Source organism: Maribacter sp. MMG018 (genome assembly GCF_018100785.1).
Lineage (GTDB): Bacteria > Bacteroidota > Bacteroidia > Flavobacteriales > Flavobacteriaceae > Maribacter.
The window spans coordinates 1-57671 of record NZ_JAGJEC010000003.1; the positions used below are offsets into that span (position 1 = coordinate 1).

The 57671-nt window shown below is 36.9% G+C and carries 51 protein-coding genes (1 of these 51 running past the window's edge); 46 read left to right on the forward strand and 5 right to left on the reverse strand.

Annotated features, from left to right (window positions below; all coding sequences use genetic code 11):
- Nucleotides 1-283: 283 nt before the first annotated feature.
- The 7 genes from J8L85_RS14145 (at nt 284) to J8L85_RS14175 (ending at nt 7596) form a co-directional block, all read left to right on the forward strand.
- Nucleotides 284-1705: a serine hydrolase gene (locus J8L85_RS14145; RefSeq protein WP_211018324.1), complete on the forward strand. Its 1422-nt coding sequence runs from the start codon at nt 284-286 to the stop codon at nt 1703-1705.
- Nucleotides 1706-2464: 759 nt separating this feature from the next.
- Nucleotides 2465-2932, forward strand: a complete 468-nt coding sequence (locus J8L85_RS14150) for a DUF1203 domain-containing protein (RefSeq protein WP_211018326.1) — start codon at nt 2465-2467, stop codon at nt 2930-2932.
- A 361-nt stretch (nt 2933-3293) separates the two neighbouring features.
- Nucleotides 3294-4400, forward strand: coding sequence for a toxin-antitoxin system YwqK family antitoxin (locus tag J8L85_RS14155; protein WP_211018328.1), 1107 nt, complete (start codon nt 3294-3296; stop codon nt 4398-4400).
- A 286-nt stretch (nt 4401-4686) separates the two neighbouring features.
- Nucleotides 4687-5436 carry a DUF6090 family protein gene (locus tag J8L85_RS14160; RefSeq protein WP_211018638.1) on the forward strand — a complete coding sequence of 250 codons (750 nt, stop codon included), beginning with the start codon at nt 4687-4689 and terminating at the stop codon, nt 5434-5436.
- A gap of 154 nt (nt 5437-5590) precedes the next feature.
- Nucleotides 5591-5962, forward strand: a complete 372-nt coding sequence (locus tag J8L85_RS14165) for a hypothetical protein (protein WP_211018330.1) — start codon at nt 5591-5593, stop codon at nt 5960-5962.
- A gap of 231 nt (nt 5963-6193) precedes the next feature.
- A complete protein-coding gene (locus J8L85_RS14170; RefSeq protein WP_211018332.1) occupies nt 6194-6721 on the forward strand; it encodes a CbrC family protein in 528 nt (175 codons plus the stop codon).
- Between the two features lie 170 nt (nt 6722-6891).
- The gene (locus J8L85_RS14175) at nt 6892-7596 is read left to right on the forward strand and encodes a hypothetical protein (RefSeq protein ID WP_211018335.1); all 705 of its coding nucleotides are present in this window, start codon (nt 6892-6894) and stop codon (nt 7594-7596) included.
- Between the two features lie 68 nt (nt 7597-7664).
- On the opposite strand, the gene J8L85_RS14180 is transcribed toward J8L85_RS14175, so the two are convergent.
- Nucleotides 7665-7823: a hypothetical protein gene (locus J8L85_RS14180; RefSeq protein WP_211018337.1), complete on the reverse strand. Its 159-nt coding sequence runs from the start codon at nt 7821-7823 to the stop codon at nt 7665-7667.
- A gap of 342 nt (nt 7824-8165) precedes the next feature.
- On the opposite strand from J8L85_RS14180, the gene J8L85_RS14185 reads away from it, so the two are divergent.
- From J8L85_RS14185 to J8L85_RS14330, 30 genes are all read left to right on the forward strand, one after another.
- The gene (locus J8L85_RS14185; protein ID WP_211018339.1) at nt 8166-8870 is read left to right on the forward strand and encodes a hypothetical protein; all 705 of its coding nucleotides are present in this window, start codon (nt 8166-8168) and stop codon (nt 8868-8870) included.
- Nucleotides 8871-9237: 367 nt separating this feature from the next.
- The gene (locus tag J8L85_RS14190; protein ID WP_211018341.1) at nt 9238-9921 is read left to right on the forward strand and encodes an ATP-binding cassette domain-containing protein; all 684 of its coding nucleotides are present in this window, start codon (nt 9238-9240) and stop codon (nt 9919-9921) included.
- A 219-nt stretch (nt 9922-10140) separates the two neighbouring features.
- Entirely contained in the window at nt 10141-10614 is a 474-nt protein-coding gene (locus J8L85_RS14195; RefSeq protein ID WP_211018343.1) for a Crp/Fnr family transcriptional regulator, read from the forward strand.
- Nucleotides 10615-10697: 83 nt separating this feature from the next.
- Nucleotides 10698-11108: a DoxX family protein gene (locus J8L85_RS14200; RefSeq protein WP_211018345.1), complete on the forward strand. Its 411-nt coding sequence runs from the start codon at nt 10698-10700 to the stop codon at nt 11106-11108.
- 179 nt (nt 11109-11287) lie between these two features.
- Entirely contained in the window at nt 11288-11713 is a 426-nt protein-coding gene (locus J8L85_RS14205) for a hypothetical protein (RefSeq protein ID WP_211018347.1), read from the forward strand.
- Nucleotides 11714-11947: 234 nt separating this feature from the next.
- A complete protein-coding gene (locus tag J8L85_RS14210) occupies nt 11948-12487 on the forward strand; it encodes a hypothetical protein (RefSeq protein ID WP_211018348.1) in 540 nt (179 codons plus the stop codon).
- A 155-nt stretch (nt 12488-12642) separates the two neighbouring features.
- A complete protein-coding gene (locus tag J8L85_RS14215; protein WP_247656681.1) occupies nt 12643-13125 on the forward strand; it encodes a DinB family protein in 483 nt (160 codons plus the stop codon).
- Nucleotides 13116-13736, forward strand: coding sequence for a hypothetical protein (locus tag J8L85_RS14220; RefSeq protein ID WP_211018350.1), 621 nt, complete (start codon nt 13116-13118; stop codon nt 13734-13736). The genes J8L85_RS14215 and J8L85_RS14220 overlap by 10 nt, the downstream gene beginning before the upstream one ends.
- A gap of 846 nt (nt 13737-14582) precedes the next feature.
- Complete coding sequence (locus tag J8L85_RS14225) at nt 14583-16898, forward strand: aminotransferase class III-fold pyridoxal phosphate-dependent enzyme (RefSeq protein WP_247656682.1); 2316 nt, start codon at nt 14583-14585, stop codon at nt 16896-16898.
- Nucleotides 16899-17028: 130 nt separating this feature from the next.
- The gene (locus J8L85_RS14230) at nt 17029-17985 is read left to right on the forward strand and encodes a prolyl oligopeptidase family serine peptidase (protein WP_211018352.1); all 957 of its coding nucleotides are present in this window, start codon (nt 17029-17031) and stop codon (nt 17983-17985) included.
- A gap of 258 nt (nt 17986-18243) precedes the next feature.
- The gene (locus J8L85_RS14235) at nt 18244-18846 is read left to right on the forward strand and encodes a short chain dehydrogenase (protein ID WP_211018354.1); all 603 of its coding nucleotides are present in this window, start codon (nt 18244-18246) and stop codon (nt 18844-18846) included.
- Between the two features lie 431 nt (nt 18847-19277).
- Nucleotides 19278-21053 carry a tetratricopeptide repeat protein gene (locus J8L85_RS14240; protein ID WP_211018356.1) on the forward strand — a complete coding sequence of 592 codons (1776 nt, stop codon included), beginning with the start codon at nt 19278-19280 and terminating at the stop codon, nt 21051-21053.
- Nucleotides 21054-21204: 151 nt separating this feature from the next.
- Nucleotides 21205-21849: a hypothetical protein gene (locus J8L85_RS14245; RefSeq protein WP_211018359.1), complete on the forward strand. Its 645-nt coding sequence runs from the start codon at nt 21205-21207 to the stop codon at nt 21847-21849.
- A gap of 198 nt (nt 21850-22047) precedes the next feature.
- Nucleotides 22048-23157, forward strand: coding sequence for a serine hydrolase domain-containing protein (locus J8L85_RS14250; RefSeq protein WP_211018361.1), 1110 nt, complete (start codon nt 22048-22050; stop codon nt 23155-23157).
- Nucleotides 23158-23186: 29 nt separating this feature from the next.
- The gene (locus J8L85_RS14255) at nt 23187-23657 is read left to right on the forward strand and encodes a hypothetical protein (RefSeq protein ID WP_211018363.1); all 471 of its coding nucleotides are present in this window, start codon (nt 23187-23189) and stop codon (nt 23655-23657) included.
- Nucleotides 23658-23683: 26 nt separating this feature from the next.
- Nucleotides 23684-24544, forward strand: a complete 861-nt coding sequence (locus J8L85_RS14260) for an SDR family oxidoreductase (RefSeq protein ID WP_211018365.1) — start codon at nt 23684-23686, stop codon at nt 24542-24544.
- A 19-nt stretch (nt 24545-24563) separates the two neighbouring features.
- Nucleotides 24564-24947, forward strand: a complete 384-nt coding sequence (locus tag J8L85_RS14265; RefSeq protein WP_211018367.1) for a hypothetical protein — start codon at nt 24564-24566, stop codon at nt 24945-24947.
- A complete protein-coding gene (locus tag J8L85_RS14270) occupies nt 24944-25561 on the forward strand; it encodes a CatB-related O-acetyltransferase (protein ID WP_211018369.1) in 618 nt (205 codons plus the stop codon). Before J8L85_RS14265 ends, J8L85_RS14270 begins: the two co-directional genes overlap by 4 nt.
- Nucleotides 25562-25810: 249 nt before the next feature.
- Nucleotides 25811-26455: a hypothetical protein gene (locus tag J8L85_RS14275; RefSeq protein WP_211018372.1), complete on the forward strand. Its 645-nt coding sequence runs from the start codon at nt 25811-25813 to the stop codon at nt 26453-26455.
- 109 nt (nt 26456-26564) lie between these two features.
- Entirely contained in the window at nt 26565-27170 is a 606-nt protein-coding gene (locus tag J8L85_RS14280) for a hypothetical protein (protein ID WP_211018374.1), read from the forward strand.
- A 31-nt stretch (nt 27171-27201) separates the two neighbouring features.
- Nucleotides 27202-28299: a type 1 glutamine amidotransferase domain-containing protein gene (locus J8L85_RS14285; protein ID WP_211018376.1), complete on the forward strand. Its 1098-nt coding sequence runs from the start codon at nt 27202-27204 to the stop codon at nt 28297-28299.
- 58 nt (nt 28300-28357) lie between these two features.
- Nucleotides 28358-29500 carry a serine hydrolase domain-containing protein gene (locus tag J8L85_RS14290; RefSeq protein ID WP_211018379.1) on the forward strand — a complete coding sequence of 381 codons (1143 nt, stop codon included), beginning with the start codon at nt 28358-28360 and terminating at the stop codon, nt 29498-29500.
- A gap of 190 nt (nt 29501-29690) precedes the next feature.
- Nucleotides 29691-31544 carry a tetratricopeptide repeat protein gene (locus J8L85_RS14295; RefSeq protein ID WP_211018381.1) on the forward strand — a complete coding sequence of 618 codons (1854 nt, stop codon included), beginning with the start codon at nt 29691-29693 and terminating at the stop codon, nt 31542-31544.
- Nucleotides 31541-32278 (forward strand): LytTR family DNA-binding domain-containing protein, encoded by a 738-nt coding sequence (locus J8L85_RS14300; protein WP_211018384.1) that lies wholly within the window; start codon nt 31541-31543, stop codon nt 32276-32278. Before J8L85_RS14295 ends, J8L85_RS14300 begins: the two co-directional genes overlap by 4 nt.
- A 107-nt stretch (nt 32279-32385) precedes the next feature.
- Nucleotides 32386-32796, forward strand: a complete 411-nt coding sequence (locus tag J8L85_RS14305) for a hypothetical protein (RefSeq protein WP_211018386.1) — start codon at nt 32386-32388, stop codon at nt 32794-32796.
- A 57-nt stretch (nt 32797-32853) separates the two neighbouring features.
- A complete protein-coding gene (locus tag J8L85_RS14310; RefSeq protein WP_211018388.1) occupies nt 32854-33507 on the forward strand; it encodes a hypothetical protein in 654 nt (217 codons plus the stop codon).
- A gap of 12 nt (nt 33508-33519) precedes the next feature.
- Nucleotides 33520-34728, forward strand: coding sequence for a DUF6882 domain-containing protein (locus tag J8L85_RS14315; RefSeq protein WP_211018390.1), 1209 nt, complete (start codon nt 33520-33522; stop codon nt 34726-34728).
- Nucleotides 34729-34740: 12 nt separating this feature from the next.
- A complete protein-coding gene (locus J8L85_RS14320) occupies nt 34741-36231 on the forward strand; it encodes a M48 family metalloprotease (RefSeq protein ID WP_211018393.1) in 1491 nt (496 codons plus the stop codon).
- A 247-nt stretch (nt 36232-36478) separates the two neighbouring features.
- Nucleotides 36479-38293, forward strand: coding sequence for a hypothetical protein (locus tag J8L85_RS14325; RefSeq protein ID WP_211018395.1), 1815 nt, complete (start codon nt 36479-36481; stop codon nt 38291-38293).
- A 569-nt stretch (nt 38294-38862) separates the two neighbouring features.
- Entirely contained in the window at nt 38863-39606 is a 744-nt protein-coding gene (locus J8L85_RS14330) for a CpsB/CapC family capsule biosynthesis tyrosine phosphatase (protein ID WP_211018397.1), read from the forward strand.
- A gap of 8 nt (nt 39607-39614) precedes the next feature.
- On the opposite strand, the gene J8L85_RS14335 is transcribed toward J8L85_RS14330, so the two are convergent.
- The 4 genes from J8L85_RS14335 to J8L85_RS14350 are packed head-to-tail and all read right to left on the reverse strand — an operon-like array spanning nt 39615 to nt 45900.
- Entirely contained in the window at nt 39615-41981 is a 2367-nt protein-coding gene (locus J8L85_RS14335) for a tyrosine-protein kinase (protein WP_211018399.1), read from the reverse strand.
- Between the two features lie 34 nt (nt 41982-42015).
- Nucleotides 42016-42795: a polysaccharide biosynthesis/export family protein gene (locus J8L85_RS14340; RefSeq protein ID WP_211018401.1), complete on the reverse strand. Its 780-nt coding sequence runs from the start codon at nt 42793-42795 to the stop codon at nt 42016-42018.
- Nucleotides 42796-42838: 43 nt separating this feature from the next.
- A complete protein-coding gene (locus J8L85_RS14345) occupies nt 42839-44782 on the reverse strand; it encodes a nucleoside-diphosphate sugar epimerase/dehydratase (RefSeq protein ID WP_211018403.1) in 1944 nt (647 codons plus the stop codon).
- Nucleotides 44779-45900 (reverse strand): DegT/DnrJ/EryC1/StrS family aminotransferase, encoded by a 1122-nt coding sequence (locus tag J8L85_RS14350; protein ID WP_211018405.1) that lies wholly within the window; start codon nt 45898-45900, stop codon nt 44779-44781. The genes J8L85_RS14345 and J8L85_RS14350 overlap by 4 nt, the downstream gene beginning before the upstream one ends.
- Before the next feature lie 255 nt (nt 45901-46155).
- Between J8L85_RS14350 and J8L85_RS14355 the strand changes: the two genes are divergently transcribed.
- From J8L85_RS14355 to J8L85_RS14395, 9 genes are all read left to right on the forward strand, one after another.
- Nucleotides 46156-47553, forward strand: a complete 1398-nt coding sequence (locus tag J8L85_RS14355; RefSeq protein WP_211018407.1) for a nucleotide sugar dehydrogenase — start codon at nt 46156-46158, stop codon at nt 47551-47553.
- Nucleotides 47550-48584, forward strand: a complete 1035-nt coding sequence (locus tag J8L85_RS14360; protein ID WP_211018409.1) for an NAD-dependent epimerase — start codon at nt 47550-47552, stop codon at nt 48582-48584. The genes J8L85_RS14355 and J8L85_RS14360 overlap by 4 nt, the downstream gene beginning before the upstream one ends.
- Nucleotides 48585-48705: 121 nt before the next feature.
- The gene (locus J8L85_RS14365; protein WP_211018411.1) at nt 48706-49704 is read left to right on the forward strand and encodes an SDR family oxidoreductase; all 999 of its coding nucleotides are present in this window, start codon (nt 48706-48708) and stop codon (nt 49702-49704) included.
- 153 nt (nt 49705-49857) lie between these two features.
- Complete coding sequence (locus J8L85_RS14370; protein WP_211018413.1) at nt 49858-51138, forward strand: nucleotide sugar dehydrogenase; 1281 nt, start codon at nt 49858-49860, stop codon at nt 51136-51138.
- 67 nt (nt 51139-51205) lie between these two features.
- Nucleotides 51206-52231, forward strand: coding sequence for a glycosyltransferase (locus tag J8L85_RS14375; protein ID WP_211018415.1), 1026 nt, complete (start codon nt 51206-51208; stop codon nt 52229-52231).
- Complete coding sequence (locus J8L85_RS14380; protein WP_211018417.1) at nt 52224-53768, forward strand: hypothetical protein; 1545 nt, start codon at nt 52224-52226, stop codon at nt 53766-53768. The genes J8L85_RS14375 and J8L85_RS14380 overlap by 8 nt, the downstream gene beginning before the upstream one ends.
- Nucleotides 53769-53781: 13 nt before the next feature.
- A complete protein-coding gene (locus J8L85_RS14385) occupies nt 53782-54678 on the forward strand; it encodes a glycosyltransferase family 2 protein (protein ID WP_211018419.1) in 897 nt (298 codons plus the stop codon).
- Between the two features lie 804 nt (nt 54679-55482).
- A complete protein-coding gene (locus tag J8L85_RS14390; RefSeq protein WP_211018421.1) occupies nt 55483-57135 on the forward strand; it encodes an Ig-like domain-containing protein in 1653 nt (550 codons plus the stop codon).
- Between the two features lie 324 nt (nt 57136-57459).
- Nucleotides 57460-57671 carry the beginning of an O-antigen ligase family protein gene (locus J8L85_RS14395; protein ID WP_211018422.1) on the forward strand. Its footprint extends 913 nt past the window's final position, so 212 of the gene's 1125 nt are visible here — the first part of the coding sequence; its start codon is at nt 57460-57462; its stop codon lies off the right edge, out of view.

Here is a 57671-nt window from a genome sequence, read left to right on the forward strand (position 1 = left end):
ACGGAAATAACTATAGCTAACAATGCCTAAACGTAATGCTGACTTTTGGGCTAAATCGAATGGTCTGTGTATATTTAGAATGTCGCAAAATCTTATGGATTTTGCATTTTAGATAAAAAAAGAAAAAACAAAACCATAAGCTTTTGCTTTGTGCGTAGCTGGAAATCCGATGGATTTCTGCGCCGCACTAATCATAGCCGAACCGTTGGTGGCAATTAAAACTAACCTAAATTCAATGCAACATTCTATTTTTAAATCAGTCTTTAAATAAAACCAAATAAGAATGAAACAATTATTTATCACGATTTTACTTATATCACATATAATTTGTTTTAGTCAAGAAAAGTCCGAAATAGATGCGAAAATTGATGACTATATTACGCACCTTATAAAAAGGCAAGGAATTCCAGGAGTAGCTTTAGCTGTAGTAAAAAATGATGAAATAGTATATAAAAAGAATTTTGGATATGCCAATATTGAACATCAAGTACCTATTTCTGATAATTCAATCTTTAGAGTTTACTCATTAACAAAACCGATTATCTCCGTTGGGATATTTCAGTTAATTGAAAAAGAAAAAATTAATCTTGATGATTTTGTTTCAAAATACATATCTGACTTACCAGCTAGTTGGAATAACATAAAAATCAAACATCTATTATCACATTCTTCAGGACTTCCAGATATGTCACCAACTTCAGAGTTTAAAGACTTAACAGAAGAACAGGCAAAGAATAAAGTATTTAAGCAAGACGTCAAGTTTGAACCTGGAGAAAAATATGATTATAACCAAACAGGTTTTTGGATACTTCAAAAGATAATCGAAAACGTAACTAATGAAAGTTTAGCTGATTATATTCTTAAAAATCAGTTTAATTCTGGCAAAAAGGCATTTTTTTCTTCTGATTCCAGAGATATAGTACTGAATCGTGTAACTCCTTATTTTCCGTTTGAAAAAGGGACATTGATGATTGACCATCCATATTTGCAAGGTAGTTATGCACACTCCAAAAACGGGTTGAATATTACCTTGGACGAGTTTATCAATTGGTATAAAAAGCTTACTACAGATAAAATCTTGGACAAAGAATCAATAAATGTAATGTGGCAAAGTTTTCCATTCACAAAGTCTAATAAAAGTTTCACTTATGGATGGGATAAGATTATGGTAAACAATTATGAGTCTTATGGTTTTTCAGGTTCCTTATGTACAGCTTACCGAATCTTCCCTGAAAAGAATTTGAGTATAATCTTTTTAACTAATGGACTTACTAAATGGTATAACATAGACAACATTGTAAATCATATTGCAAGTTTAGTGGATAGAGATATTTCAGACATCAATAATTTGGCATTTGAAACGGTGTTGAGAGCAACTTATGAAAATGAAGATTTTAGTTCTAATTATCAGGTAATTAAAAACAATCCGATTTTTGAAAATAATAATTTTGAAGCACACTTAAATGATGTCGGTTACTTTTGGCTTTTAGGTCTTAATAATTCTGAAAAGGCAATCCGTGTTTTTGAATTGAACACAAAGGAATTTCCAAAATCTTGGAACACCTTTGATAGTCTTGCAGATGCTTATGAAAAGAACGGAAACTTTGATAAAGCAATATTCAATTATTTGAAAGCAATTAATTTAAATCCGAATGAAGAATATAAAACCAAAACAAATATTAAAATTAAGAAATTAAGAGGATAAATAACTACCACCAACAATGTGTATAAGTAATAGCCATTTGAGTGCTAAAACGAAAGTTTATTAATAAAACAAAGATCAGTGAAAACTGAAAAATTGGTGCATAGAAATTCGCTACTACTCATACACAGACCGTTGTAACACATTTAACCAAACAGATTCTGATAAAAAAACATTAAACATTTTACTTAATCAATATCTGTTTTTTCCATATAAATAATTAGGAAAACTAACTTATGAAAAAAATAATATTACTAATAAAAATTTCTTTTTTTGTCTATTTTACAATAATGCTTTTTTGTTTATTCCAAAATAGTTGTTATAATTTTTATTATAATTACTCACCAATAATTTCCTCTATCTATTCCGTTATTTTTATAGTTTTATTAATCAATAATATTATCGAGAAGTCAAATACAAAAACAATAATTCTAAATATATTATTTTTATTATTAGCCTGTTTTATCTTGACTTGTCATTTGCTCAACATTTAATTTATGTAACTAAAAAATAGAATTCTTTAAATACTGAAAGTGAATTAAAAGGCAAAGAAGTTCAGTTGGTTAAGGACTTCAAAATTATGAAGTCCAATTTTTATATAGTAGAATTTGCCTCGATCAGTGCCGTAAACTAACTGAATTGAAAAGAGAGGATAGAACAGAGTAAAAACGTGTTACAACAATTTGTATAATGCATATGCACCCTGCGGGATGCTACGACACCATACAAGAACCGTTGTAAAAAATTTAAAAAAAGAAAAATATGAACTTTCAAATTTCAGCATTAGACTACGAAATATTCGATTCATTTTTTAAACTTAACGATACTGAACTTGAAAAAGTAGGCGGAAAACGAATGATAGTAGATGAAAATCCGGGATTCCCTTGCAGAGTAAGTTTAGAAGATGCTGAAATCGGAGAAGAGGTAATTTTGATTCCTTTTGAATTTCACAAAACTAAAAGCCCCTATCAAGCAAAAGGTCCGATTTTCGTTAGAAAAAATGTAAAAACAAAAAAATTGGATATCAATGAAATTCCCGAAATGTTGAATCATAGATTACTTTCATTTCGTGGATATGACAAAAGTGGAATTATGAAATCAGCCATAACGGAGAAAGGAGATAAAACTAAAGAAATCATAGAGAAGATTTTTGAAAATCAGGGAATAGAATACATTCAAATCCATAATTCGAGTCCTGGTTGCTATAATTGTCAAGTGAACAGAACTTAAAAACAATTTGCATCATACTTAAAAATAAAAACGCAAGTATAACGCATACGGAATTTAAAAGCAGAAACTGGCATAAAACTTTTTACAACAATACCTAAACGTAATGCGGACTTTAGGGCAAAACTGAATGGTCTGTGTATATTTATAAAGTCGCTAAATTGAAAATTACGCGCCGGCGAAATATTCAAAATTAGCTTTGGATAAAAAAGAAAAAACAAAACAAAAAGCTTTCGCTACGAGCGCAAACGGAAACTGGCCAGCACGCCAACTCGCCCGCTGCTGTCGCAGACGGCGTGCCCCGTACTTGCCATAGCCGAACCGTTGGAAGCAATCAAGAAAATAAAAAAAGGCTTTAAGTTAAATGAAAAAAATACTAATATTTCTATTTCTAATTATTCAATACTTCAATGTTCATTCACAGAATAACCAGATTTATAGAAAAGTGATTGACAGCTTTGAAACCCACAAGATTTCAGGAAATTTTAATTTTTCAAATGGGGAATTTCGATGGAAAGGAAAGTATTTAAACGGAAAAAGAACTGGAAAATGGAAAACGTATTATATCTCTGGTGAATTAGGCTATGTCGTAAGGTATTCTAATAATAAAAGAACAGGAAAAGCCAAAAGTTTTTATAAAAATGGGAATATAGAAAACATTGAAAGATATTCTAAAGAAGGATTTAGAAAAGGAGAATGGAAAAGCTTCTATGAAAACGGACAACTAATGAAAATCGAAAATTATTCGATTGGTATAGAAAACGGAATATGGGAATCCTATTATGAAAACGGACAACTAAAATGGATTCAAAAATATTCTGAAGGCAAGAGAATTGGTCCGTGGAAAACTTATTATGAGAATGGACAAATAGAAGAGTCTTCTTTTTTCTCCAATGGTGAATTAAACGGAAAATACAGTATTTACTTTGAAAATGGACAGTTAAAAAAAACAGTAAACTATATTGATGGCAAAGAGGATGGAGAATGCAAGGAATACTTTGAAAGTGGTCAATTAAAAAGACTGTCCAATTATTATAAAGGTCTTCTTACGGGTGAAAGAAAAAAGTATAAGGAAAATGGACATCTATGGGAAACGACATACTTTCATGATGACAAACTAAATGGAGAAATGAAACGCTTTTGGGAAACTGGAGAATTAGCCTTAGTTCAAAAATATTCGGAAGGAAAGAGAACAGGAGAAGGAATATCTTATTATAAAAATGGGCAGATTAGGTCAATAAATAATTATTATTTGGGGAATAGAATCGGTAAATGGGTAAATTATTTTGAAAATGGACAAATAGAAAATGTTACTTTCTTTTCTAATGATAAATTAAATGGAGAATTTCGGGTTTACTTTGAAAATGGGCAACTTAGAGAAGTTCGAAACTATATTGATGGTAAAGAAAAAGGAAAATGGGTGTCTTATGATAAAGATGGCAATTTAGTCAAAGAAACTGTTTTTGAATAATTTTTGAAATGACTGCTGCCAACAATACCTATAAACAATACGGGCTTAAGGTTTAATCGCTGGGTTTGTGTATTTTTATGATGTCGCTAAATTGAAAATTACGCGCCGGCGAAATATTCAAAATTAGCTTTGGATAAAAAAGAAAAAGCAAAACCAAAAGCTTTAGCTTCGTGCGCAGACGTAAACAGGCCAGGGCGCCAACTCGCCCACTGCTAACGCAGATGCCGTACCTCCGCACTACGCTTAGCCTAGACGTTAGCCTTCATTACGACCAACCAACGACCAAATGATAAAATTCTTTAGAAAAATTAGACAGAACCTACTTTCAGAAGGAAAAACTGGAAAGTATTTCAAGTATGCTATCGGAGAAATTATTCTTGTCGTGATTGGAATTTTAATTGCCTTGTCAATTAATAACTGGAATGAAAATCGAAAGGAAAATAATGCATTAAAAACATTAACTGAAAATCTGAATAATGAATTCCAAAAGAATTTGGAAGAACTTGAGACTGACTTAACACGTGTTAAAAATTCAATTACCGCGACTAACACTTTATTATCATATACTGGTTCAAAAAATATTGAGGTAGATAACACAATAATTGATAGTTTAATTTATTATGCTATTTCTAATCCTACTTGGAACCCCAGTTCTTATGTATTAAATGACATTAAAAATTCTGGAAAATTATCAACTTTGAAAAATGAAAACCTTAAACTTCTTTTATATGATTGGGACAGACTTTATGAAGATATTCTAGAATGGCATACTGGCTCAACTAATAACACAAATAGAATAGTTTATTTTGTAAGTGAAAAAGGATCTTTAGTTAATATTGACTATTATAATAACAAAAATGAAAAGGACACAAAGTTCGACATTGAAAATATAGACTTATTACAAGAAATACGTTTTGAAAATGACCTAGAGAACAGTTTATATTCTTTAATAGAAATAGAAAAAAGGTATGATAAAGCACGTGTTTTATTAAGAAGAATTATAGAGCTTTCGAATAGTAATGATATTACAAAATAAAATAACGAAAGGCTAACAATGGCTATAAGTAATTGCTTGTTCTCGCCTACTTCTGAAAATCCTCTCGGATTTTCTATTCGGTTTGTATTTGCTAAATTAGGTGCTTAAAACACGCAACAAACCATATACAAAACCGTTGTAACCAATTTGCGTGATGAAACGGATAATAATCGGAATAGGACTGCTAATCTTGATCGGAATTCTAATTTTTCGATTTGATTTACCTTTGAAAAAGTCGAACATAATTGGCACTTATGTTAGCACAGAAACGAATCCATTTCTCACAGAAGTTCCGCACAAATCTGACACTTTAATTTTAAAAGCCGACGGTACTTTTGAAAGCGGATTTTATGGAATCGGAAATTATAATGTGAATTACGGAATCTTAACGACCGAAATTGATTGGACCTACGAATTCGAAATGGGACAAGCTCGACAAAGAACGTATTTTAATAATAAGGTCTTTGAAAAGCCAAAAATTATCCTGAATTCGGACATGAATCATTACTATGAAAAAATTAAATAAAAACTGGTTACAACAACGCCTATAGTTCATTGCTGCGGAATTTCCTACCGGAAATTCTTATCTTGCAATGATGGCTAGTGTATCTCGGAATGTCCTAGCTGACGATTCCGCAACGAAATCATAGCCGAGACCGTTCTACACCATTTGAAACAAACATTCGTCATAGCATTAATATTAGTAATCGGAATAGTTTCTGGCTGTAAAAACAATAACACTCTGAATTCAAAAAATATGTCTGAATTACCAAAGTTTAAATACCAACCGAACGCACTCGAATTGGGAATAATTGAAAAGAAAAATATTGATTGTCCAGTTTGTGAGAAAAATAGAGACTATGCTTACTCTGGCGGAATTTACGCTGTGGAAGAAGTTGAATTTATTTGTCCTTGGTGTATTGCGGACGGAAGCGCAGCCGAAAAATACGATGGAATGTATATTGACGATGCTTCTTGCGAAGAAGTTTCTGACCAAAATAAACTAACTGAATTGGTTACGAAAACACCAAATTATGTGAGTTGGCAACAAGAAGTTTGGCTTGCACATCACGATGATTATTGTTCATTTGAGAAATATGTTGGCTGGAAAGAGATTGAACATCTGAAAGAAAATTTATCAGACGATATTGAAAGAATTAAATCGGAATATGGATTATCGCAGTCGGAATTTGAGCAATATTTAGTAAATGATGGCGGAATGCAAGGTTATTTATTTAAGTGTTTACATTGCGACCAACATCGATTACATATCGACACGAATTAATAAAAATCGGAATAAAAACACCTACACACAACAATGGCTATAAGTAATTGCTTGTTCTCGCCTACTTCTGAAAATCCGTGCGGACTTTCAGCTTGGTGTGTACTTGCAAAGATTAGTGCTAACCCACGCAACGAAATCATAGCCGAGACCGTTAGCCACATGAAAAAACAATGAGAAAGACAATATTAATATTCCTTTTAATTACACTTGTGCACTTTGGATATGGGCAAAACTCAGAAATATCAAGAAGCCAATTAACCCAACAAGAAATTGATTCGATTTTTACCGACAGCTTAAAGACTTCACTTAAAATTGACTTTTCCATACATCGTATTTATAAATATGATGACAAAGGTGGAACCCATTTTCTGATTATGACCAAAAATGAAATTGAATGCGATAATGGACAAGAATGCTATGACTCAATAGAAGCTTTTTGTTTTAGTTTCAAAGACGACCGATTTATACAAGAATGGAAATTAACCGACTTTATTCTTCCAAAGGGCAATCAAGTTTCTAAGGAATATTCGATTAATTTTTGGACAAAATATTTTGAATTAAATGACTACGACAATGATGGATCTATTGATCCAATAATGGTTTATGGAACATATGGAATGAATGGAACAGATGATGGACGAATTAAAATATTGGTTTATCATAATGGCAAAAAGAGAGCAATTAGACATCAAAACGGAACGCTAGACTTTGAGAGAAACACTAAAGTTGACGAATTGTATTACGAACTTCCAATCGGAATAAAAAAACGCGTTAGCCAGATAATGGCAAACATAACAGAAAATGAACACGGAATTTTTCCTTATGGTTGGCAAACCGCAATGGAAAATAAGAAATTGAACTTTGACGAAAATTAACTATAAAAAACAGCTGCCAACAAAGAACCGAGGTAAAAAACAAACAAATTCTTTCTTAATTTAAGACATTATCGCTCCATGGCCAATGCACCGGCGGGCAACTCCTTAAGCAACTTCTTTAACCCAGAACCATCATTGGTGTACCGGTCGTGTACTACGGTACTGCCATACACATCAAAGACATCTTTACCGATGTCGACTCCAAAAGTTTCCTTATATTTATTCATAGGAACTGATTTTTGAAAGAACCAGCTACTGGCATCACAACCACTTGAAAACGAGGTCGAACCTCACAGAACCGAACGTGGTTTAAGTAATAAAAGAAAGAGGATTATCAATATTGACGAAGTCGAGGCTTCACCGTAAATACCAACCTTAATTCTCTCTTTTGTTCTTTCTGGTTATTGCATCAATTTACAGCGAACCAAACTTAAGCCGTATATAAAAAATTGCTGGTGTTGTGCTAAATCAAAGGTCGTTGCACGTTTGCTACGTCTTATTTTCCTACGGAAAATCCTCGCACGTAAACCCGCAACTATTCTTATACATAAACGTTAGCTTTAATTTAAATGGGATCAAAAGCAGAACACAACTTTTTTACAGCAACTGCGATATGGTATTTGCTAACTGTATTTTGGGGTTTTGCTCCTTCCTTTTACCTTTCAAAATATTTTGAAAACCCTGACCCATTACCTATTCACCTTGTAATTCACGGAATTATTTTCACAATTTGGGTACTCTTATATGCAGTTCAGGTTTTTCTAATTCGATACAAAAATTTTCGAGTCCATCGATCGCTCGGAATATTTGGACTGTTTATTTTAATTCTAATGATTCCAACCGGAATTTTCCCGTCAATTTACAAAGTGTATGCAGGCACTACAACAATTGATGGTGCTGGACACAATGTTTTGAGATTATTTTCAGGTTATATATTATTTTCTTTCGCATTTTTCTATAGAAAAAAAGTGTTCCTTCATAAACGATTAATGTTAGGTGGCATGGTTATGCTGATGAGCGCAGCTATTTTTCGAATGTCGTTTGATTTAAATATGCAGACTAGTCAACTATTCAACAAGGGACTTCAAGTATTACCTGCTATTACATTATTTGTATTTGATTTAGTTCGCTACAAAAAAGCAGTTTTTATTGATCTTATATCTGTAATTGCGGTATTTGGCATTTTTTACTTTGCCGATTATTTCTGGTTGTCAAATTTTGGAGAAGCATTTATGAACGTCTTGATTTCAATATTTATAACTCCATTCTTATGAATGATTAAAAAAACCAAACAATAAGCTTTAGCTTCGTGCGCAGACGGAAACTGGCAAGCGCGTCAACCCGTTGTAAGTAATTTAAAAATAGACCTCTGAGAATATTAAAAAACATATTATTATTCCAAAAAAAGATATTTTTCGTCTCGTATATAATTTCAATAGTGATTGGAACATTACTTGGCGGTAAACTTTCAACAATAGGATTTTGTTTCATTTTCATTGCTCCCGTAATTCAATATTATGTCTATGACATAAAATATAAAAACGAATATTACTATTACTTTAATTTAGGATTAGGCAATATTAAACTTTGGGCTTCTACCTTTATAATAGCATTAATTAATCTGTTGATATTATCTCTTATATGAATAGACTACATATTGACAGTTTAACCAAAAAATATAATGATAAAGTAATCCTAAGTGATATATTCCTATCGTGCGAAAAAGGTGAAATAACAGGTTTAATCGGTAGAAATGGTTCTGGAAAGTCTACTCTTTTAAAAATAGTATTTGGGACTGAAAAAGCTGAATCGAAATTTATACGAATAGGCGAAAAAATAATTAGAAATATTTCAGATGGTAGAAATCTAATTAATTATTTACCTCAAGACAATTTCTTGCCAAATAATGTAAAAATAGGCACATTAATAAAGCTATTTCTTTCAAAAGAAAATTCGGATATCCTATTTAACAACGAGCAGATAGTGCCATTACTAAACAAACAAAATCAAGACTTATCTGGCGGAGAAAAAAGAATAGTGGAAATATTACTAATCATTCATTCCGATTCGGAATACATTTTACTGGATGAACCTTTCAATGGAGTAAGCCCCCTTGTCCGTGATTATATCATAGAATACATTAAGAAAATGAAATTGAATAAAGGATATATTATTACGGACCACGATTTTGAAAATGTAATCAACTTAGCGGATAGTATCCTGTATTTACAAAATGGATATTTAAAAAAAATCAATGACAAAAGCGAGTTGGTCGAGTTAGGTTATCTAACAAAAACTACTTACAACAATACCTATAGCAAATAGGGCGAAAAGTATTAAATTTAGGGGCTTGGGCCTATTTACTATGTCCGCCGAATTGAAGATTACGCCAGCGAAATATTCTAAATTGGCTTTGGGCAAAAAAAGAAAGAACAAAAGTTTTTGCTTAGCGCGTAGCTGGAAATCCGTCGGGTTTCTGCGCCGCACTACTCATAGCCGAGACCGTTGTATGCCATTTGAACGAACCCTAATAAGACTTGGAAATTGAAAAAAATAAACGCAAAAAAAGGAACTCTTTTACAACAAAAAGGAGAGATAAGTTCTAAGGTTTATCTTGTTGAAAGTGGTTTGTTACGAAGCTATACAATCGATGAAAAAGGAAAAGAACATATATATATGTTTGGTCCAGAAAACTGGTTAGTTGCCGACAACTGTGAACCCAATACACCTTGTCAATTATTTATAGATGCTATTGAAGACACCATTATAAATGTCGCTACAAAAGAAGAATTATTAAAAGAAGGCCCAGACCTAAATGCCTTGTTAAGACGTTTAAATACTATGCAAAATAGAATTATAATGTTAATGAGTTCAAGTGCAAAAGAAAGGTATGAGCATTTTATTAAAACCTATCCGAACATTACTCAAAGAGTGCCCCTAAAAATGGTAGCCTCTTATTTAGGAATTACGCCTGAAGCCCTGAGTCGTGTTCGAAATGAACTTTCTCAAAAAAAATAATCTAATGTCATTTCTTGATGTACATCAATGCATAGGCTTTCTAAAACTATGTTTTTTGTGCCATAAAATAAAAACAAGGTAAAATGACAAATCAAAAAAGCAACAAAGCGATCAATATAGCATTATGGATTGCACAAGGACTATTAGCTGTCATGTTTATAATGGCAGGTATTATGAAAGCTACTCAACCAATAGAAGCATTAGCAGAATCACTTCCATGGGTTACATCTACACCATTAAAATTGGTAAGGTTTATTGGTATTAGTGAATTATTAGGAGGATTAGGTTTATTAATTCCATCCATTTTTCGGTTCAAACCTTTTTTAACTGTTTGGGCCGCTTTAGGTCTTGCATTGGTAATGGTTTTAGCAGCAGGATTTCATGCATCACGAGGTGAATTTCCAAATATAGGAACGAATATTGTTCTAATTGGTATTGCGCTTTTTATTGCTTGGGGAAGAAGTAAAAAAGCACCTATACTTCCTAAAAGTTAGTGGCAAATTAACAGTTGAATAAAAACGGCACACAACGATGTGTATAGGCAATAGCGGTTTGAGTTACAACTTGAACCGTTTTTTCACTTTATTAAAGTATATTGTAATCCTAAAAGTAGTTGTATAAAATTCGCAACTACTTATAGCCGAGACCGTTGTAATGCATTTATTCAATCTAGATGAAAACAATACTAACAACTTTATTTTTAATTAGCACCTTAACTTCATTTTCTCAGTCGGATAAAATAATTGGGGAATACTTTCTTGAACTTGGAAACGGAAAGCACCAAATTGAGTACAGACTAAATATTTATTCGGACGGAACATTCGTATTTCACTCGTATACCAATAATCAAAATGGAATTCCACCAATAGTCCATAAATACGGAAAAGGAACTTGGAAATTAAATGGTGAAGTCGTTTCATTTTTTACAAGTAAGGAAAATGACTTAGACGAAAAATACACTCTGAACTTTAGTGACTCCAAAGCTAGATTCGTTACAAAACCTTCTCGGGACAAAACGGACAGGATAATAAAGACTAGACTAAAGTTTTTTGAGAGTGAAATCTTTTGGATAAAGGGACTTGACATTTTTAAAACATAAAATACACATTACACCAAAGCCTAAACGTAATGCGGACTTTAAGGCTTAACCGAATGGTCTGCGTATATTTATAATGTCGCTAAATTGAAAATTATGCGCCAGCGAAATATTCAAAATTAGCTTTGAAAAAGAAAAAACCAAAAGCTTTTGCTTAGCGCGTAGCTGGAAATCCGTCAGATTTCTGCGCCGCACTACCCATAGCCGAGACCGTTGTGCAACATTTAAATCACGATAATGAAAAGAATAATTGTAGTAATCTTTATAATGTTATTTCATTCAGCGAACGCTCAAACTGAAAATGATATTTCAATTTTCCATAGGCTATTGATATTTAATTCTCAAAATGAATTAATGGTTGTCAAAATTGAAAATGCTGACTTTTGGGTAACCCCAGGACTATATCAAACAAAAGAACAAACAATTAGAGAAGGATTAGACAGTATTGCATCATCCTATGGAATTAACATAAAGGAACTTCAACTAAAAGGAACCTTTATTCTAAAAAGAGAATTGAATGGAAAAAATTCAACATCATTGCGAAATATTTATACAGCAAAAATCAAAGATGGAGTAGATCAAAGACCAAATGGAATTGAGGAAATTAATTGGCTTCCTCTTAAAAAAGCAATGAAAAAAATCACTTTTCCTCACATCAATTCAATGATTAAGTCAATAATGGCAAATCCAGATAAAGTTTGGGGAGGAACTTTACTTCAGTACAAAGAAAATGATAAATGGAAAACAAAAGTATTGGAGGAATTTTATACTATTTGAAACATAAAATAAGTACTACCGCCAACACCGTGTATAATTTATTGCTAGTACCGGCCTACTTACAAAACCCTCTCGGATATTTATTCGGTTTGTATTTGCTAAATTAGGTACTTGACCATGCTCAAAACCGTTGGCCGTAATGTAAAACGACATTTTTGAAAACAAACAAAATGACTCAATCTGAACTCATAATTTTAAACTTTACAGAAATTAGGAGAAGAAGTATAAAACTTTGGAACGGACTACCTGAGAAATATTACAATTGGAAACCGGACGAAAAGGCAATGACCGCCATAGAAATGGTCAGACATGTTTTGGAAGCCGATTACGGATGGAATATAATAATCAAAAATGGGAGTATGACCAATTATCGAACGCCTTGGAAAAATCGCCCCTTTATTAGCGTTTCTGACGAACTTGAGTTTGCCGAACCTTATAGAAACACATTTTTAGAAAGCATTCGCCAATTTTCGGATAGAGAATTGAACGAAACGGAAATCGTTCACCCCGGAAATGGGCACAAAAAAAACCTCGGGAAATATTTATTACGAATTGGATATCATGAATCTGTTCACGCAGGGCAATTCATTTCATATCTGAGAGCAATGAAAATTGACCGCCCCGAGATATGGGACTAAAGAATAAAAAACCAATGACCATAACCAAAAAGCTCAAAAATAAAACTGAATCGATATACAAAACATTCTTTATTATTGGACTCGTTTTCTTTCTAATCGGTCAGATTATATTGTTAAAAGGAAATGATTTTGTGTACGCCCAAGAACCTATAGATTTTGCCCATTGGTTTTTGTTAATTGGAGTAGTATTACTAATTCCCCAAGTTGTTTCTTTTCCGAAAAAAATCTTTAGCCTAATCGGAATTCCCTTAACTTTAATAGGGATCACCTGTATTATTGGAATGTGCGTATTGGACTTCGTATGGTGGAGCTTTCCAAACGAAGAAATGCGTAATGAGTTTACTGATCATATTTCGAAAGTTCCATCAATCTGGAAACCTTTTGTGACCATAGGACCAAGTTCTAAAATTTTTAATCTTGGTTTATTGATTTTAAGCTTTAATTACTTTCAAAACAATAAGACAGGAATAGTCATTATTTTATTGGCCAACCTAATTTTGTGGCATATAGTCCCATTGCCATTTCGACTTATTTTTGGCTATGCGCTAACCCTAATTGGTTTTAGTCTAATTTTTGTTCGAAGTGGAAATAAAAACCTGCTAAAACAATAGTTATAGGTAATTGTTTGTTCTCCTCCACTTCTGAAAACCTTCACGGGTTTTCTGTTTGGTGTATACTTTCAAAGTTATGTACTAACCCATGCAACTACACATAGCCGAGACCGTTGGCACTCATTGAAAAAATAGACACAAATAAGCAGATCTAAAAAGAATTGTAAAGCAAAAAATCATTGAAGGCGAAGACTTACCTGAATAGCAAGAAGCATTGGATGTTTGGGGTTTTAATAAAGATGATAAGAGGTATTATTCTAAAATAAAAGCAACGATCAAGGTCTAACATTAACGTGTACCGTATTTGCACCTCGCCCCCTACCCCTTATATATATTGATACTTTCCGCATTGGGAAGTAAGGACATAAAACAGCCACCTATTGCAATATGGGGCGTTCATAACTTAGTTATGAATGTATGCCATGTATAAAACCTTGCTCTGTTCTAGATGACTTTACGTACCCTTTTAGATTACAGCAATTGCTTATTGCCCCCAAAAATTTAAATCGGTCACTAAATATGGGTGTTTAGAATTTACGGTAATTACAATGACCATATTAGAACTAATTTGTTGCTTCTGTTTCAGGGCCGTTTTGCTATATTTAGGCTATGTATAAAGCACATAGGTTTTAGAGAAAGTAAAAGACATAGTATAGAACATAATTTTCTATGTGGCTATTTTACAACGTAAAGAAGGACAAGCAATCGAATCTTGGATCAATTTTAATTTTTTTTACAATCAGCTTTCAGTGTACATTAACGATGATTTTCACGAATTAGATTATTGTAAAAAGGAAACCGGGATCAGTGTGCCGATTTCTTGTTTTGGGTGTTAAGAAAATAAAGATGGATTTGGAAGAACCCGAAAAAATTGGAATCAAAAAAATGAACACTTTTTTAGAAAAAGAATTTGGCATCAAAATTCAGAACAACAAGATTCTTGATGGTTACGATAACAAGAACTATCATATCTCTACAGCAGAAAAAGATTTCATATATAAGACATATAAATATTCAGAATCGCTAAAAGATACCGTTGAAGCAGAGAATGAAATTCTTCTGTACCTCCAAGAAGAATTTGATGCACGCATTCCTACGCCTATTCCCTTTAAAGACAATTCCTATGTAAAACTAGTAGATTCAGATAACGGTAAAGTAATTTCCCGCATGCTCTCTTTCTTAAAAGGGGAATTTCTTGGCAGTTCGGCACACACACCATCTTTATTTAAATCTTTGGGAACTTTCTTGGCAAAGCTAGATATCGCACTAAAAGGCTTAAAAAACTACACCGTTAAAGCCAGAAAATGGGAATGGGACCTGCAACACTTCGACCTGAACAAAAAATATATTAATGACATTCCCGATCCGAAAGACAGAAGTCTAGTTACCTACTTTTTTAATCAATTTGATGAAATTGTCAGACCTGTCATTCCAGAACTTAGAAAACAGATAATTCACAATGATGCCAATGAATGGAACATTCTCGTTCAAAACGGTGACATTTCTGGAATAATCGATTTCGGAGATGTGGCCCATACTTTTTTAATCAATGAATTGGCTATTGCCATAACCTACGGATGTTATGACAAAGAAAATCCGCTAGAATGGGCCGTTATACTAATTAAGGCCTATCATCAAGTACTTCCGATAGAAGAGAAAGAACTAAAAATTCTGTATTACCTCATAGCTGCAAGACTTTGTACCAGTGTGTGTAATTCGGCGCACGCTCGCAAGGCCGACCCTACCAACACCTATGCATCTATAAGCGAGAAGTCGGCTTGGAAAATGCTATATCGTTGGCTTACTATAAATCCCATAAAGGCCGAAAATGAATTTAGAAAAGCCGCTGGTTTTTCAAGGCTGGAACAAATTGAAATCAACGAAGTTCTAAAAAGAAGGCATCAACATATCAGCCCTATACTATCATTGAGCTACGAACAGCCCATCCATATGGTTCGATCCGCGTTTCAGTATATGTATGATGCGGACGGGAATACGTTTTTAGATGCATATAACAACATTCCCCACGTTGGACATTCGCACCCAAAGGTGGTAGAGGCCGGCAAAAACCAAATGGCCAAACTAAATACCAATACACGGTATCTATTTGATGAACTGGCCATATATGCAGAAAAATTACTGAGTTATTTCCCCTCTAAATTGAACAAGGTATTTTTTGTAAACTCTGGAAGTGCAGCCAGTGACCTGGCCATCAGAATGGCCAATAACCATACGGGAACATCGAACATGATGGTGATGGAACTAGGGTACCACGGAAATACGCAAACCTCTATTGACATCAGTGATTATAAATTCAGCAACCCCAAAGGGCAAGGACAAAAACATCATATTATAAAGACCCCAATACCCGACACGTACAAAGGAAGGTATCAAAAAGACAACCCCAATGCGGGCAAGCTATACGGATTAGATGCAGTAGCACAAATTAAGGATAGTAATGTGCCTATTTCCGCGTTCATTAGCGAACCTATTGTGGGTTGTGCCGGTCAAGTGCCTTTACCTACGGGGTATTTAAACGAAATATACCCGGCAATACGGGCGCAAGGCGGTATATGTATCAGTGATGAGGTACAAACGGGTTTTGGCCGGGTAGGCGATCACTTTTGGGGTTTTGAAGCACACGGAGTTGCACCGGACATGGTAATCCTTGGTAAACCCATTGCTAACGGTCATCCTATGGGTGCTGTGGTCTGCACAGATGAAATCGCTACTTCTTTTGAAAAAGGTGTAGAGTTCTTTAGTTCATTCGGTGGCAACCCCGTTTCTTGTGCCATAGCTACTGCGGTATTAGATGTGATAGAAGAAGAGCGATTACAAAAAAATGCCAAAGAAGTGGGCGAACATTATTTATCGCTGTTAAGTGAATTAATGCTAAAATATCCCTGTATCGGGGATGTTAGGGGATCCGGATTATTTATTGGTTGTGAAATAGTCAACGATCATACCAAGGACCCAGACACCTCATTGGCAAGTCATATTAAAAATGAGCTGAGAAACAGGCATATTTTAATCAGTACAGACGGCCCTTTTGATAACATTATCAAAACAAAACCTCCCCTATGTTTTAGCAAAGAAAATGCCGAGGTGGTAGTATCGACCATTGATGACGTACTAAAAACACATTACAACAATGTGTATTAGTTATAGTGGTTTACGTGACAAAACGACCCTATGGCCCAAAAATAGGGCGCTGTGCTAAACCGAAAGGTCGGCGCCTAAAAATCAACTACTTTTAAAACACTAAACCGTTACCGAACACTAAGAAAGATAAATGAAAAAAATCTGTCAATTATTCATCCTATTCTATGCATGCACTCAAGTATTTTCTCAATCTGGCATCTATAACATCAATCAAATTAAAATAAAAAAGACCTATAAAGAACTTAGCCCAATTGGAAAATATCGATATGATAGTTTGTCATACGAAAAAGCCAGAAAGCAAAAGGAGTACGTTTTTGAGACTTTCAATTATAAAAGTGATGGATTTGAGGTAAGCGGTTACTTATGTCGCCCAAAAAAAGCGATCACCAAAAAAGTACCTGTCATTATTTATAATAGAGGAGGTACCGGAAATTTCGGAAAATTATCAGAAGAAGATTTACCCGATTTTTACTGGCTTGCCAAAAACGGATTTGCAGTGTACGCATCAAATTACCGCTTTGTCGGTGAAATGGGAAAAATGGATCAATCAGGAGGAGATGATATAAACGATGTTCTAAATCTATATAACATAGTAAAGAAAATTGATGATGTAGACGGTAACAATGTTTTTATGATGGGTGTTTCTAGAGGAGGAATGATGACCTACCAAAGTCTTAAAAAAATCAATGTCAATGCAGCCGCTGTAATTGGTGGTATTGCGGACTTCAAGTTACATACCATACAAAGACCTATATTTATTGGCGGTTGGTCAGATTTAGAAGAAGAGTATAATTATAAGGGGTTGGCCAACATTTTACCCGAATTTAATAAAAACAGTGAAAAATATCTAAATGAACGCTCTGCAATAGAATGGGCCGATGAAATAAACACCCCAATTTATATTTTACATTCTAGACAAGATGGAAGGGTATCCGTTACCGGGGCGATTGAACTTGTGCAACAACTTGATTCGTATAACAAAGAGTACAAATTCAAAATATATAACAGAAAAAGTCACAGTTTGCCCTATTCAAAATTTGATTCGTTTGAAGAAATAACCACATGGTTCAAAAGCCACCTGAAATAACATATACCAACTATGCATGGTTATAATTTATTAAATACTAGAATACGTCCTCGAACGGAATTTTTTTGAGCGGAGAACTGACTTTATATAATGTCAAAAACATAATACCAGTTCTAACCCATTACATCTTCTCCCCTATTTCTAAAAAAGCTACCATATTTTTTTCGGTCCGAATTTGCTAAATTAGGCGCTTAAACCAGCTATATACCGACCACCGTTAACATGGGTCGGAGTCCGAAAAATAAAAAATGACAACGAATGAGGATATTGATAATTGGAGGAAATGGAACCATTGGAAAAAAGGTTTCAGAATATTTTAAATCTAAGTACGAAGTTATAATCGGAGGAAGGTCGAATAGTGATATAACTATTGACATTTCTAAAAGTGAATCGATAGAGGCCTGTCTTAAGGAAATTGGAAAATTAGATGCCATAATTTGTATTGCAGGAGAAGCCAAGTGGGATACATTTGAAAATCTATCGGAAGAAGACTATTACATTGGCCTTAAAAGCAAATTAATGGGACAGGTTAATTTGGTAAGAATAGGTCGAAAGTATTTGAACAAAAAAGGTTCCATTACATTGTCTACAGGAATTTTAGCCGATGACCCCGTTGAAAAAACAGCAAGTGCCGCTATGGTAAACGGTGCGATCCACAGCTTCGTAAAAGCGGTTGACCTAGAAATAGAAAATGAAATTAGGGTAAACGTAGTATCACTTGGAATGGTCGAGGATGCCTATGAAAAATATAAAGATTATTTCCCCGGACACAATCCCGTTAATATGAAGAAAGTTGTAAATGCATACATACGAAGTGTAGAGGGAAAAGGAAGAGGTGAAATTATAAGACAGTACGAATAAAACAAACTGCCCTTCATCAATAACATGTAAAAAATTATTTGTTCAGAACATACTGCCGATTTTCAATTTGGCAGCCCCGTGCCGATCCATTGACAAACGACGCAATTGCCCATAAACCAAACCTTTTTAGATAAGGTAGGAATCGTCCTGAAAAGGATCAGGACATAGAATTTTATAATCTGTTTCCAATGGTCATGAACAGACAATTGATGACACCCCAAATAAAAAAATGCTCTGTCACGACTATATTTAAACAGGGTTTTGGCGCATAACCCAAAGTTTAACGTATTTTTATAACATCTACCAAATCTTTTGATTTGGCTTTAGAAAAGGAGAATTAAATTATTTAACTCGTGCATCTGACGGCAACTAAACACACAAACTTATATACGAGAACCCTTGGTTCTTATAAATTTCATTTTTTTCAGTAGATGGCCAACACGCAATCCATAGCAGTTCTTCCTTTTGTTAATATGAGTAATGATATTGAAAATGAATATTTCTGCGATGGAATCACTGAAGAAATTATAAATGCCCTAACAAAAGTAAATCAACTAAAAGTAATTGCAAGAACCTCTTCATTCGTCTTTAAGGGAAAAAATATTGACATTAGGAATATCGGTAAACAATTGGGCGTAAATACGATTCTTGAAGGAAGCATCAAAAAATCTCACGACCGGGTTAGAATAACCGCTCAGTTAATAGACATTGAAGATGGATCACATTATTGGTCCAAAAGGTTTGATAGGGAATTGACCGACATTTTTGATTTAGAAGATGAGATCAGTCTTGCGATAGCGGACGAGGTCAGAAACAATTTTGGCCATTTCGAAATTCAAGATCATTTAATAGACCAGCCTACAGACAGTGTTGATGCCTATCAATTGTATTTAAAGGGACGGTCATTTCAATTAAAATGGACTCCCCAAAGTTTAAACCAAGCTATATCCTATTACAATAAGGCCATTGCCCTCGACAAAAATTACGCCAGGGCCTATTATGCCAATTTACAATGCTATGGGTTATCGGCAATGTGGGGGTATATGCCCTATGAAGAGGCTATGGAATCGGCTATAGGCAATTTACTCATTGCTAAGGAATTGGACACCTCTTTGCCTGAATACCCTATGTCTTATGTAGGCCGATTTTTTTGGCAAGAATGGGATTTTAAAAACGCATACGTTCATATAAACAAAGTACTGGCTATAAACCCAGATCATATCGACGGTCTGGAAGCTATGGCAGAGTTGTTTATAGCGCTCGGTTTTTTTGATAAAGCCTTGATATATGCCAACAGACTGATAGAAGTAGACCCTCTTTCTTCCAATAACCATTATACGCTGGCACATATTTACTATTACCAACGTAAATTTGACAAAGCCCTTGAAACCGTAGAATATGCCTTAACGCTTAATCCTGAACTGGAGTTGGCACATCATTTAAAATGCTTCTGTTTAATATGGTTGAACAGAAGACAGCAGTTTAAAGAATTTATACACAATACCTCGCTAATAGAAGAGAAGAATCTACTGTTTAAACTTATCAATGATAAGCATATTGAAGTTCAGGATCCCATTATTAAAAAATGGTCGGAACAAGGTTACAACGAAACCACACTGGTTCCTTATGATCTATTTATTTTAAGCAATTCAGATCATATAGAATCGGGGTTTTCCCGGCTAAAAGAGATGATCGACCAAAGACGTGGTCAGATCATAAACTACAGGCAAGAACCATTTTTACTTCCTTTGCACAAAGTAAAGGGCTTTACAGAATTGCATTGTTCCAATTTGTCCCTTTCCGATATCACAAGCCCTCGGTCGGATGAAGAAAAACCGGTCACGAACATTTTGGATGATGGCCAAATAGAAACCTTAAAAAAAGAATTACTTATTTATTTCAAAGAGGAAGAACCTTTTTTAAATCCTCAATTAAGTTTAAAAATTGTTGCCGACGTTTTGGGGTTAAACACCAATAAAATGTCATTTCTGATCAATCAGGCGTTTAATGCCAATTTTAACGACTTTGTCAATTCGTACCGTTTAAACCATTTTAAAACCATATCCCTAGATCCCAAAAATTCGCATTTGACCATTCTTGGGTTGGCCTATGACAGTGGTTTTAACTCCAAAAGCGTATTTAACAATTACTTCAAAAAAACTGAAGGAACAACACCAAGTCAATGGGTGAAGTCAAATTGTAACTGACGCCCAATTAGCATTTTATTCTCTTCGACCCAACTCGTGCTAAATTATAATCTAGGATGACTCGCGCTTTCCTTCATACTAGTTTTGTCCAGAAATCATACTGAACCGACACTTATATATTTTTTTAAATCGGTTATTAAAACCAAATATTATGGAAGGCATAAAACTAAAAAACCATATAGAGAAACAACAGGGCTTACATTTAAATTTGTTGAAAGAACTTAAGGTAGACAAAGTAAAATCATTACTGCAAATTCTAAAGACCAGAATCACAATTACCCTTGCCTTTAGTAGTCTAGTTGCATTTTATGCATGTTACTTTGCAACTCTTTATACTCATTTATGGTATTTTACTTTTTCTGGAATCATTGTAGCTCTTTTCTCTTTCTGGTTGGTGTGGTCATCCATTAAACAACTAAAACTCATACTATCGATAGACTATGAGGCTGTGGTTATGATTCAAGAAAAATTGGCTAAACTTAAAACTGCAATTGTTCAAAATTTGAGAATCGTGGCTTGGTTGTTGCCTTTTGGCCCCTTTGTCGGTCTCTTCTTTTTCAAGGCTCTATTTAATATCGATTTAATGGTCTTCATAGACTTTAATATGATTTTATCTTTTGGGATAACGACTATCATTTTAGAAGTTATTTCTTTGCTAGTGTTAAAAGTATTACGTCTAAAGCACCTCAATTCAAAATTGCTCGACTGGCTACTGCAAGGCTATGGAAGTCAAATAAATAAAGCGTTGAAACACCTCAAGGCCGTTGAAGATTTTCAAACAGAATCATCTCAATAAACAATTTAAAACAACCTCATCTCAGTCGTATAAAAATCATTCTTTACCATTTAAACAAGGGCTGGTACACTGTGTTTAAATGCATATGAAAGACCATAATTACGAACGTTCTAAATTATAATTACGAACGATTAGAGAGGTCTTTTGTCTCAAATTTGCACTATCGAACAATTATAAATCAATAAAAAACGAACAATCATGAATCTATCAATTCTATCATTCAACAAGTATTCGGCAAACAGATTATCGGCCGCCCTTTTGTTGGCTTTAACCATATGGGCATCATCGTGCTCAAAGAACGATGATGGCGATCCCCCGGCAAGCAACTACACAACCATTGAAAATTTATTGACCGAAATTGATTTTCAAGGTTACGCCATCATCACAAAAAACGGAAGTGATTTAGTGCGTCTAGGTTTTGGATCGGCAAACCAAAACTCCAATTTACCACAAGGTTACAACCTTGCTTATCGCATTGGCTCTGTTACAAAAACCCTTACGGCAGCCGCTATTGTGCAACTAAAGCGTGATGGTCTGATCAATGGTTTTGACCAAACTTTAGATGAATTTGACCCCGAATTTCCAAACGGTGACCAAATTACCATTGCCCACTTACTATCGCATCAATCCGGTATTCCGGAGTATCAATCGGTGGTCGAACAAGCTTTTGAAGAAGGGTTGGCTTTGGATGAAGTTGATATTTATGAGGTGATTACAGACCTGGTTTCCGAAAATGGACTCCATTTTACACCGGGTTCAAACAAGCAATATTGCAACTCAAATTATCTTATTGCGGCTTTGTTGGTTCAGCAATTATCCGGTGTGCCCTACCATCAGTACGTTCAACAGAATATTTTTGGTCCACTCGGTATGGCAGATTCATTTAAGGGCACCGATGAAATAGATGTTGACACCCATGCCCAAGGCTATTTGAACGGGAATGTCAACAGTACGTACCCCATGGGCATTGCCTTTGGCGCGGGCGACTTTAGCAGCAGCCCAAAGGACATGGAAACGTGGACCAATGCCGTAAAAACAAACTGGTTTACAGAAGCAGAAAAAGCCGAAATATTCGCTCAAGAGGTACCAAGCGGTTTTGTGGATTTTGGTTTGGGGTGGTTTACCACGCAAGAAGGCAATACCACAATGTATTGGCACGGTGGAGACATTAATGGCTATTGGAGCATGATCGGTTTTGTACCACAATACGATGCCACCCTAGTTCTATTGAGCAATCAACAAGACGACTCTGGATCACAACGCAATACCATTATCCAACAATTATTAACGCACGAATTCATTCAATAATAGAAAACGATCATAAAAACCATATACCCATGAAAAAATTACTATCAATTTTCACATTGTTCGCACTATTGGCGACAAATACCTATAGTCAAGAAACAAATGAACAAGCTTTTGAGATCAAGGTCATCACAAGCGTCGAATCCATCGTTCCGAGCGGCTTGGGCCGATCGCGTATCATTTCGTCAAACGATGAAAGGAATTACGAACGGTTTACCTCTGCCCGAACCGAGGACAATGCAACCCGGAATAAATCAAAAAGAAAGGACATTAGGCTTAAGAATTTTGAAGAGACCAAATTATTGAACCTTTTTAACCTAGGCGGAATTCGGTTTCAAAATATTGCGGCCAATGACGCCTTGATTTCTTCAAAATTGACGGCCATGCTTTCAGAAGGTTGGAATTTGATGTTCGTGACCAGCGCGGTGGAAAGCAATGCAGGCGGAGACGATGACAACGGAATTTTTATCACACGCTACATTTTTAAAAGAAGGCTACACTAAAAAATAGCCCTATAAATCAATCGATAATGAAACATACCAACATTTTATTGGCAGGGGCCACAGGATATTTGGGCCGTTACTTGCTAGAGGTACTCACCGAACAACAAAACCAGGTAATCGCCATTGCACGCAACCCCGACAAGTTGTCGAACGGCAACGAAAACTATTTGGAGGTAAAGCAGGCCGAGGTGACAAAGCCCGAAACCTTACGCGACATCTGTAAAGGCATACACACCGTAATATCAACGGTGGGCATTACCAGGCAAAAAGAGGGGCTAACCTATATGGACGTAGATTATGGGGCTAATATGAATTTGCTTAAAGAAGCAAAAAAGGCCGGTGTTAAGCACTTTGTATACGTTTCGGCCATTAACGGCGATAAATATCGAGCTTTAAAAATTTTTGAAGCCAAGGAAAAGTTTGTCGATGCCCTAAAATCCTCTGGATTAAATTACACCATAGTAAGACCTAATGGCTTTTTCTCGGATATGAAAGATTTTTTACAAATGGCCAAATCGGGTCGTGTATATCTGTTCGGCTCGGGCCATCAAAAATTTAACCCCATACACGGTAAGGATTTGGCAAGGGCCATTGTGGATTCATTGGACATGGACACCAAGGAATTGACCATTGGAGGCCCCGATGTTTTAAGTCTTAACGATATAGGCCGACTCGCCCTGACTTCTTTGGAAAAACCCATAAAAATTATTCATTTACCCGATTGGAGCCGAAAACTGACCCTCTGGTGCCTAAGAAATTTTACCAGTGTCAAAACCTATGGCCCGATCGAGTTTTTTTTAACCTTAATGGCAGAGGACAATATTGCCCCATCGTATGGCAATCAACATCTTAAGGATTTTTATTTGGCACAGGCCAAAAACCTTTAAGACCTTAAACGTACTATAAATGAGAACCTCAGAAAAAATCGTTGTAACCATCGCAGTAGCCTACGCCGTCTTACATTTATCGGTGCTATTTCAATTGGTACCCCATACTATTGTTTGGGGCGGTAAAATAGCGTCGATCCAGACCATTTATGTTTTAGAAATTGTAGCCTTGGTTACCATGCTGTTCTTGGCAATGGTTATACTAATGAAAAACAGGATTATTAAACCTATTTTTACAGCTAAGGCGATAAAGGGAATATTGTTCGTATTTGCCGTATTTTTTATATTGAATACCCTTGGCAACCTTTTGGCGGAGACCAAAATAGAGAAAGTCCAAGCCCTAATAACCCTGTATTTGGCCTTTGTACTGTTCAAAACATCAAAACATATAGCACCTTTATGAAAATTCCTGATCCCACTACAGTTTTTCCATTGGCCCATTATAAAAACCTATGTTTTTTAAAAAGTTATATCAACAATCCTAACATCGTTGTGGGCGATTACACCTATTACGATGATTTTGAGGACGTATCCAACTTTGAAAAAAATGTCAAATACCATTTTGACTTTATTGGGGACAAACTCATCATCGGCAAGTTTTGTATGATCGCTTCGGATGCCACCTTTATCATGAATGGTGGCAACCATCTCACAGAAGCTACAACAGCCTATCCGTTTGCCATCTTTGGGGGCGCATGGCAAGATGCCATGAAGGGCAAAAGCTATCCGTCAAAAGGGGATACCGTTATCGGTAATGATGTGTGGATAGGCCATGCCGCAACCATTATGCCGGGGGTACATATAGGCGATGGCGCCATTATTGCCACAAAAGCGGTTGTCACCAAAAATGTGGAGCCTTATACCATTGTTGGGGGAAACCCGGCTAAACCAATCAAAAAACGTTTTTCGGAAGATCGTATCGAAAAATTGTTGGCCCTACAATGGTGGCATTGGAGTATTGAAAAAATTACCAAAAACCTGGATCTACTGACTTCTGGACCGGAGGCGTTGCCATAAAAAAAGAAAGAGTATCTTAAACAAGACGGAACCTAAGTTTCCCATAAGGCTTAACATCAAAAATGTTAGGCCTTTTTTCTTGGCATGCATGAAATACGACATTTTCCGAAAATAGCGGGTATACCTTTTGGCCACAGAGGCAAAAGGTTTGAAATCATAATTCAGGACGAAGCGCCTCTACTTCTCACGTTTCTTTGTACCAGTAAATTCATTGTAAATCAAAAAACGAATAATCAAAAACAAATCAAAATGAAAAAACTGTTGATCATCGGCTTTGTCTTTTGCACCTTGAACATATGGGCACAGGGCAACAAGGAATCTTTAAGGAATAATGATACGGATTATAAATACAGGGTCAGTTTTCCTGCAATTATTCTAGGTAATATCGGTAAAGGAGGCGAAAGAACAAATACGCAGCATATTGAGCTTCACGTAAAGCGCGAATTGGATTCTAAAAACATCATTGGTGTCAAACTTGCCACTTGGCGATTGTTCCAACCCATGGGCATTCAATGGTGGGACGGACTTAAGGACAAAATAGATTCGAAAACGGAATTTTACCCAGGTTATCTGCGGGAAACGGGAATAGGAATATCGTACCAACGAATGCTGTGGAAGGGACTATTTGCCTCAGTAGAAGTTTTGCCCCAGTACAAGACCTATTTGGACCTGAACGATAAGAAAATAGCCAACGGCTTTAAGCTCTACACATCGTACCACCTTGGGTATCACATTGCTTTCGGAAAAAAGAAGCGCATCTTCGTAGAACCCCAGATTCATTGCCAAAATTGGATATTTGACACCAATACTCCTGAAGAATTTAAACAATTGGACAATAAATGGAAATCTTATTTCCTGTTCGAACCTAACCTTTATGTGGGGATCAAATTTTAAATACAAATCAAATGCAATAAAGTTCTTATTTATAAATCAAGACGATTTGCTTCAATTTGTACCCCAACTTTGTAACATCAAATTAAGAACAATCAAAAAACGAACAATCATGAAAACAATCAAGAAAAAATTTATCATTAAAATGGCGTTCATCGCCTGTACACTAATGTCTACAGTGGCATTTTCACAAAACAGTTCTACCGACCAAACCATATCGCAACGTAAAGGTTTTATGCTAGAAGTAGGACTTGGAGGAGGTATAATAAGTATAGAGGATAGTAATGGCATACAATCTTTCGACGAGTCGCAAGGTGGTATCAGTTTTCCCGAACTAAAGTTTGGTTATATGCTAAACGATAAGTTGGCCATCACTGCATCTACGCCCGGCATGATCTATGAATTTCAGGACAACGACAGACATTTCGGAGGTTTTATTCCATCTGTACAATATTGGGTAAAAGACCGGTGGTGGATTCATGGAGGTCTAGGTTTGGCAATTGACTCACCGGCACTTTACGACATAGAGGACAACGTGAACGATGATTGGAATTTTGGGTGTGCAGTTATGGCCAGCACTGGTTACGAAGTTTATAAAAAGAAGAACTTTGCTCTTAACATTCAGTCCAAACTAGTTATGGGAAGGGCTTTTCTAGAACAGGATGCCCACAGAGACGTCGTCACCTTTAACCTAGGGCTAGGGTTTAGCTGGTTCTAATTAAGCTATAAGAACATATAAAAAAGAAACTATGTTTAAAAAATACCGCATCGTGAAATGGATTCTGACCAGTATGGCCATTGTTTTTGCCTTCATTATTATTACAGGTATATATATTGTAAGTTTATTACCGGCAGAAGATCCTACATTAATTAATAGTAAAGCAAGCGATATTGCCTATATCACAGAAAATGTACCAGCATATCGAGGAAAAATACTGGCTGTTGTAACCAGTACAGATACTATGGGCACCAGCGAAAAGAGCACCGGTTATGAACTTACCGAATTGGCAAGGGCCTATTATGTTTTTAAGGCCAACGGCTTTGATGTTGATATTGCTAGTCCCTTAGGTGGACTCCCCCCTGTAGTATTAGACGACGATGATATGGGCAAATTCGATTATGCCTTTTTAAATGACGATATACCTCAAAACAAATTAAAGAACACATTGTCGCTAAAAGATGTAAATACCAAACTATATAAAGCCGTCTATTTTGTTGGAGGCAAAGGTGCTATGTTCGATTTTCCGAATAATAGGCATATACAACACTTGGTGCAAGATTTTCATAATACAGACAGGGTTATTGGAGCCGTATGTCATGGCCCTGCAGCATTTGTTAACGTGAAATTAAAAGACGGGCAATGGTTTGTGAAAAATAAAAATGTAAGTGGTTTTACTAATAAGGAGGAACTATTGTTGATACCAAAAGCGGCCTCTATTTTTCCTTTCCTATTACAAGATAAGTTAATTGAACAAGGCGCAGAATTTAATGAAGGAACCATGTACTTGGAAAAAATAAGTATTGACGATAATTTAATAACCGGTCAAAATCCGTGGTCGGTTTGGGTGTTGGCAGAGGCCATGGTACAACAAATGGGATATACACCTAAACAAAGACCCATAACCGCCGAAGAAAATGCTGTTAAAGCATTGCAAGCTTATGAAACCGGAGGACTAGACAGCTCTAGAACCGTAATCGAAGAAATAAACCATGAAAAAAAACAAATCGTTTCTAGGGCATTGTTAGTAGATCATAGCTTTATTTCTGTATTACAGGGCGATTTTATTAAATTCTATAATATGCTGCAATTGGCATCTTATGTAAAAGGGTATACAATTAACCAATAGAGTATGGAAAGACACTGTTTATACCTATACGACTATTAAAAACAATAAATTTCTACATATGAAAAACAACACAATATTAAGCTTACTGCTTTTTGTTTCAATATCCTGCTTCGGTCAGCAGACCCTACATAAAGAGATAGAGAAATTGTTTAAGGCCCAATTGGAAAAAGAATCGATTAAAAGTGCTTTTCTGCATATACATTCTAAAACCAACGGTATAGATATTCAATTAGCCGATAGTAAAATTAACTCGGAAGACTCTATATCTATCAACAATCCTTTTTACACGGCCAGTATCACCAAAATGCTGACCGCCAGTGCCATCGGAATCTTACAAGACCTCGGTAAGTTGAATTTTGATGATAAAATAGTTGAACATCTACCAGAACTGCTTACCGAAAATCTGCATGTAATGGACGGCAAAGAATATTCAAAAGACATAACCATAGCTCATTTATTACAACATACTTCCGGTTTGCCAGACTATTTCACAGATATTACCATTGATGAAAGCCCAAATATTATCAATCAATTACTTATTGATACAAATAAGTCTTGGTCCCCCCATGAAATGATTCTATTCACCAAAGAAAAGATGAAACCCCACTTTGTTCCTGGCCAAGGCTATCATTATACCGATACGGAGTATGTGCTTCTGGCGTTAATAATCGAAAAAACAAGTGGTATAACGTTACATGAGTTCTTTCAGCGATTCATTTTTCAACCCTTGGAAATGAATAGTTCTTATATCAATTTAAAATCATCACCAATAAATTCTACCTCCAAAACAGCTAATTTTTATGTGGGCGACATAGAACTTTCCTCGTTCAAAAGTTTAAGTGCCGATTGGGGCGGTGGCGGCTTAGTATCTACAACACAAGATTTAATTCAATTTTTGAAAGCGTACAATGAAGATAAGGTTGTAAAAAAAGAAACACGCTTACAAATGCAACATTGGGTTGATGAAACGGTAGGTATGCAATACGGGTTTGGAATACGAAAAGTATCTTTTAAAGATTTATTAAATAATGAAACCGACTTACAACTTATTGGCCACACAGGCAGTACGGCATCCTTTTTATGGTATTGTCCCCAACTGGATACTTATATCGCAGGTACTTTAAATCAATTAGAAGCTTCGAAAAGCACGCTGAAGCTTGTATATGAAATACTTACAAGAATAGAAAAGAAATCATTTTAGATTAACATTTTAAAAAGTAAAGATTAATTTTTATCGCTTACGACTTAAACGAAATGGATGTGCAATTTTATGACATCTGCCAAATCTTTTAGATTCCATATCCGAACAAGAAAAACCACACCCAACACCCTCATTAAACATTACTGATTTCTTACTTTAGCCTACTCAAACAACATTGAGTTTTGCTTTCATGATTTTAAAGAACAGAAGCCTTTGGCGGTTAGGGTTTAGCATTTTATTCTTGGTCTTTTTTACGGCCTGTGACAAGCAAGACACCCTACGCCCAAGTATAGAAAAGAGACTCGCCGTGTTGGACAGCATAAGACTGACACAACCTGAAAAATCACTTTTTGAGCTGGACAGCTTATTGCAAAACAACCAAGATCTAAGCGACCTGGAGCGGGCCCTGTTATTGTTCAAGAAAGGCGAGGCCTTGTACCTGAACGACAAATACCCCGAAGCATTCAACACCCATCTAGAAGGCCATAAACTGTTTGTTGGGCTAAAGGATGAATACAACCAAGGCCGCTCCCTAATTACCTTGAGTGGTGCCGCCCTACACATGGGAGATATAGAAACCTCTCAAAAATATGCCCTACATGCCTTGGAATTAGGGCAGTTAATTGATGATAAACGCATAGAGGGAAAGGCCTATAACCAGTTGTTCAAACTCCATTTTAGATTAAAAGATTACGACAAGGCCCTATCCTATATCCAATTGACCGACAGCCTGTATTCGCAAGAGGGGGATACCACATCCTTAATTTCAATAAAAAGCAATGAGGCTAGTATTTATCTGAAGTTAAAAGATTACAACAAAGCTCTGGCCAGTTACTCTGAGGCCATGACACTGAGCCAAACGAAAAGAGACCCGAAAACATTGGTAAGTGTGCTGAACAATATCGGCTATACCTACATGCAAGCAAAAGAATACGAGCGTGCCGAAAAATTTTTACGGGGCGCCATTACCTTGAACAAAAACATAAAAGCCGTAAACGCGGCACCCTACAAAGGTCTGGGCAATTTATTTTTATTGAAGGCCGAAAAGGATTCGGCCGAAGCAAACTTCAACAAGGCATTGGCTATTTACAAAGCTACGAAGAACACAAAGGAAGAGATCGATGTAAGGGATAAACTGATTGCCTTATCCATTATGTCCGGAGATTACACCGAAGCCTTGAACCATCAAATTGTCAGGGACAGTTTACGGCAAAACGTAAATAATTTGGAAAAAGACCGGCTTTTGAATTTTGCCGATGTCAATTATGAAGTCAAACGAAAAGAGACTGAAATTAAACACCAGAAAGAAATAAACCGTAGAAATACCTGGCTTTTAATAAGTACGGCCATCCTGTTTATACTCTTGCTCATAAGTACCGCCTTTTATATATACAACAGCAGATTACGGGCGGCGAACAGGGCTTCAAAATTAGAGCAGCGCCTACTTCGCGTACAGATGAACCCGCATTTTATTTTTAACACCTTGGCCGCCATCCAGAATATAACCTTAGAAGGCAATCCTATAAAATCATCCAACTACATTGCCAAATTTTCGAAGCTCATTCGTCAAAATTTCGATTATGTAAGAAAGGAATCGATTCCATTGGACAAGGAAATTGAAATGATCTCCAATTATATAGAAACCCAACAATTACGCTTTAACAAGGCATTTACATATGCAATAGAAACCGAAGGTATAGAGGACCCTTCGAGCATACAGGTGCCTCCCATGTTATTGCAACCTTTTGTCGAGAATGCCATTGAATATGGCCTAAAGGAGAAAAAAGAAGGCGGCAAATTGCTACTTAAAATAGAAAGGACACAGAACGAACTGTCCTTCGTCATTACCGATAACGGGGTAGGACGATCGGCAAAGGCCAAAGATGAAAAAATAACCGAAGAACTGCACGCAACAAGTATATTTAAAGAGCGTTTAAAAATGAGGAAAAAGGGAGAGGAAAAAACCTTCATAATCGAAGATCTATTTGATAAGAACAATAATCCCGCAGGAACAAAAGTGTTTTTTAAATTGAAAATTCAATGATCGAAGCCATTATAGTTGAGGATGAATTCAATGCCCTTAACACGCTGGACAAACTTATTAAATACACTCAAAAAGATATTGAGGTCGTTGCCAAAATAGACAATGTCGAAGAGGCCATACGTTTTTTAAAGAAACGTACCCCTGACTTGGTTTTTCTCGATATAGAGCTTATTGGCGGCAACGCTTTTCAAATCTTGGAGGCCTTGGACAGTATCGCCTTCAAACTTATTTTCATTACCGCCTACGACGAATTCGCCATAAAGGCGATTAAGTTCGATACCATAGACTATTTGTTAAAACCCATTGACTCCGATGAGCTATCGGCATGTTTGGATCGGTTCAGGGAGGTTTTTAAGAAAGAGCAAGTCTATAAGAGTGCACTGGACAAAGTTGCCGAGATCAATAACAAGGAAATTCAGAAAACGCTATTGATCAAAACGGCCGACGCCCAATATTTTCTTCAAATCAAGGATATCGTACGCTGCCAATCCGATGGCGCCTACACGGTGTTCCATACCGTGGACAAAAAAATCATGAGTGCCCGCAACCTAAAGTATTACGAGAACATTTTGAGCGAACATACGTTTGTGCGCGTGCACCAATCGCATTTAGTGAATATCAAGTATATAAAAACGATCGGTAGCAATAATACCGTTTGCCTTACGAACGACGAAAAAATACCCGTGGCCACACGAAAAAAATCGTACCTAAAACAGGTTTTGGACAGCCTATAAACGCAAATACAAAACAGAAAATAGCAAATGTAAAACGGTTTTAAAATCCCCCTTTTCCCATCCTAGTTTTGAGGTAAACAAACAAATAACCCTTAAAACAAAAGATCATGGGATTAAAAGAAAAAAGATTTACCAAAACATTTCAAGAAGAGCAATTTCCTCAGTTAAAAACCCAAATAATCGAGGCAGTAGGTTTTGATGTTCCACTTGCCATTGAATGGGAAACCCTGTTCGAAGACCGTTTCTTGCATCTGTATAACGACTCGTACCCAAAAATATACTTCTTGCCACTTATTGAAGCCTTCAAAGCCATCACCGCCGACGAAATGGGCAAGGAAGCTTTGGCCGAAAGTTTAAGGGAAGTACGCATCACCAATACAAAAGACCATCACAACCCTACAAATGCCTATTCATTTGCAGAGGGCGTTCTAACGGTAGATCACAGCCCCATCCTCAATGCCGACAACGTTGAAGAGAGGGTAAAAGTGTTGACCGATCTATTGGAAAGCAATCTGTAAACCCTTTCATGTTTGTATTTCCTTATCTATTGACAATCACTTACAACACTTCTTATTATGACAAATACACCTTACTATAACGCCTTTGTGGCGCAAACGCCAGAACAGGTTTTACAAAGCGTTTATAAAAATGAAAAACCAGTTTTATTACGTGTTTCCCTTTCCAACGGCAGCTATTTGGAGGGCATTGTGCTGGACATAAAAGAAGAGAATTATCAAAAATCGGTCTGCTTGCTTTCGTCCGATGAACAGGTATCGTTTTTCAATTTGCATAGCTTGGTGTCCATCACGGTAAAACAGCCAAAAAAAATGGTAGTCGCCCTATCTAAAGGAAGTATTAGCAGGCCGATAGACCCAGCAAACGAAACGCTTACCGTATTGCAGCTAAAACGTTGGTTGCAGGCCGAAAGGTCACAGTTGGGAAATCAGATCAAGGAATTCAATATAGACCAACTTCCCCTTGATGAGCAGAACAACCGGTTGAACATAAAAGATGTGTTCAAAGCCTTACAAACGGTGGTTTCCCAAATAACACAAGACGATTTAGGCAAAAGCGCCTGGCAAGCTATCGATACCATCATCCTGCATCAGGCAGATACCTTGAGCATCGATGTTCAAGCTGCGACACTTACCGTTTCGTTGGCAATAGACAGGGCATTACCAAAGGAACTGTCCAAAATTTTAGAAGAAAAATTATTACAACAACTATAAAAAACAAAAGATATGGGCCTTAAAGAAAGAAGAATAATCAAAGCCTTTCAAACCGAACAATATCCCGCTTTGGAAGCGGAAATAAACCAAGCAGCAGGTTTCGAAGTCCCTATGGACATTAAGTGGGACACCTTAATGGAAGACCGCTTTTCGCACATATACCATAACACTTTTCCCAAAATATATTTTCAGCCCTTGATCGAAGCCTTTAAAGCGATTTGTATTGATGAAATGGGGGTTGAACTTTTAAAGGCTGGATTAAAAAATGTAATCATTGTAAACGAAAACAATGAGCACAGTTTAGGGAAAGCCATCACTTTTGAAGATGGTGTGCTAAAAATTGACCATAGTCCTATTATAAACGCCGATAATGTTGAAGACAAGACGAACCGTATTCTTGAATTATTGGAAAACAAACTGGAGGAATTTGCCGAAACAGCCACGGATAATGCCACGGCAGCGGCCGCTCCAGCCGTTTCAGAAACACCAACAACCCCTGTAAATACCGAAACACCGCAAAATCAACAGGAACAACCCAACCCACTTCCAAAAGTTTCTATGGCGGAACTGTACGACCAATCTTTTGCATTGGCTTGCGAAAAGCAGGAAATTTTTGGGGAGATGGTAGAAGGTTTGAACTGGAGCTGCGATATCCTTGAAGGTAAATTAACCTATGGCGATGACAAGGTTTTTGATATTCAGGTTATCGGAACCTATTCAGAGAACGAAAAAAGCTGGTTATGGGCCTGGGCCAACAACCAAAGTGGTATTCCCGAGACTTTCCTTCAAACATCTATGGGAATGAGGGATCTGGGAGCAGCCTATAAACTAGAGGACCTGACCACTCCGAAACTGCAAATGGACACTGATCCCGGGGCGTACTTTTCCGTTATAGCCTTAGGTGCTTTACATGACAGTTGTTATGTTCCCCTAACTTTTAAAGGCTTAAAAGTATATGTAACCGTGCGATCTAAAGAGGTCGATAGCAAAGCAAGAACCGCCCCTGCATTGATCTGTTCCCATTTTACCAATCTAGCGGCAAGCTATCGGTTCCCGCATAAATACTGTCTACATTATTACTTAATGGCCAAAGGATATCAGGTAGAAAACTGTGGCAATAACATTTTGGCCAAAAATGGGGATGATCAGATTCTGGGCATTTTCGACCTAAAGGGAAACCTCATGAAAATTTCAAATTCAAAAACAGCCGTTCAAGCCTAAAAAAATAATATTATGTCATACACATCAACAACCTTAGCGGATTTACAAAAAGAACACCAAGATGCCATTAATGCGGCCCAAGAAGAGATGTTGGCCAATTTAAATGAAGCGCAGGCCAAAGGAGATATGCAAAAAATACAGGAAGTAAGTGTTTCATTTCAAAATACAACAACAAAGTTGGCCGATGATTATACCAAACGTATCGAAGAGATCAACGCCTTGAACGAAAAGGCGGTAACGGATAAAGTACCCGATATCTATTCCGATAAAAGAGCTGGAATAAATTTGAACCACTTGGTCTATGATGGCGATAGGGACTATGTTATCGAGTTTCAAAATAATGAATTGATACAACAGACCTTAGAAAAGGTCAACGAAACCAACGGTAAGTTCAAATCGAGAAAGCATTTGTTAAAATCCAGTTTAAGGTTGACCAAAACCTTGGCTCCCATGCTTCATGAAATTGGGGAACATTGCAAGGAGATTTTAAGACTGAAGGCAGACATTGAATTCTTTGTCTATCAGAGCGATCAATTCAATGCTTCTTGCTACCCACCGGACGACAATAGACTTTATATCATTTTGTCTTCGGGAATGCTGGAGCGTTTTACAAAAGAGGAACTGACCTTCGTAATCGGTCATGAAATCGGCCATGTACTTTTTGAACATTTTGATTACCCCGTACGACAGATCTTGGATATTGGCCAAAATGACCTGGCCCCCATACACGCCATGAAATTGTATGCATGGAACCGAAATGCCGAAATAAGCGCCGATAGGGTCGGATTGCTTTGCTGCCAAGATTTTGAAACTGCCGGCCGTACCTTCTTTAAACTATCTTCGGGGGTAACCACAGATTCGCTGGACTTTCAACTAAACGCTTACATAGAGCAATTTGTAGATTTGGAAGAGGCCTTGAACGATGCCAATCACGACCCATCGGATTGGTACAGCAGTCACCCTTTCAGTCCTTTACGGATCAAAGCCTTGGAACTTTTTAACAAGAGCGAAACCTATGCCTCTTTTAACGAAAGTAGTAAGGGAGAGATTACCGAAGAGGCCATGGAACTTGAAATTAAGCGCATCATGTCTTTGATGGAGCCCGAGAACTTGGAAGAAAACGGCGAGTATTCGGAAAAAATACAACGTTTTATGTTCTTGGGGGGCTACTTGATATCGAATGCCGATGGTGTTGTTGACGACTCGGAAATACAGGCATTGAGCAGTATTGTACTCCCTAAGGTCTTTGCCAATTGTATGATGACTATTAAAGGCCTTACCGAAAAGGAAATGATAGAAGAAGTACAACAACTGTCCGGCGATCTGGATCTGGTATTGTCCGTGATGCAAAAGTTGAATATCCTGAGGGACCTATCGATCATATCGTACGCCGACGGACAAATAGACGACAGTGAAGTAAACGTACTCTATAACTTGGCAAGGCTTTTACGTATAAATACGGATTTTATTGACCGCGTAATCAGTGACGCCCAAGGGGTTTAAATTCTAAAAATTTTTAGGACCTTAAAAAAAGGGGAACATAAAATGTTCCCCTTTTTTGTTTTTATGAATCTAAACAGTAGATTCATTTTAAAGAAAGGGATACCTTATTTCAGCCACTTTTAATTCAAAAAACCTGATCAAAATCATGTTTTAAGACTATCTGAAATCCCATTTTTGTTAGCTACAGTTTTTTACGATCCATGAACAAATACGTTCAGTGCGATCAAACCATCACAAAAAACAATTTATGACATACGCACATTCCTTTCACATTCCCGTTATGGGCATAGGGTTCACTATCGATTCCCCCTTAAAAGTTTCACAATTCGGTATCGACTCCGTTATTTCTTTGGTCGATGATATTCTGTTGGAAAAACTTCGCAAAATGTATGCTGGCAAATACAACCTTCCCTACAAGGAAATCACGGAGGGTATGGAAGATTTTAGGGCCAAACGCATTAGTTCTTATCTTAATATGATTCATGATCTTGCTCATGAAAAGTTTGAGGAATTCAAGAATTCCACCACCGAAACTGCAGTTGGTATTAAATCGTATTTCAACCTACTGCCCGATACCTCTTCTTTTAAAAAAGAATTCTTAGAGCTTACAAAAAATGGCCTTAATATGACCAATATAAAATATTGGGTAAAGGAACACATGCCTATGGGAAGCATTGATGTTAACATTATGACCAAGGTCGACAAGGAAAACTACGTAAAGAAAGAAAAGCTTAGTCCAGAATTTAATGACGCCCATGCGGCCCTTAGAGGTTTTGCAAAAAGTAAACTACGTTCTTCCGTTATTCTATCGGCTGGAATGAATCCACGTTTGTACAGTTACCTAGAAAAATTTGATGATTTTTATCCTGATGCGGACGGAAACCTCAAAAAGAAAGTGGTACTCAAGGTTAGTGATTATAGATCAGCCCTGATCCAAGGAAAATTTTTAGCAAAAAAAGGTATCTGGGTTTCAGAATACCGAATAGAATCGGGACTCAACTGTGGTGGTCATGCCTTTGCCACGGATGGCTATTTGATGGGGCCGATTCTTCAACAGTTTAAAGAAAATCGACAAGAGTTGATCGATACCGTGCACGAACTTCTTATTCATGCACTTGAACACCAACAACGCCCTGTTCCCAAAAAGCCTTTACCTCTAAAAATCACGGCTCAAGGCGGTGTGGGCACGGCAGAAGAACACCAATTTTTACTTGATGAGTATGATGTGGACGCTGTGGGTTGGGGATCTGCATTCCTATTGGTGCCAGAGGCGACAACAGTGGATCAAGATACTTTGAACAAATTGGTCGAGGCCAAAGAAGAAGATCTCTATTTGAGCAATATTTCCCCTTTGGGTGTTCCTTTTCATAGTTTAAAAGAAAATACAAAAGATATGGAAAAACTAAAGCGTATCTCCGATGGCAAACCCGGTAGTCCGTGTCCGAAGAAGTTTGTTGCGCTGAACAAAGATTTTAACGAGAAAGGCCTTTGTACCGCATCACGACAATATCAACATCAAAAACTGAAAGAACTTAAAGATCTCAACCTTTCAAAAGCCGAATACGATTATCATTTTCAAAAGATTACCGAAAAGTCGTGTACATGTGTAGGCTTGGGCACTTCTGCCCTACTGGCCCACGATTTGGATACAAAAATCGAGGGAGATGGAGTATCTGTTTGCCCAGGGCCCAACATGGCCTATTTTTCGAAGATTACTTCTTTAAAAGAAATGATCGACCATATATATGGTAGAACGAACATAATTGCACGTACCGACAGACCTCATATGTTTATTAAGGAGTTATATATCTACCTTGATTATTATAAAAAACAGATTTTGATATATCGAAGATCACCGACCGGCAAACACAAAAAACAATTAGCATCGTTTGGCAAGCATCTTAATGAAGGTATTCATTATTATGAAAAATTGTTCCGATCAAAAAACAATATAGTACCCTCTAAGTATGATAATGTACTGAAACAATTAAAAACTTATAAAGACAAACTAATACAACTAGCCAGTGAGATTGACATCTACGAAGATAATTTAGCTTCGTAAAAGTGATATAGAAAGAAGATTTCACATACTTAAAACAAGCATTTTTTTAATACCGCCCGATTTTGTATTTAACCACTTTAAGCAAAAATACATAGCCCAAACCGGGCGGATCAAAAACTAAATAGATTTCGGTTTTCAAAAAACTATAATCTTGCTACACAAAATTAAATTTCCAAAAACAGAACACTAATTAGCAACTCATTTATTCATTTCAATTTAATGGAGTCCTATAACAGGAAGCCATAAATAAACATAACGACCATCAAACAACAATTCACGTGCCAATCCTTTTAAAACCCTTCCTCTATTTTATAAACCACTGATAACCAACAAAAAAATAAAACAATAACAAAAGCTATTCCTTATATAAGACGGGGTATTTTGTATCATCGGGGTAGTTTTACCCGATATTAATGTAACGGATGGATTCATAAAACTTTTTCAAAATCAAAATCAACAAAAAGCTAAGTTCTATATTTGCATCTGCAGTTCATATTATAGTTCTATGGCTTTTAGTTATTTACCTCTAGAATCCATAACATTATCTATATTAAAACAAAAAAGCCCCTATGTTCAACTTTTTTACAAAGAAGAATTTTTTAGTAGATTCCCTAGAAGGTTTTGTAGACATACACAACCACTTGCTACCCGGTATAGATGATGGGTCTAAAAGTGTGGAGGATTCCATAGAGTTGATCAAGGGATTTGGAGAATTTGGCGTCTCGGATTTCATATGTACACCGCATATTATGGAAAACTACCATCCCAATACGCCAGCTACTATATCCAATTCATTTGCGTTACTTCAAAATGGTTTAAAAATGAATAATTTAAACCATGTGAACATAGATATGGCTGCTGAACATATGATCGATTCCAATTTTGAGAATATTTTAGAAAAGGACGAGGTGATGCCTTTGGACAAAAGGTACATATTAATTGAAATGTCTTATTTACAACCCTCCTTAAACTTGCTTACCGCTGTGGAAAAAATAGCGGACAAGAACCTTTACCCTATCCTTGCCCATCCAGAACGTTATGCATTCTTACATGGTAAAACCAGTACTTACAAAGAATATAAGGACAAAGGCATGTTGATGCAGCTAAACATACTTTCTTTATCCAATTATTATGGAAAAGAAGTACAAAAATCGGCATTAAGCCTTCTAGATAATGGATTATTGGATTTTATATCGTCCGATGTACACAACCAACGACAATTAAAAGCAATAAGGGAAATAAAACTTAGTACTTCCCTTATTGCCAAAGTAGAACCTTTAATACAAAAAACAGCTTATAATTTTAAAGGGTAGACCACCCTCTACAACTTCCACCACTTTTTGGTTGTCTTTCCGTAGCCGTAACCGTATTTACCTCCATAACCAAGGTTATCTAAACTAACATCGTTTACTACGAAAGACACATTCTTAATTTTACCTTCTTCCCTTAACTGTAACGGGAACTCTACTGCCTTTTTCTCGGTAACACCGGCACGGGTTACATATATAATATGATCTGCATGTGGACTGATCAACAAGGTATCACTTACAACCATTAACGGTGCCGTATCCACGATTACATAATCGTACATATCGGCCACCTTGTCAAAAAGTTCCCCTACCCTGTCACTCATTAACAATTCTGCAGGGTTTGGTGGTATTTTACCCGAGTAAATAACATCTATGGTGTTACTATGTACCAGCATAGGGTTTATAATATCTGCCACCTCTATCTTCTCGTTAAAGATAAAATCTGTAAGTCCGGCATCCTTATTTCTTTCCGATCTTTTCATTTTATCGACAGAATCTCCCATAAAGAAAGAATAGAACTTCGGGTTACGAATATCCGCACCGATCAATAGTACTTTTTTATTGGTACTGGCCAATATCATGGCCAAATTGGTAGAGGTAAAAGTTTTACCCTCTCCGGGTACACTAGAAGTAATAAATATTTTATTGTTTTTGCCATTTTCAGCACCTTTCTTGGCCTTTATCATATAGTCCAGATTGGTCCTTAAAATTCTAAGGGCCTCTGCCAAGACAGAACGGTCGTCTTTTACAATTAGCTTTGAGTCCTTTTTGCTTAGGCTTGGCAATTCACCCAAAACAGGAACATCTTTGGTGATGTCCTCTAAGTTGTGTTTGTTATGTATTTTGGTATCCAATAAATCTTTGGCATAAATAACTCCAAAAGGAACCAACATACCCAACATTAAAGCAGCAAGATAGGTAATAGCTTTTTTAGGCTTCACCGGTGTTGGGCTAGCTACATAAGCTTTGTCTATCACATGCGATTTAGGCTCTGCGGAAGCAAACGCAATTTGAGATTCTTCACGTTTTTGTAGTAAATAGAGATACAACGATTCCGTAGTTTCTTGCTTCCTGGTAATATTCCTCAATTCACGTTGGTTTTCGGGAGCCGAGTATATGGTTCCCTGAATTCGGCCCAATTGACTCTGTAGGGTACTTACGTTCATCCCCACATTGCGCTCCAAAGAGGTCAAACTAGATTTCATCGTGTTTTTTAACCCCTCCAATTGCTCATCCAAATTAACGATCATCGGGTTCTGCTCATCCGCACTTTTCAATAATCGTTTACGCTCCGCTACCAAGGTATTATATTGCATTGTAGCTTGGTTTAAAGCACTACTTCCTACATCAACTACGGGCATTTCCTCATACCCCGTTTCTCCACTTACATATTCCTTAAGTCCACTTACCATTTGTAACTGCACCTTGGCACTTTCCAAATTTTGACGACTACCGGCACTTACCTGTACAGCCGCACCGACCTCAAGGCCTGATCCCGTCATTCCTTTTTCGGTCAATAATTCTTGGGCATCTTGATCTACCGAACTAAGTGTTCCCGAAATTAGTTTTATCCTATTGTTAATAAACTCAGAGGTAGCATCCGCAACACGTTTTTTCTCTTCTACCGCATTTCTGTTATACACCTCTATCAATTTATCTATAATATCCTTTGCCTTTTGTGGTATGGCACTGGTCATGGACACATCTAGAATATTCGAATACTCTTGGGTCACCGAAATGGAAACAGCCGACTTTAAAGAGCGTGCTACATTTTCAACAGGGTTTATAGAAACATGGTACTCATTTCCTATTAAGCCTTTTGGATCCTTTACATTGGGGGTTATAACCATATCTCCCATAGGGGTCGGGATCCCGTTCCCATATGAATATACCTTTGATGGCGAGTTTTCATCTTCGGCAAAACCAAAGGTAGTTGCCGAGGTAAACTCTATAAAAAAGCTATATCTAGCACTGTTGACAATGGAATCGGCGGCGATAAAATTTATTTTAATAGGCTGATTCCCATATATCTCAGAATTAATAACCTTTCCCAAGGCCATCATTTTAACATTGAGCCCCAATTCTTTCACCACTTCTATAAAATTGGATCTTGAGGACAATATTTCAATTTCATCCTCTACTTGCTTATCGGTACCTCCCATGATGTCCAGATCCTGAAAGATACTCATACCATTAGAGGTATTTTGCTCCTGTACGATCTGTATCTGCGACTGCACGGCATATTCTGGTATCGTATACCTTATATTCAGGTACGCGAAGACCAAGGCCAAGAACCCACATAGCACAAACCATTTCCATTGCTTGGCATAGGTGGTTATAATGTTCTTTATATCCTCTTTTTTATCGGAAAAATTCATAGACTACTTTTGAATATGATTGCGTGTATTTATCTTAATTTCTAGTGATTAGAAGTATCGTTGTAGTTATAACAAGAGATGCTATAGACACTGCCAAACCTGCCCTATTGTCTAAAGTAGATTGACTTACGGCCGATTTATTGGGCTCTACATACACCACATCGTTTTGGGTAAGGTAATAGACCGGTGAGTTTAAAATATCCTTACTCGTCAAATTAACACGGGTATACACTTTGGTCCCGTTAAAATCCCTAATTACCAATACATTGTCTCTTCTACCTTTAATGCCAAGGTCATTGGCAAGACCAATAGCCTCCAAAACAGTAATCTGTTCCCCATTCACTTGGTAGGTTCCGGGGCGGTTTACCTCTCCTAATACCGTAATGGTAAAATTGGACAATCGAATGTTAATGATAGGGTCCTTTAGGTAGGGCTTTAATTTTTCACGTAATAATTCTTTGGTTTCCTCCGGGGTAAGTCCCACCACCTTAATTTTGCCCAATACCGGAAAATCGATCTCTCCATTCTTGTCCACTAGGTAATCCAATTGTTGTGGAGCACTATTGGTACCTTCAGGTATGCTTGAAAACAGGTTAAAGGGCACACTGGCCGCTGGATCCAAGGTAGACACATTAATTCTTAAAATATCATCTACCTTAAAGGTATTTACATGGCTATTATCACTTACGATGGTTTCATAATCGGCCGCATCCTGAAAATAAACGATATCCTTTTTAGACCCACATGAGGTCAATAAAGCCCCTATGAACCCTATTAAAAATACTCCTTTGAAAATACCTTTGTTTCTTAACATAATTATATTGAATGGATTATTGTACCACAAGGATACTAAAAATTTAAGATTGAACAATTTTTAAATTTGAGTTGCTTTTTGAGCCGTCAACGGTAGCCTCCGATTTTTCATCAAACTCGCACAAGTCAGAATTTTTGGAAACATATTCGGGCACAATTTCTTTCATCAATTTAACGGTATTGCCATTAAAGAACATGTTGGTAATACATAGTTCATCGATTTTAGAGCGCACCTTGGCATAATCCAACTCACGTACCTTACTAATTTTAATTTTTTGATGGTAGGTAGGCATGGTATTTTCACCATTGGCCAACAACTCCTCATACAATTTTTCCCCTGGGCGCAGGCCGGTAATTTTTATGTCGATATCTTCGGGATACCTCAATCCTGAGAGCTTGATCATATTCTTGGCCAAATCGAAAATTTTCACCGATTCTCCCATATCAAAGATGAAAATCTCACCTCCTTCACCCATGGCCCCAGCTTCCAATACCAATTGGGAAGCTTCCGGTATGGTCATAAAATAGCGGGTAATATCTTTATGGGTCAAGGTCAAAGGCCCACCTTTTTCTATTTGCTTTCTAAACAATGGAATAACAGATCCGTTGGATCCCAAAACGTTCCCGAACCTTGTCGTAATAAACTTGGTCTTGTTTTCTTTTTGCATACAACTAATGTACATCTCGGCAATACGCTTAGAAGCCCCCATAACATTGGTAGGGTTCACCGCCTTGTCCGTAGATACAAAAACAAATTTCTCTACTCCGTGAACCAATGAAAGGTCCGCAACGGTCTTGGTGCCCGCAATATTGATCTTGATAGCCTCGTAAGAATTATATTCCATTAAAGGAACGTGCTTATAGGCTGCCGCATGAAAGACCATGTTAGGACGATGTTCCATAAACAAGGCGTTCATTCTGTTTTTGTCTCGAACATCACTTACAATGGGAATAAAATTATGACACCCGTTTTGTTTCAGTTCTTGCTGTAGATCGTACAAAGCAGATTCTGCAGAGTCTATTATAATTAATGATTTATAAGAATAAGAACATATTTGACGTACTATTTCACTTCCAATAGAACCGGCACCCCCGGTTACCATAATAGTTTTGTTCAACAGCTCCATCTCTATTTTACTATTCTTTATCTTGATCGGTGGGCGATCCAATAAATCTTCTATCTGTACCTGTTTGATTTGCGAAACCTTCAGCTCACCGTTGATCCAATCTTCAATAGGCGGTACAATTTTAACTACGATAGGCAGATCCACCAATCCTTCCACTGTTTTACGAAGTCTGGTAGCGTCTATGTTTTGTATGGAGAAAATAATCTCCGAAATATTGTTTTTGGCTATAAAGGACTCTGTCAATGATTTTCTTGAAAACACTGGCACCCCATTTATATTTTTTCCAATTTTTTTGGGGTCCCTGTCCACATAACCCAACACCTTGTATTTACTTTGGGCATGACTTGTAATGGCTCCATGTGTTAGCACTCCCGAATCTCCCGCACCATAAATAAGTACGTTTTTATAGGCCTTGTCCATGCTATGCATTCTATTGTAAATGGATTTGAATACAAATCGTGATGCGGTCAGACCAATAAAGGTGATCAAACTGTTTATAATTATAATGGATAAGGGAATGGTAAAGACATTTAGAATACCAAACATTCTATTGGCAAGCACCACAAAAATGACCAAGATACTTGATAAACAAACGGCATTAAAAATATTATAGACATCCCTTACCCCCGTATGGCGTACAACTCCTTTGTAAGAGCCCACGATAAGGAAAGCGATCAAAGCCGTTACCAATACCAAAGGCAATTGCACCAATAAATTCTCTACCTTAAAATTCAAGGTTAGGTTAAATCGTATCAAATATGACAATACGAACGAGCAGCCTATCGTGGCAAGATCTATGACCAATACCAACCACTTAGAGGCGTAACGCTGACTATTATAAGCTAGGTATTTTTGTATCATGATAAAACGTTTTTAATGATAGAAACAACACGCTCCAAATCTTCGGAAGTTAAATTGGAGCCACTGGGCAAGCACAGACCTCGTTCAAAAAGATCTTCCGAAGTTCCATCCATAAACCGTTCATACTTATTAAAAATAGGTTGCAAATGCAATGGTTTCCACAACGGCCTAGATTCTATGTTTTCATCCAATAAAACCGTCCTGATCTTTTCTCGCATATCATAAGATGGTGTTAAGATACAACTTAACCATCTATTTGAAAAACAACCATCTGGCTCCGGCAAAAATGTAATTTCCTTAAAACCGTTCAAGGCATCAAAGTAAAATGTATGATTTGCCCTTCTTGCGGCTACCCTATCGGCCAAAACCTCCATTTGTCCTCTTCCGATGCCGGCCAGCACATTGCTCAACCTATAATTATAACCTACATGACTGTGTTGGTAGTGGGGTGCGTCGTCTCTGGCCTGGGTGGCCAAGAACACCGCTTTTTCCTTGTATGCCTTATTCTTTGACACCAAAGCACCTCCTCCAGAAGTAGTGATGATCTTATTTCCATTAAAAGATAATATACCAATATCCCCAAAAGTTCCACAGCGTATACCTTTATAGGTACTTCCCAAAGCCTCCGCACTATCCTCTAAAACGGGAATATCAAATTCATCCGCCACTTCACGGATCTCATCTACCTTATAGGGCATACCGTACAAATGCACGGCAAGGATCGCTTTCGGTTTCTTGTATTCCTTTATCCGGTTTACAATAGCCTCGCGCAACAACACCGGAGACATGTTCCACGTATCCGTTTCACTATCTACAAAAACAGGTTTTGCTCCTAAATAAAGAATGGGATTGGCGGAAGCGGAAAATGTAAAACTTTGACAAAGAACCTCATCACCGGCCCCAACACCCAACAGTTCCAGTCCCAAATGAATGGCCCCTGTACCAGAACTCAATGCGGCCACATGCGCTCCATTTCCCAGGTTTTCCTCAATGGCCTTTTCAAAGGCGTTGACGTTGGGTCCCAACGGGGCAATCCAATTGGTATCGAAAGCTTCGGCTACGTATTTTTGTTCAGTACCCCCCATGTGCGGGGAAGAGAGCCAAATTTTGGTAGGCATTAAAGTGGTTTTCAATGGTTCAAGTGTTTAGGGTTACAAATATAGAACTCAAAATTAAGTATACCACTCCTTATTCACGAGAATTAAGAACATAATTCGTTTAATACATGCAAATTATCGGTTAAAGGATTTAACAGGTCCATTTTAACGGCACTTCATGTTTTTCACCCCTTTAAATAACATATACATCTAAAATACATTTTCTAATCGTAAGTTATTTTTTAATCTTTGTCTTTTTAACTCCTAATCGTAGAAATGAAAAAGATTACAAAAATATGCTGTATCGGTGCTGGCTACGTTGGCGGCCCTACTATGTCCGTCATCGCCAACCAATGTCCTGAAATACAGGTAACCGTGGTAGACATTAACGAAGACAGAATAGCACAATGGAATACGGAAGACTTGGATAAGCTTCCCATTTACGAACCAGGGCTTAAAGAAATTGTAGGGGAAAGTAGAGACAAAAACCTCTTCTTCTCTACTGATGTGGACCAAGCTATCGATGAGGCGGAAATGATCTTTATATCGGTCAACACTCCTACCAAAACCTACGGAAAAGGAAAAGGACAGGCAGCCGATCTTAAATTTATAGAACTTTGTGCCCGTAATATTGCCAGAGTCGCCAAAGACGATAAAATCGTAGTAGAAAAATCGACCCTACCGGTAAGAACGGCCCAGGCCATACAGAATATCTTGGACAATACCGGTAATTCGGTAAACTTTGAAATACTTTCCAACCCTGAATTTTTGGCCGAGGGTACCGCTATAAACGATCTTTTAAATGCAGACCGCGTATTGATCGGTGGTAATGACACTCCTTCTGGGCAAGAGGCAAAAGACGCCTTAAGCTGGGTATACGAACACTGGCTTCCAAAAGAACGTATTTTACAGACCAATGTATGGTCGTCAGAGCTTTCTAAATTGGTAGCTAATGCCTTTTTGGCACAGCGGGTCTCTTCCATTAACACCATTTCTGCCTTGTGCGAAAAAACAGATGCGAATATCCAAGAAATCTCCAAGGCCATTGGTTACGACAGCCGAATCGGACCTAAATTCTTAAATGCCTCCGTTGGTTTTGGGGGATCATGCTTTCAAAAAGACATCCTTAACCTCGTGTACATAGCAAGGTCGTATGGTCTGGAAGAAGTAGCGGATTATTGGGAACAGGTCATCATTGCCAACGACTACCAAAAAAGTAGGTTCGCCGAAAATATCATTTCTACCCTATACAACACTATTTCAGGAAAAAAAATAGTGCTTTATGGATGGGCATTTAAAAAGGACACGAACGATACCCGGGAGTCTCCGGCCATCTCTGTAGCCGATGCGCTTTTAGAGGAAAAAGCTGAAATTTTGGTATACGACCCCAAGGTTACCGAAGAACGCATTTATGCCGATCTAGATTATTTAAACACGCGCTCACCTGAAGAGAACAGGGCTTTGCTAAAGGTCACCAACGACCCCATAAGGGCAACGGAAGATGCCCACGCCATTGCCATTTTAACGGAATGGGATGAGTTTAAAGGGTACGACTGGAAAAAAATTTACGATCAAATGCTAAAACCTGCCTTTGTATTTGATGGTAGACGCTTGCTGGATACCGAAAAAATGAACAGCATTGGTTTTAATTATTACAAAATAGGCCAATCATGAAAATTTTAGTAACAGGTGCCGCAGGTTTTATAGGTTTTTATGTGGCCAAGTCCCTTTTAGCGAAAGGCCATATCGTAGTAGGTTTGGACAACATCAATGATTACTACGATGTGAACCTTAAATATGCCCGGCTACAACAATTGGGAATCAAAAAAAGCGATGCGGAACCATTCAATGTAATTGCAAAAAGCGAAAGCCAACCAGCTTTCTCTTTTGTTCGAATGGCTTTGGAAGATCGGGAACAACTTCCTAAATTATTTAAGAACGAGGCTTTCGACAAAGTCTGTAACTTGGCGGCACAGGCCGGCGTTCGTTATAGCTTGGAAAATCCCGAAGCCTATGTGGATAGTAATTTGGTAGGTTTTTTAAATGTTCTGGAATGTTGCCGCAACTATAACATAAAGCACTTGGTGTATGCCAGTAGCTCCAGCGTATATGGGCTTAATGAAAAAATACCGTTTGAAACCACTGACTCTGTGGACCATCCGGTGAGTTTGTATGCAGCTACCAAAAAGAGTAACGAATTAATGGCCCATTCATACGGGCACCTGTATGGTTTCAAAACCACAGGTTTACGCTTTTTTACGGTATATGGCCCTTGGGGAAGACCCGATATGGCGATGTTTTTGTTTACCGATGCCATTATCAACGACCGACCTATCAAAGTCTTCAACAATGGAAAATTGGAACGGGACTTCACTTATATCGACGATATTACCGAAGGGGTCGTACGTATTATGGAAACCCCTATAACCGATACCGTTTCTAAAAAAGACCATTACAAGGTCTATAATATCGGCAATAGCAAATCGGTAAAATTGATGGACTTTATAACCGCCATAGAAAAAAGCCTGGGCAAGGTCGCAAAAAAGGAAATGCTGCCCATGCAGGCGGGGGATGTAGAGCGAACTTGGGCCAATGTAGATGACCTCATAGCCGATTACGGATATAGCCCCAACACCCCCATACAAAAAGGCGTACAGCATTTTGTGGATTGGTATAAGGAATATTACACCCCATTAGAACAATAACCCAATAAAATGCATGTTGTTAACATACATATATCGGTTAAACGATTTTAAATGCCTTTGACATAAAAAATTGCTCCATAAACCAAAGTGAACAACATATTTGCAAAATCAAAACAAATACATGAATTTATACGACCTTAATTCAGCATATCATATTTTAGTGACCGGGGGTGCCGGTTTTATCGGATCTAACCTTTGCACCGCTTTGCTAGAGAATGGTAATCAAGTAACTTGCTTGGATAACTTTGCGACCGGAAAACGGGAAAACTTGGCTCCGTTGATGGACAATCCTAAATTCACCTTGATAGAAGGGGACATCCGTAATATAGAAGACTGTAAAAAAGCCTGTGAGGGCGTCGATTACATTTTACACCAAGCAGCGTTGGGATCGGTACCTAGATCTATTAACGACCCTATTACCAGTAACGATGTAAACGTTTCCGGATTCTTGAATATGTTAGTGGCAGCCCGTGATGCAAAGGTCAAACGTTTTGTGTACGCCGCCAGTTCATCTACTTATGGCGATTCTAAAAACATGCCCAAGGTTGAGGACATTATCGGGAAACCCCTTTCCCCCTACGCCATTACAAAATACGTGAACGAATTATATGCCGATGTTTTCAGTAAAACCTACGGAATCGAAACCATAGGTTTGCGCTATTTTAATGTATTCGGCCGTAAACAAGACCCCAATGGGGCCTATGCAGCGGTCATCCCAAAATTCGTAATGCAATTAATGAAGCATGAATCGCCCATTATAAATGGTGATGGCACCTACTCTAGAGACTTTACCTATATAGACAATGTGATCCAAATGAACGTTCGTGCCTTGGTCACCGAAAACCAAGACGCGTTAAATACCGTATATAATGTGGCTTTTGGGGAACGTACCGATTTAAACGAACTTACCCAGTTGCTTAAAGAATACCTAAGCGCCTATGACGAAAAGATCGCCACTATCGAAAACACTTATGGCCCAACCCGAGCCGGAGATGTTCCGCATTCTTTGGCCTCTATCGACAAAGCGAAGGAATTATTGGGTTATGCCCCGCAGTACGACATTAAAACAGGGCTGAAAGAAGCCGTGGACTGGTATTGGAAAAATTTAAAAAATGAATAGTAGCGTTGGCTCCGTTCTATATCGCCTAAAACAATGAGAGAGTGAAGCGGGCTTACATGCAAACACAAAGAAATAAAGCACAGTACTACTAATTAAATAAAAAACAATCGAATGCTGCGCATCGCAAAGCATCCAAACAAGGAACTTTAAAATATGAACAACATTAAAATTGCCGTTATAGGATTAGGGTATGTAGGCCTGCCACTTGCTAGATTATTTGCTACCAAATACCCTGTTATTGGGTTCGATATCAATGCCGGACGTGTTGCCGAGCTAAGAACAGGTCATGATAGCACGTTGGAAGTGGAAGATGATATACTACAAGAGGTATTAAAAGAGTCTGCACACATGGAGACCGGACTGTTCTGTACCGATCAACTGGACGATATTGCCGATTGCAATTATTATATTGTGACGGTTCCAACCCCAGTGGACCGTACCAACCGTCCTATTTTAACCCCTCTTTATAAAGCAAGCGAGACTGTTGGAAAAGTATTAAAAAAAGGAGATACGGTTGTTTACGAATCTACCGTTTACCCAGGGGTAACCGAGGACGAATGTATTCCTGTATTGGAGAAAGTAAGTGGTTTGACCTATAATAAAGATTTTTATGCCGGTTACTCCCCCGAACGTATCAACCCCGGAGACAAGGAACATACCGTAGAAAAAATATTAAAAGTAACTTCTGGATCTACTCCTGAAGTAGGTAAAAAGGTGGATGCCCTATATGCCTCGGTAATTACGGCAGGTACTCATTTGGCACCAACGATCAAAGTAGCCGAGGCCGCCAAGGTCATCGAAAACTCTCAAAGGGACATTAACATTGCCTTTGTAAACGAATTGGCCAAAATATTCAACCTCATGGATATAGACACCCATGACGTGTTAAAAGCAGCTGGCACCAAGTGGAACTTTCTTCCTTTTAAACCGGGCTTGGTAGGCGGACACTGTATAGGTGTGGATCCTTATTACTTGGCTCAAAAAGCGCAGGAATATGGCTACCACCCAGAGATTATTCTGGCAGGTAGACGCATGAACGACACCATGGGGAAATATGTAGCCTCTGAGGTAGTGAAGCTCATGGTACAAAAAGATATTAAAATAAAAGGCTGTAATATTTTGGTCTTGGGCATCACCTTTAAGGAGAATTGCCCGGATGTTCGTAACACCAAGGCCGTGGATGTCATCAATAATTTGGCAAGCTACGGCACCAATGTTGCCATATACGACCCTTGGGCCTCGCCAGCAGAGGTAACCCATGAATATGGTCTGGACATTACCAATACCATTCCGGATCAAAAATTTGATGCCGTGGTATTGACCGTAGCTCATAAAGAATTTTTGAATTTGGACTTAAAAAACCTTTTAAACGACCAAGGTGTTATTTATGATGTAAAAGGTATTTTAGATGCCAATGTAGACGGTAGGCTATAATTTTATAAAATAAATCCTATCTAAGTATAATTCAAGCATTCCCATCTGTCAATTAAAATCCAATAAAATGCCTACAAACCAAAAATCATCTTCAGAATACCCTTTGGTATCGGTGATTGTACCTGTTTATAATGTAGCGAATTACTTGGAAAGATGTATCGAAAGTATAATCCATCAGACCCATAAAAATTTGGATATTATTTTGGTAAATGATGGCTCTACCGACAATAGTGGGAGCCTATGTGACACCTTTACCACAAAAGATGATCGTATCCGTGTGGTGCATCAAAAAAATGGTGGCCTAAGCGCTGCTCGTAATACCGGAATGGGTATTATGAAAGGCGATTTCGTAATTTTTGTTGACAGTGATGATTGGTTAAAAACCAAGATGATAGAAAAACTACTATCTTTTGCTTTAGAGCATAATTTAGAACTTGTAGAATGCGGCATCTTAAATAGTAGAGACTTAAACAACCATATAAATTCAACAGGTAATTCCTTTATAGAAAACCAATCAGAAGCTATGTTACGTTTGTTAAAAACAAACAATTTTTCTGTTTGGCGTAGAATATATTCAAAAAGAATAGTGGAAGGACGAAAATTTATTCCTGGGAAAATCAGCGAAGATGTATTCTTTACCATTGACAGTATCAATTTAATAGAAAAACAAGGTTTTATACCTGAAAAGCTTTACATATATAATACAGAAAATATTAGTATCACCAGAAGTCCATACAGTCTAAAAAAATTAGACGCCAAAGACGCCCTTTATTACATTGTTGAAAAAACTAGAGGGTATGGAGAAGACATAAAAGCTCTTGCCGACCAATATTTACTTAGAGGATTAATAAATCATTACAATCCTCTTTTTACACATGCTCATTTAGATCCTGACCTTAAACACCGTAAAGAATTAAAAAATGCTATTAAACAGGAAATGACCAAAATGAGACATTTAGGTATTGAAAGTGGCGTTTCAAAAACAGAATCTTTTTTTCTAAAACTCCCCTTTTGGCTTTATGGTATAATTAGAAGAGTGAATAAAAAGCGAATAGATGTTCAATTATATCTTTTGAAACGATTCAATGTCTAGACTGGCCAATACTATAAAAAATGCAAGGGTAGGCATTTTCTTTCATGCCCTTTTTGTATTGGTACAATTTTTTTCAAGAAAAATATTCCTAGATGATCTTGGTGATGATTTTATGGGTACAACAGCTACGTTATATAGCTTTTTGAACTTTTTAAATCTAGCTGAATTAGGCATTGGATCCGCAATAGGTTTTGCGCTATACAGACCCATTTACAACAAAGACCATAAAAAAATAAATCATATAATAGGATATGTAGGGAATCTCTATAAAAATATTGGTTTATTGATAATTGCAGCTGCAATTATCCTATCGGCATTTTTCCCAATTATATTTGAAGATTCTACCATACCACTAGTATTCATCTATTATGCATTTTTTGCATTTTTAATGTCTTCTTTATTAGGGTATTTCTTTAACTATCATATTTTTTTGTTACAAGCCGACCAAAAAGATTACATCGTAGCAAAATACTTTCAGTCCTTTAATATTTCCAAGATCATTATACAAGCTGTATTTGTGTACTTCTTTCAAAGTTTTTTTATTTGGATTACTCTGGAAGTTCTTACCGGTATAATTTACACCATCATAATACGCAAAAAAATAAGAAAGGAATATCCTTGGCTAGATATTTCTTTATCATTTAAAAGAAACAAAAAGAACTACCCATCACAACCCGAATTACTAAAAAAAATAAAACAGATTAGTGTTCATAAATTAGGAGGTTTCCTGAACGGAGGCACTGACAATATTCTCATTTTTTATTTTATAAGTGCTCAAAGTGTTGCTTTCTTTGGTAATTATCAACTAATTATTTTGAACTTAGGAACCTTGGTAGAAAAAATTTTCGCAGGCAGCAAAGCAAGCATAGGAAACTTAGTCGCCGAAAACAATGAAAAATCCATACACCAAGTTCTATGGGAAATGATGAGCTTACGCTTTTTTATTGGAGGGTTTGCCATAAGTTGTATTCTATTATTGATCAATCCTTTTATTACCCTTTGGCTGGGCGAAAAATATGTTTTAGAAAATACAGTAGTAGGACTTTTTTGTTTATTGTTTTTCATTAGACAAGTGGTAAACCCAATAGAAGCTTTTAAACAGGCCTACGGCTTGTATAGTGACACCTGGGCCCCTATCACAGAAGGTATCTTAAACCTAGTTGTATCCATTGTTTTTGCTCAAAAATATGGTTTGGCAGGTATTTTATTAGGAACTAATGTCAGTATTTTTTTAATAGTTGCCGTATGGAGGCCCATTTATGTATATAAATCGGGGTTTAAAAAACCTATTTTCGATTATATAAAAAGATTTGCTTTTTTAACCACCATAACCACTATAGCTTATTTACTAACACAATATCTAACTAGAACACTTGTAGATATACATTTTGATAATTATTATAATTTTACAGTCTGCGTAGTACAGGTAGCAGCTATTTCTATGATTTCCTTTTTTTTCATTTCATATAGTACCAACAAATATTTTAGGGATGTACTTAGAAGACTAAAAAACCAGTTAATAAAAAAATCACGTTAATAATTACTATTTAATGTTTAGCATCCTTACACCCACCTATAATAGAGCCAAAGAACTACCTAGAGTCTATGATTCGCTCATTGGCCAAACTTTTCGAGATTTTGAGTGGGTCATTGCCGATGATGGTAGTACGGATGAAACGGCTGCCTTGATTAAAGAATGGCAAAAAAAAGAGTTGGATTTTAAAATCACATATCATGTGTTGGCCAAAAACAAAGGGAAGTCGTATGCGGTAAACGAAGGGCTCGAATTATGCACAAGACCCTACACCCTAATTGCAGATAGTGACGACACTTTTCACCCAAACACCTTGGCCGAATTAAAAACTATTTGGCAAAGTATCGAGCATACCGAAAACCCCAATACCATTGCGGCAGTTTGGACCTTGGTCGAAGATGAGCAAGGGCGTTTGGTAGGCGAACCCTTTCCTAAAAATTTGTGGCAAGTTGGTTTTAAAGAAAGGGTGTTAAAACGAAAAGCCCCTATAAAAGGAGAAAAATGGCACAGTTGGCGTACTTCAATTTTAAGGGAATATAAAATGTACGTGCACCCAAAATCATTTATTAGTGAAGCAGCTACATGGAATAGAATTAACGAAGATTACGATTTTTTATGCGTTAATACGGTCCACAGACGTTATTGGTTTTCAGAAGATGGGCTTATTCACCAGAAGAAACCTTATAAAGAAATTCAAAAAGTGAATTACTACACAGCTTATTATCACCTGATAAAAAGTAATTTTAAAGAAATTCTGTATACCTCGCATTATCGAGGTGTTGCCTTTAATTATACTAGGTCTTCCCTTTATTATAGAGATAACCAACTAAAACTAAGAGGAAACCGATTACTGGCAGCATGGCTGGCATTCCTTTCTTTCTTACCTGGAAAGTTGTTGAGTAAAATTTTCTAAACAAACAATCTTCTTAATATTTTTTCACCATCAAAACCTGTTTGCTAGTATTTTTAATTAACCAAAGACAATAATATTCTAATATATTGGGAATATTGAACAAAGATTTTGGATAAGATCAAACACCTATCAATCAAACTGAGCTTTATTTACATAACCAGTATTAGATACGATACTTTAAAAAACCTCCCCCTTATTTATTCCCTAAATACTACACCTCTTCTATCTCTAACAGAATTCTTTTTTATACCCTCTATCTTACCGGTTTAAAAAAAATTGATCACACATTTTTATATTAATTTTGGTGTACATCATATCAAAGAACCAATCCTCATAAATTCTGTAGAAAAAAGGTAAGTAACAAATTAACATAAATAAACCTACTTATTCTATTTACCAAAAATATGCTTTAATAAAAAAGTTCACCCTTTGTATTTAAGCCCAAAAAGTAAATAATATGTTAACAGATGCTGTAGTTCATCGATTTTATAAAAAAATCAGTGTATTTCATCGATCAAAAAGATCCAATCATCGTATCTCTTCCGTAAAGCAAAAGGTATCGATAACCGATTTGCAATAAGGTTAGGATCCAAGAAGTTAAATAATATAAAAAGTAAAAATAATTAAAGATTTTCACCGTTGATGTATACAAACCCCAAACACAATGATGCATTTCAACGAAAAAATCATATCATTCGTCGAAAAGCAAAATTATTAATCTATAATTGTACCCCAAATAACAGTGCAGTTCATTTAAACAAATTCTACCTACTTATGTGCCCATCTAAAAACCCTCTCTATAAAGTGTCCCTATTATTACTTGTCCTCGTTTCGTTGTTTTCATGTAGCAAGGATGCGGATCTGTTATCGGAATATGTAATTGCTTCCGATAATGACCTTGAAAGCATTGCCCTTCTACTGGACGATAATTTTTTTATGGCCCCAGGGCAAGATGCCATTGTCATGGATGTATTGAACAACGATACCTTTAGTCCCGATGCGGATGTTGCCATCGTAGGCACTTCTACCCCGAGCAATGGGGATGTCACCATCAACGAGGACAATACCTTGACCTACACCCCCAATACCGAAGAAGAGAGTACCGAAGAACCCGTAGAAGATAATTTCACCTATACTACCGAAGTAACTACCGAAGACAACACCACGTATCGAGAAGAAGCTACGGTAACCATTTCGTCCTCGGATATGGGCGAATTATTGGCCTTCCCGAGCGCCCAAGGCTTTGGTAAATACACCACTGGAGGCCGTGGAGGTAAGGTTATTCATGTCACCAATTTAAATGATAGCGGATCGGGCAGTCTTCGGAATGCCATAGAACAAAAAGGAGCAAGAACCATTGTTTTTGATGTTGGGGGAGATATTTATTTAACTAGTACACAATTAAATATAGGGAGTTCTAATGGAGACCTTACCATAGCGGGTGAAACTGCACCCTTTCCTGGTATCACCATCAGAGGAGACAAAATTTCTAGTGCTAGTTTTGGAGCCACCATTAACATATCTGGCAGCAATGTTATTATACGTTATATATCCGTAAGGGAAAACAATAACAATAAAACGGATAATGATGCCATAAGACTTAGAAATGATGTGGGCATGAACAATATAATCATAGATCATGTTAGTATGTCAAATGGCAGTGATGAAAATTTCTCCGTTCAAGGAGTTAGCGATGTTACTATTCAAAATTGTATGATTACCAATACCGATACCAACTATACCTTCCTTTTCGGAATAAAAAATTACAATTTTACTTTTATAGGTAACTATATATCACATTCTGTAGAACGTAATATTTTAGTAGGTTATGGTTTAAACGGAGAAACTTCCGAATGGATAAACAACATCGTTTATGGTTATGAGGGAGGAATGAATATGGTATATGGAAACAATTTGGACGTTCTTGGCAATATTTACAAGGCTTTTATTAACAATACTCCAGATTATACTACCATCGAATGGAATCCCAACCAATATAACAACCCGAATGGCTCCATAACAGATGGTTCCTTTTACCTCAGTGATAACCATCAATTAAATCCACATCAATATGGTTTATACAATAGCCGAGCTTTAGATTACCAAAATAGCAGTAGGGTAATTACCAATAGTACTATCTCCACATGGGCAACTTCGGTACAAGATATTGAAGCTCGAGTATTTGGAGACAAACTTCCCGGCAATAGTCTGTACCAAGACAGTATGGACGAACAGGCAATATCAGACTATTTTAACAATACGGGTAGTTTTGGTTCTTTAAACGTACCCAATAAGGAAAGTACCTCAAGGCCTTCCGATTATGACACCGACAACGATGGTATGGCCGATGCCTGGGAAAGAGCCATGTACGGGGATTTATCGAAAACGGCCAACGGAGATGAAGATGGCGACGGCTACACAAATTTGGAGGCATTTCTATACTCCCTAGTTCAATAATATAAATTTATTTTACCCGTTAATAGAAAAGACGTTCTTTTGAACGTCTTTTTGCTGTTATACGATTTTTTTATAGGAGATTTGCAACAAGCAACTTAATGGGCTAATAATATATGAGGACAATACTAAAATCGTTCTATCAAAATACGGAAATCGGCTTTTACTTCATTCAATCTTTTCTCTAGACATCTCAATTCTTATTTCATAAAAAAATATTTGTCTAAAGAGAGTTTTATAAAGCCACAATTTATAATTACCTAACTTTGTTACAAAACCACTCTTTCTTATTAAAAAATAAGTATTTAACATATTAGAACCTTTCAAATGCTACTTAAAGCAGTTCGTTATTTCACATTATTTCTAATTATGCTCAACTTTCCAGATTGGGTTTTGGTTAATTTTAATCAAACTATTTCCAGCGCCTTAAGCTATCTATCATTTGGGCTGATGCTACTTTATTTTGTGATGGCAAAAAAATGGAATCTTAATGGCGGCATGGTACTATTGGGCGCTACCTATTTTGGTATATCCAGTTT

Coding starts and splice junctions, on each gene's coding strand:
- J8L85_RS14380 (WP_211018417.1), top strand. CDS start 52,224: ATGTCTAGACTGGCCAATACTATAAAAAATGCAAGGGTAGGCATTTTC.
- J8L85_RS14230 (WP_211018352.1), top strand. CDS start 17,029: ATGAAAAAAATCTGTCAATTATTCATCCTATTCTATGCATGCACTCAA.
- J8L85_RS14280 (WP_211018374.1), top strand. CDS start 26,565: ATGAAAACAATCAAGAAAAAATTTATCATTAAAATGGCGTTCATCGCC.
- J8L85_RS14295 (WP_211018381.1), top strand. CDS start 29,691: ATGATTTTAAAGAACAGAAGCCTTTGGCGGTTAGGGTTTAGCATTTTA.
- J8L85_RS14330 (WP_211018397.1), top strand. CDS start 38,863: ATGTTCAACTTTTTTACAAAGAAGAATTTTTTAGTAGATTCCCTAGAA.
- J8L85_RS14260 (WP_211018365.1), top strand. CDS start 23,684: ATGAAACATACCAACATTTTATTGGCAGGGGCCACAGGATATTTGGGC.
- J8L85_RS14220 (WP_211018350.1), top strand. CDS start 13,116: ATGGGACTAAAGAATAAAAAACCAATGACCATAACCAAAAAGCTCAAA.
- J8L85_RS14155 (WP_211018328.1), top strand. CDS start 3,294: ATGAAAAAAATACTAATATTTCTATTTCTAATTATTCAATACTTCAAT.
- J8L85_RS14320 (WP_211018393.1), top strand. CDS start 34,741: ATGTCATACACATCAACAACCTTAGCGGATTTACAAAAAGAACACCAA.
- J8L85_RS14350 (WP_211018405.1), bottom strand. CDS start 45,900: ATGCCTACCAAAATTTGGCTCTCTTCCCCGCACATGGGGGGTACTGAA.
- J8L85_RS14310 (WP_211018388.1), top strand. CDS start 32,854: ATGACAAATACACCTTACTATAACGCCTTTGTGGCGCAAACGCCAGAA.
- J8L85_RS14175 (WP_211018335.1), top strand. CDS start 6,892: ATGAGAAAGACAATATTAATATTCCTTTTAATTACACTTGTGCACTTT.
- J8L85_RS14210 (WP_211018348.1), top strand. CDS start 11,948: ATGAAAAGAATAATTGTAGTAATCTTTATAATGTTATTTCATTCAGCG.
- J8L85_RS14345 (WP_211018403.1), bottom strand. CDS start 44,782: ATGATACAAAAATACCTAGCTTATAATAGTCAGCGTTACGCCTCTAAG.
- J8L85_RS14190 (WP_211018341.1), top strand. CDS start 9,238: ATGAATAGACTACATATTGACAGTTTAACCAAAAAATATAATGATAAA.
- J8L85_RS14180 (WP_211018337.1), bottom strand. CDS start 7,823: ATGAATAAATATAAGGAAACTTTTGGAGTCGACATCGGTAAAGATGTC.
- J8L85_RS14290 (WP_211018379.1), top strand. CDS start 28,358: ATGAAAAACAACACAATATTAAGCTTACTGCTTTTTGTTTCAATATCC.
- J8L85_RS14240 (WP_211018356.1), top strand. CDS start 19,278: ATGGCCAACACGCAATCCATAGCAGTTCTTCCTTTTGTTAATATGAGT.
- J8L85_RS14285 (WP_211018376.1), top strand. CDS start 27,202: ATGTTTAAAAAATACCGCATCGTGAAATGGATTCTGACCAGTATGGCC.
- J8L85_RS14200 (WP_211018345.1), top strand. CDS start 10,698: ATGACAAATCAAAAAAGCAACAAAGCGATCAATATAGCATTATGGATT.
- J8L85_RS14340 (WP_211018401.1), bottom strand. CDS start 42,795: ATGTTAAGAAACAAAGGTATTTTCAAAGGAGTATTTTTAATAGGGTTC.
- J8L85_RS14150 (WP_211018326.1), top strand. CDS start 2,465: ATGAACTTTCAAATTTCAGCATTAGACTACGAAATATTCGATTCATTT.
- J8L85_RS14170 (WP_211018332.1), top strand. CDS start 6,194: ATGTCTGAATTACCAAAGTTTAAATACCAACCGAACGCACTCGAATTG.
- J8L85_RS14360 (WP_211018409.1), top strand. CDS start 47,550: ATGAAAATTTTAGTAACAGGTGCCGCAGGTTTTATAGGTTTTTATGTG.
- J8L85_RS14305 (WP_211018386.1), top strand. CDS start 32,386: ATGGGATTAAAAGAAAAAAGATTTACCAAAACATTTCAAGAAGAGCAA.
- J8L85_RS14270 (WP_211018369.1), top strand. CDS start 24,944: ATGAAAATTCCTGATCCCACTACAGTTTTTCCATTGGCCCATTATAAA.
- J8L85_RS14165 (WP_211018330.1), top strand. CDS start 5,591: ATGAAACGGATAATAATCGGAATAGGACTGCTAATCTTGATCGGAATT.
- J8L85_RS14325 (WP_211018395.1), top strand. CDS start 36,479: ATGACATACGCACATTCCTTTCACATTCCCGTTATGGGCATAGGGTTC.
- J8L85_RS14235 (WP_211018354.1), top strand. CDS start 18,244: ATGAGGATATTGATAATTGGAGGAAATGGAACCATTGGAAAAAAGGTT.
- J8L85_RS14300 (WP_211018384.1), top strand. CDS start 31,541: ATGATCGAAGCCATTATAGTTGAGGATGAATTCAATGCCCTTAACACG.
- J8L85_RS14160 (WP_211018638.1), top strand. CDS start 4,687: ATGATAAAATTCTTTAGAAAAATTAGACAGAACCTACTTTCAGAAGGA.
- J8L85_RS14205 (WP_211018347.1), top strand. CDS start 11,288: ATGAAAACAATACTAACAACTTTATTTTTAATTAGCACCTTAACTTCA.
- J8L85_RS14370 (WP_211018413.1), top strand. CDS start 49,858: ATGAACAACATTAAAATTGCCGTTATAGGATTAGGGTATGTAGGCCTG.
- J8L85_RS14365 (WP_211018411.1), top strand. CDS start 48,706: ATGAATTTATACGACCTTAATTCAGCATATCATATTTTAGTGACCGGG.
- J8L85_RS14335 (WP_211018399.1), bottom strand. CDS start 41,981: ATGAATTTTTCCGATAAAAAAGAGGATATAAAGAACATTATAACCACC.
- J8L85_RS14355 (WP_211018407.1), top strand. CDS start 46,156: ATGAAAAAGATTACAAAAATATGCTGTATCGGTGCTGGCTACGTTGGC.
- J8L85_RS14145 (WP_211018324.1), top strand. CDS start 284: ATGAAACAATTATTTATCACGATTTTACTTATATCACATATAATTTGT.
- J8L85_RS14250 (WP_211018361.1), top strand. CDS start 22,048: ATGAATCTATCAATTCTATCATTCAACAAGTATTCGGCAAACAGATTA.
- J8L85_RS14275 (WP_211018372.1), top strand. CDS start 25,811: ATGAAAAAACTGTTGATCATCGGCTTTGTCTTTTGCACCTTGAACATA.
- J8L85_RS14315 (WP_211018390.1), top strand. CDS start 33,520: ATGGGCCTTAAAGAAAGAAGAATAATCAAAGCCTTTCAAACCGAACAA.
- J8L85_RS14225 (WP_247656682.1), top strand. CDS start 14,583: ATGGATTTGGAAGAACCCGAAAAAATTGGAATCAAAAAAATGAACACT.
- J8L85_RS14185 (WP_211018339.1), top strand. CDS start 8,166: ATGGGATCAAAAGCAGAACACAACTTTTTTACAGCAACTGCGATATGG.
- J8L85_RS14245 (WP_211018359.1), top strand. CDS start 21,205: ATGGAAGGCATAAAACTAAAAAACCATATAGAGAAACAACAGGGCTTA.
- J8L85_RS14255 (WP_211018363.1), top strand. CDS start 23,187: ATGAAAAAATTACTATCAATTTTCACATTGTTCGCACTATTGGCGACA.
- J8L85_RS14385 (WP_211018419.1), top strand. CDS start 53,782: ATGTTTAGCATCCTTACACCCACCTATAATAGAGCCAAAGAACTACCT.
- J8L85_RS14265 (WP_211018367.1), top strand. CDS start 24,564: ATGAGAACCTCAGAAAAAATCGTTGTAACCATCGCAGTAGCCTACGCC.
- J8L85_RS14375 (WP_211018415.1), top strand. CDS start 51,206: ATGCCTACAAACCAAAAATCATCTTCAGAATACCCTTTGGTATCGGTG.